A 57,129-nucleotide genomic window follows, 5' to 3' on the forward strand; every position below is an offset into this window, starting at 1 on the left:
CAAAAAGCTAAAGAACATAGCGAAGAAGGCTTCTGGATGGCTTACGATCGTCTAAGGAGTGAAGGCAAGCCCTGGAACCATAAACGGGTGTACCGGGTCTATAAAAAGCTTGGTTTAAGTTTGAGACGAAAAGTGAAAAAGCGTTTACCTGCCAGGGTCAAAGAACCCCTGGAGGCTCCTATGGCACCTAATCGAAGCTGGAGTATTGATTTTGTGACCGATGTTCTAGAAAATAAAAGGCGCTTCCGTGGCTTAACCGTAATCGATGATTACAACCAAGAAGCATTGCATATAGAAATTGATTTTTCACTACCCAGTAAACGTGTCGTCTGGGTAGTGAACCATTTGATTAATCGCAGAGGAAAACCTCAAAAAATAAGAATGGATAATGGTCCTGAATTTGTTGCCAAAATAGCTTCCGAATGGAGCCAGATGCAAGAGATCGACTTTCAGTATATTCAACCCGGAAAACCAACTCAGAATGCTTTTATAGAACGGTTTAATGGAACATATCGAAGGGGCGTTCTCAATAAGTACCTCTTTGAAAATCTCAATCAGGTAAGGGAACAAACCGAGACCTGGATGGAAGATTACAACAACGTAAGACCACATAATGCATTGGGAAAAATGGCGCCCGTAGCATACGCGAAAAGTCATTCTCCTGGCGGTACCGCCAGGAGAATGAAAAATGATATTTTTGGACAATCAAGCAGTTCTAATTAGGGGAAGCTTACAGAATGGGCAGAATTGAATTACATAGCTGATATTGAACCGTTAGACCAAAATCTTGAAAATTAACCCTTATGAAAACAAAAATTAACAGGTTAATTATTCTAGTAACCTTATTTATCTCATTTAGTTGTAGTACTGACGACTAAATAAAAGAAGTTGATTTACTTAACGGTTCCTGGAACTTGAGTGCGTTATACGGACAAATACCAGGAAGTGAGGAATTCTCTCCCGGAGAAGTAGTATGGACCTTCAGTGAAGAAAGAAACGAGTTAGTTGTTGATAATAATATAGAACAACGGCTATCAAGAAGCTTGGATAGTGGAACGTACAGTTATGAAGTTTTAGACAACGGAGAATCTCAGATCCTGTATGTTCAAGAGGAAAAAATTGGAAGTATCAAACTACAAAGTAACCTACTACAGATTGATACTGGACAAACATCAGATGGAGTGCTTATCGAATTTCAAAGGTAAAAAGCCTCTCCTGTAAGATTCTTACTCGCTGTGAAGAACCCTGGCTCACACAATAAAATTTTTCAAAATTTTAAGTCCGCATTTCACAATAAAGATATTCTATCCTATTTTTATTCTATCTTTTATCCTGTTGACATTTACTTTTCTCACAAATTATTCAATAAATACCAAGAGTATCAAGAGTTATATATATGAGACTCTATTTTATATGCTATTTGCTGTTTTCTTTTTAGTATTTTACGAGTTTGGACATTCAACAGACTGCTAACTTTGGAGTTGAAAGTGGAAGTATTGGCTTCGGTTTTTATCTTTTACGCCAGTTTGTTTATGGACGTCTCAAAAATCTGCAAACTGAGTATTTATAATAGAATAAATATAAACTTGGAGGGATTTATTTCCATATAATAATAGCAGCTTCTCTGATTTTATTATATTTCATATTTTCTATCGAGCAATTTTTGTTATTGGGATGTTTCTTAACTTTAAGTTCTTTTATAAACTTGAATCCCATTTTAAGGTATGATGGTTATTGGATTTTATCAGATGCAATAGGAATTCCAAACTTAAAAAAAAATCAGATAATGTTTTACTGGATACGTACAAGAATGTCATATCTAAAAAATTGAGACCTTTTATCGCTGAAGGATTATTTTCTATTAACATACGGGTTAGTTAGTAATTTGGCAATTTTGGCCGTTTTATTTTATTTCTTAATTGAAGAATCTTATAGTATAATAGAATTTCCTTCAAATTTTATTATTTATTCCCAAAATATTTTCCATGGAAATATTGCTTTTACAGTTCAGAGTCTGAATCAATTTTTCATACCAATTATTTTTTACATAATTGTCTTAAAAATTATATTTCATAAAATCAAAGGCTTTATTTAAAAATGCAGACAATTATTGATTTTATCTAAGCTGGCTAATTTTTCTATTTTAAAAAGTTTAAAAGGAATATAATGGTGGCGTATTGGTTAACTCCTAAAAGTATAAATTTTACTATATTTAATATATAAATTATTCTATGAAACCCTTACTTATATTTGCACTGGCTTTTTTAGGTATAGTACATCAGTCATTCTCCCAATCAGATTCGATTGTGAGTGGCAAAAATGATTCAAATATTCTTCCCAGTTTAAGATATATAGTCTATTTAGAAAATCCTAACGATCAAAATTTCAACAAACCGATAGATCTGGAATTATTCAATCTGTTTAACTACTCACTAAAAAGTATCAAGGATGGTAATTTTACCATTTCAAATTTTAATTTAAAAAAGAAAAATCTCTTTGATTATCAAGATTTTAAAAATAAACCAGCCGACAGATTAAAGGAATTAATGCCTAATTATGACTTAATGAGCGCTCCTCTTCCTTCACAACCATTATTTTAATTAATTGTTAGATTATTTACCCCCATCTTTTTCGTCAAGAAAATTATCAATTTCAATCGTTGCACGATAATATAAGAAACTCGCAATTGTCAAGTATTTTATTTTTAATGACTTTTGTTTTAAATCATCATCAACAAACATCATAGGGTAATACAAATAGTATTTTGGATTATACTTAATAAATATTGGATCTAATATTCTTTCGATCATACTCCTATTAAGGCCCTGAATATTCAAATATTCATTAATTAGTTATATGCTTTGAAATTCAAGGGAATTACCAAGAATTTTCATTGAATTTTCGTAAGTGACCATCCCTATTTATCATTTTTAATTAATGGAAGAATACTAATTAATTACTGGTAAATTTCGTTGAGAATTTGCAATTCATCATTCGTCATAGGTAAAATATCAATATTAGTCCACTCTCGCTTTTTCTCAAATTTTCCCGTTATTTTATTAAATGCATCCTTCTCATTATAATTATTTTTGATCTTGGTAGTATTCTGACCTAATTTTGAATGAGTAAGAGCTAATTTGTTTTCTAAAACATAATTGTAGATAGACTTATCTTCAAAATATCCATCAATATCATTAATTACTCTGGCAAACGATAAAACATAATTACCATTATCTAATGGCATATATTTAATTAAAGAGCCTGTCGAATTAATTCTAACTGGTTGATTTTTATTTAATTCGATATCATTTTTCGGCTTGGATTCTTGATATATTTCTAATATTGCTAAATCCTTTGAGTTCAAATACAAATAACCTTTTCTAGTAAAATTATCTTGCTCGCCCGAAAAATTGATTTTATAAAAACTTTCTCCTTCTCTAATAATAGTTCCGGAAAATCTAAAGTCAAAGTCCTCTAAATCTTCAAATATTCCGCCCTGTCTCCGAACAATATCTACTTTATTCAAAACGTCTATCAGACCTCCATAAAAGTCAACATGTTCAAATGGTTCAGTTCTTTTGATTTTGTTTATCCGGCAAGTATAAGGTTTAGATAAATTAGGCCTATAAGAAGTAAATATTGATTCTATCATCTCTACGCCCTTATTATTTTCTTTCAAAGAATATCTGAATATTCCTTCTTGATTAATTGGTTCATTGACATAATTCAATTTTATATTGCTTATAGCCTTTTCTATGGAATCCTTAGTACTAAAAGTTTCAAGTACAACCTCATCTAGCTCATTGACCAAAGGATTTAAGTAGATAGTATCCTTAATGTCGGTACTATGGATTTTTTTTATTTTGTAATTTAAGTGGGATAGCTGAACATAAATTTCATCTTTATTTAAAATGAAATTTCCGTCATCATTAGTAATAGCCCCTCTATTATTATGATAGCTAATATTTACAAACGGTATTGGCGCCATACTGATTGAATCTACAACCATGATTTCTTGTGCATGCACCATCAAGGAGTTAATTATAAGAGTAATTAATAAAATCTTTTTCATCTATAAATGAATAAACCACTAGATTTAAATCTAGTGGTTATAATTAAACAAAAAATCTAAAGTGTCACTTTTAGGCCAACTGTACCTCTACAATCTCCACTAGTGCAGGCAGCTTCAGAAGTTGGTTTCCATTCGGCCATCTCTAACCTTTGTTCAAGCATTTCAACTTGAAAGTCTTTAGTAGAATTTTCCATACTAAAATTAATTTAATTTCTCTACTCTTTAAAGTATCTGGTTGGCTAAATGCATCTGGTGTAAACTTAAGATAAATTCTAGCTTGCCTCCAAAAAAGAAATGGATAAGCAAGCCTATATGTATGAGTTAATTCAGGAATGGGAAGTTAGTGGTTTAAGTAAAAAAGATTTTTGTCACAACCATGGGATCATTCGGAGTAATTTTTATTACTGGTTCAAAAAATGGAAGAACAGCAAATCGGAAGCTCCGGATTAATTTATGGAAATTACCCTAGGTAAAATGGATTCCTTCCACGCTCAATATCGACTGAAATATCCTAATGGAGTACAGCTGGAAATCTCCGGAATTGTCTTGAACCAATTAGCGGCTCTGGTAAACCTATAACCCATGTTTAGTTTAAGTTCCTCCAATCGGTACTATCTCTTTAATCAGCCCTGCGATATGAGAAAGGGTTTTCTGGGTCTATCGGGACTGGTCACCGCTAAAATGGCCAAGGATCCCATCAGTGGCGATGTTTTTATATTCATCAATCACAGGGCGACTCATATCAAACTCCTGCACTGGGAATCCAGGGGTTTTGTTATTTATTATAAACGTCTTGAAAAAGGAACGTTCTCACTTCCTAAAGTGCTCCAGTCAGGCAGTGTTAGTTGGAGTCGGAGGAAACGTGTGCAAAATAGATATCAATACAGATGAAGGTAAAAGTCGAATTATTAAAAGCCTCAGAAACATATTAGCCTGGACATATGAAGAAGGTGATAAACAGAAAGTAGAGCACTAAAGCTTTTGAAGGGCTTATTGCTCGTTTTCTAAATCAGTTTTGCTTTTATATTCTCTTTTGAAATAAGAGAAATTTTGAAAGCTTATATATTTGAAAAATGGGGGTAAACTTATTAATGATTTCGGCTGCACTTGTATAGCCGGAAATTAATTGATTTTTGCGTTAAGCACCAGGCTGGCACACTCATTTTATTAAATCAAGAAGAGAAGATAGGTGTCGCTAAAGAAGAAGAATTTTTACTTAGGAACTGGAGCTATTATGAACTAATAACAAAAATAAAATACAAGGCCGAAAAAGCCGGTATTGAACTTATAACGGATTGATAGTATTTTTGAGGGGGCTTGTACACCCACAAGGTGAGGTTGAAAACTACACTCACTAAATGCGCTTTGCATATACAACGGCGTGGGCTTTCTTATTATAATTTAATAAAAAGACTTCAACCCTCTTTAGTCCATAAGGTTTAGATTGGAAACAAAAGAATTAGAGTTAAAAATTATCTATTCAATTTTTTTCTTAAATTAGACCACATCTATGTTGTGGATTGAACCACCCTACCTCTTCAATTCCATTATTCAATTTATTTTATTAAATAATTAATTTAATGGAAAATTCTACTGAATCTAAATTTCTGGTAATTGACGTCGAAACCGCTAATCCAGATTTTTCTAGTATTTGCCAAATTGGGATAGCCGAATTCAACAACGGCGAATTAATTAATACCTGGGAATCACTAATTAACCCTGAAGACTATTTTGATTCCCATAATATCTCCATACATGGTATAAACCCAAATATGGTTAAGGATGCTCCAACCTTACCTGAAATATCTCACATAATTAAGGGCCTTGTCGAAAATCAAATACTTTTTCACCATATGCCCTTTGATAAAATTGCTTTAAATCGTGCGTTTATAAAATATGAATTAGACTTTCTCGATACTTGTTGGGTCGATTCTGCGAAATTAGTAAGAAGAACTTGGAAGGAATTTTCCTCATCTGGATATGGCCTAAAAAATATATCTAATTACCTGGGAATTAAATTTAACCATCATAATGCCTTAGAAGACTCAATAGCAACAGGAAATGTTATACTAAAGGCTTTAGAGATCAATAATTTTAAAATCGGAGATTGTATTGAGCGACTTAGAAAACCTGTAACTACCTATAAGAATAATTCAGTTTCAATTAAATTAGAGGGAAGTCCTGAGGGACCTTTATCTGGGGAAAATATGGTTTTTACTGGGTCATTGTTTCTAACAAGAGCGGAAGCCGCAAAAATGGCGGCTGAGATGGGATGTAATGTCTCCAATTCAGTAACCAAAAAAACAACAATTTTAATAGTTGGCTCACAAGACAATTTCAAATTAAATGGTTATAAAAAAAGCTCAAAGCACAGGAAAGCCGAAGAACTTCTTTTGAAAGGGGTGGATTTAAAGATAATGTCTGAAGATGACTTTCGTAATTTAATAAATAATTAATCAGATTCGTATCTCTCATTCCAATCTGGCAACTTTTATCATAAACCCCAATGATTCCTAAATTTTTATATAGCCTTTTAATAATCCCACTTCTTTTATTTCAATCAGAATCTCAACATTATAAAGCAAATTCTGATGTCAATTTAAGGAATGGTCCTTCCACTTCATATCAAGTTCTTGATGTTTTAAAAATAGGAGACACAATTGAATTAATTGAAGAATCAAATACCTCATGGGCAAAAATCAAATTTAATGGAAATGAAGGATACTCCTCCTTGAGATTTTTCGAAAAAGTAACTATACCCACAGAGGAAGTGAATAATTCTTCATCCATAGACGCTGTTGATCGTGAAGAGGAAGATTATATTTCTAAATTTTGGATCCAATGGTTAGCGATTGGAGGCCTATTATCCCTCCTGATTTTTTATTTAGGAAAGCGGAAGAGAAATAGGACTGCTGCAGTACTTTTATCCCTGTTCACAGGGTTTATGGGACTACAAAAATTCTACCTCGGTAAATTTTGGCAAGGTTTATTTTGCTTAGTTTTCTTCTGGACTTTAATTCCTTTCCTAATTGGTCTTTATGATATGGCCAAATTATCTTTTATGGATGAGGAAAAATTCCAGCTCATGTACAATAATATTATTTCTGATTTTAGGAAAGAAGGTTTAAAAGAGGAAACAATAAATAAGAAGAGAAATTTTGCATCAGAAAATTTTGAAAACACCTCCATGTCTTCAAATGAGGATATAGGTGCCGAGCCTTCGGCACAAAATAAAAGATCATCTAAAAAGGTTATAAATTCTGACACTAATTACCCATCTTTTAGGTATCCTCCCAACTCCATAAATTCTAATCCTATATATAGTGAAAATGAATCCCAGGAAATTCTAAATAAAGATGATTCCAGCTTTTTTGATGACTCTATTATTGATATTAGCGAGGAAGCAATAGATACCCAAATTCCAGAACAGCAAACTGAAGGGGAAACACCTGCTACTAAAAATAATATAAGTCAAGATTTTAATGATGTTCCATACTGGAGGCAATTTTATGTCTATTCTTATAAGGATATCTTATTGGCTAGCGAGGCACAAAAGAAATACTATAAATATTTTCGAAATAAAATTTTGGAAGGTATTAAAATAGATATTGACGGAAATACCAACTATGCTTTCATTCTATATTTCGATTTACTTCAAGACTATGAGAATCATCGTGATGTTGTTACATTAGAAAAACAGTTCAAGTTGCTAGGCGAATGCTGTTCCAAAACCAGAAGTTATTCTCTTTATTCACTCATTGATGTATTAAAAGAAAGAAATGATGAGTATTCCAAGAAGAAACTTGAAAAGCTTCAAGATCCTTATTCGCGATACGAATTAGGTTTCTCAGACTACGATCCTTATTCTTATAGGCTTGGTAGAAGATATAAAGAAAAGCTTCAGTTAACCGAAAAACAGGAAACCTGGTTAAATAAATTTCATAATCCTTCAAATGTCTTCAATTCAATTGAAGGTTGTTGTATTGCAATTATTCAGCTTTATTTAAAAGTTTTAGGTAATCTGGATGAAAAGTTAAAGATAGAAGGCAGAGACCTAAATACAGAAGTTACAGCTTTGAAAGAGCAAGTAAAGACGCAGTCCTCTCCCTATAAAAATGTTTACGATTTTAACTTTATGGAAGAAAGAGTACAAGAAGAAATCTTCCTTACTTTTTTTAAGAGGACCGAAAATGTAGTTAGGAAAAAATTCCATCACAAAAGAAAAATTTCAGAAGAATTCTCAATTACTGAAAAGAAGCTAAATATTCAATTTGAAGAAAATTTAGGAGAATCCTTTAATCAAATTTTAAATGAAAAAGATAATTCCATAGCAACACCAGATTTACCCACGCAAATTGAATTAAATGAACAAAATGTAAATAGATGGAAGATTGAATTTAAGGAAATATCCTCCTATTTGATTGCAAAAGAGAAAAATAACTTTATCCAAAAAATCGGGGATTTGGAAACTGCAAACCAAAAAAATCCCAACATAGAAAATATATTTTTTGAATCATCTAAGGCAATAGCTAAGTTCGATAGAACCAAAGCATTAGAGTATTATGTAAAATATATAAATTATGACCTTAACTCAGATAAAATTCATAATAAAAAATTAACTAAGACTGTTCAAAAATCCTTATTTCGGAACCAGGAAGAATTGATCAATTTTGAAAAAATAATTCAAAATTTAATTGATAATAGAAACCTGACCAATGCATTAAATGAAATAAAGGATTTTTACAAACCAAAAAGAAGGAGGATTGTTCTCAATCAAAAAGAGATTGAGGATGTCAAAAATAAGCATAATAAAACAGTAAGTATTCTATCTGGTTATTTAGAAGACGAAGAAAAAGAGATTCAAAAAATAAATGATTCTGAAGAAGTTGAATTGTCCTTCACAAAAGTTACTGCTTCACATACATCCCTATTTTTAGAAGACTTAAATCTAAATCCCTTCCACGAAGAGATGTTAACTAGGATAGCGAGTAATTCTTTTTCAATTGAACAAAAAACAGTTGAGGAGATGGCACTTGAGAAAGGACAATTAAAAAATCAGCTTATTGACGATATTAATGAAATATGCTCTGAAATTTTAGAGGGTGAATTTCTTATTGAAGAGGATGAAGATTACTACATAATGGAAGAATCTTTTTATAAAGATTTAATTAAAAAACAATAAATAATGGCAGCAAAAATTCGAGCAAAAGAATCAAAGGCGATAATTAATTCCTTATCAGGTGGTGTCGTACCGAGGATAGGAGTCCAACACATAACCGTCGGCCGAAAATTAGAAATTGAAGCTTTCACCTCTGCATTAGATGATGTTAAAAATGGTCACAGTATGTGTAAGTTTTGGATTGGGGATTTTGGTTCCGGTAAATCTTTTATGTTACATCTTTTAAATACCGTTGCCATTAAACAAAAATTCGTAGTAGCAAATGCTGATTTTACCCCTGACAATAGATTATATTCAAACGATGGTAAAGCCTTAGCCCTATACAGAGCAATAATGGACAACGTTGCTATCCAATCTAAACCAGAAGGTGGTGCTTTATCTACCCTTTTGGATAAATGGATAGAACAGGAAATATCTTCAACTGCTCAAAAAAATGGAGTTTCAATCCTGGAAATTCGTGATGAAAAATATCATCAACATATTGAACAAAGCCTCATGCTAACTGTAAACGAAGTTACTGATACTGGAGGTTTTGATTTCGGAGTGGTAGTTTTGAAATATTATGAAGGTTATATCAAAGATGATGATTATATAAAAAGAAGTGCCTTAAAGTGGCTAAAAGGAGAATACACTACGAAAACCGAAGCTAGAAAAGATTTAGGAGTTCGAGAGATAATCAATGACTTGAATTACTATGATATGTTGAAAAACTTCTGCCGATTGTTTGTAAGTATAGGATATAGTGGTTTTATGATAAATCTTGATGAAGCCATCAACCTATACAAAATATCCACAGCCCCTACACGAGCGAAAAATTATGAAAAAATATTATCAATTTTCAATGATTGTTTTCAGGGTAAGGTTTCCAACTTATTTATCAATTTCGCTGGAACAAAAGAATTTTTAGAAAATGAAAGAAGAGGCTTATTTAGCTATGATGCATTAAAAACAAGGTTGGAAACAAATAAATTTGAAACAAATGAATTCCGTGATTATTCCCAGCCAGTAATTAAACTAAAACCATTAAATCATAGCGAAATATTTGTTCTACTTAAAAATTTAAAAGAGATTTTTGATTCAAATTATGATGTCCAAATCAATATCAATGATGATGATATAAAACTCTATATGGAAGAAGTTTTTAATAAGCCCGGTGCTGATGAATTTCTTACCCCTCGTGAAGTTATAAGAGACTTTTTAAATATTTTAAATATTTTAAGGCAAAATCCTTCAGCTGATAAAAAAGACTTGATATCCCGAATTGAGGTTTCTGATGAGCGTCCGGAAGAGTATATAGATTCAATAGAAGAGTTATAATGGCGTATAAGTTATTGTCAGAACCTATAAGGAAATATATTAGAGCACAGGGATGGGAAGCTCTTAGACCTATTCAGGCAGCAGCAATACAAAAAATTACATCTACTGACCTTAATTATATTTTAGCATCTAAGACAGCCTCAGGAAAAACCGAAGCCGCTTTTCTTCCAATACTTTCTAGCACTAATTTTAATGAGAAGGGAGTTCAGGTATTATATATTTCTCCCCTCATAGCCCTTATTAATGACCAAGTCAATAGAGTTGAAGACTTATGTAAAAACCTAGAAATAAATGTCACCAAATGGCATGGAGAGGCTAACAGGTCTCTAAAGAAAAAATTGATAAAAAATCCTAATGGAATTGTATTAATTACTCCTGAGTCAATTGAGGCAATGTTTGTAAATGCACCGTATAACATCACTAATCTATTCGGCAACTTAAAATTTATAATTATTGATGAAATCCATTCTTTTTTAGGAGTAGACCGTGGCCTCCAACTGATGTCATTACTTTATAGAATTCAAAAAGAAGCCAGTCAAAACATACGTGTTATTGGACTCTCTGCTACGATTGGGGATGATAACTATATCCACGCAAAAAAATTGACGGGTAATGCACCAAATACTAAGGTTTTATTGGACAGGACGAAAAAACCTACTATAGCAAAATTTAAATTCTATGAATCCACTTCAAAAGAGTTACCTCTAGACTTATTGAAGGATCTATACCTGGAAACTAAAGAAAATAAAGCCTTGATCTTTCCAAATAGTCGTGGTAGAACCGAAGAGGTTGCAGTAAAACTGCATAGAATATCAGATAGACTCAATGGACATAAAAACTACTTCTCTCACCATTCTTCAGTCGATAAAGAAATTCGAGAAAGTGTAGAATTTTTTGCTAAGAACAATATAAGAAACAACTTTTGTATTTCTGCGACTTCAACATTGGAATTAGGAATTGATATTGGAACAGTAGAGAAAATAATTCAAATTGACTCTACACATTCTGTAGCATCATTAGTGCAAAGAATTGGTCGGAGTGGCCGTAAAGACGGGCAGAAAAGTATGGTATGCCTATATGCCACTGACAAATGGAGCCTTTTACAATCCCTTGCTTGCTGGAGCTTATACCAAAAGGACTTTTTGGAACCTATCCATACTGCATTAAAGGCTTATGATATTTTATTACACCAATTATTATCTATCGTAAAGCAATATTCAGGAATCGAGATTAAAAATCTGGCCAATCTGCTCTCTACAAATCCAGTTTTTGAAAGTATTTCTACGGATGAAATTGAAAAACTCATTAATTATTCAATTGATGAAGATTATCTTGAGAAGATACGAAGTGAACTTATTTTAGGACTGGCGGGTGAAAAAATTGTCAATTCCCGAGATTTTTACAGTGTTTTTAATACTGAACCAGATTTCAAGGTAATCCATTCAGGAAGAAAAGTTGGACAAATTCCTTTCTCTCCTCAAATCAAGGTCAATGAAAATCTGCTTTTAGCAGCGAAAATCTGGAAAATTAAGGACATTGATTTTAAAGGTGGTATAATAGAAGTTATACCGGCGAAAGATGGCAAAGCGCCATCCTTTTCTGGAGGAGCTGGGGGAATACACCAAGAAGTTAGAAAAGAGATGTTGAAAATATTAAAATCACAAGCCGATTATGAAGAGTTAAATCAAGAATGCATAGATATTTTGAGCGAACTTAGATTTGAATTTAAAAAATTTCTAATTCAAAATTTTGATACGGACCGCCCCCTGATTAAAAAAGAAAACCAATTTGTATTCTATACATTTTCAGGTACCAAAATAAATAGGAGCCTATCTTTCCTTCTGGGAGTTTCAGGGACCGATGTAATATTAAATGATAACAACAGCTCCTTAGAAATACATGCAGACTCCTTTTCCAAAGTCATCTCGGAAATTAAAAAGAATTACAATAATGTAGACTTACATTTAAAGGAAAAGCTTTTGGAAAATGATAATTTATTAGCCTTTTCTAAATGGGGAATTTATTTGCCTTTGGATTACAAGACCGAAATCGTAAAAGAAAGATATTTCGATTTTGAAGGAGCAATTAATTTAATTGAAAATTTAAATATAGTAGAGCATAAACGGGCAACATAATATATTCCTGCTAAGAGTTAGTAGTTTTATAGTTCTAAAATATTCCTAAAGAGCATAATATTGATAGTTTCGATAAGCCATTAATTTTATTTAATTTTTCTGAAAAATTGGTGTCAGGTAAAGGTCAGTGATATATTTCCATACCCGTTCAGCCCATTTCCACGGCATTTCGCAAAAGCTTCATTCCGGGAAAAGCGCTTCTCTACAAAGGTCTTGGACACCATCGAAGAAATTGCGACTTCCATTACGCTAATCCGATGAAAAATCGGATCGCTTCATTCCACTCGAAGTTTTTCGATGAAGTCCGCTTGATTGAGGTCCAGATCATAGTTCTTCCTTCCCAACAAAGTGGTGGTGTTTCCTGAGCTATATTCAACATCATCCTTACGCCCCTCCCCTTTTTAGGATGCAAATAACAACATCCTTTCCTGTACAGCGGCATAAAGCCGATTCGGCTTTGCCTACTCTTTTTATACGCTTTACCAGGCCAGGATGTTGTAATGCAAATGCATCGAAAAAAGGTAATGTGACGGCGCTATAGGAAGTAAATCTATAAGGAAACGGTAGCCTCTGTTCAACACCTGAAAAAGCTTTGATCGAGTCTATGGTTAAAATTCAAAAAAAAGGAAAATGCTCTAGATATAATAAGTAAATCTATTTAAAAATGAATTCAATGAAGGTTAGGTTATCTATTCTAAAACTGGATATGTTTTTTAAAGATAACAGTGGAAATTTTTGAATGGTTTTTAGTCTCCTTATTCAAAAATCTGCGTTTTCAAAATTCTTGATTTGATTCAAATTTTAAATTTTACCTCAAATTAAATCAAAATACACCAAATCAAACGAAAATTTCATTTTCAAAAACACCCCAGAAATAGTATTTTAAAGTACTGATTTTCTGTTTCATACCATTACAGAGATTCTTCGGTTTTGACTTTCGCTAAATAATAAAATGCTTCGAAAAGGAATAGGGTTTTCCTTGATTCCTTTTTTCAAAAAAGCAGTTGGTGCAAACCAACATGTATGAAAAATTTTGTCCCGCCTGCGGGACGAAATCGAATGTCGAGTAGGTAAAGGGGAATTTCACCCCTAAACCTCTCACAGAACCGTACGTGAATCTCTCAATTCATACGGCTCCTCTCAGCCAAGACTTTAAGGTTTAAGCCCTGAATATTGCCAATGTTCAAACAGGTAAGGTTCGAGCCTGCATATTTTCTGTAGATGTCGTAGCGCAAGGACCCACTGCTTTCGCTTAAACCTACGGTACTTATTACGTATCCATTTTGTCAAGCGAATGTGCAATGTTCTAAATAGCTTCTTAAGGCCTCCCAGTCGAAATTTACCGTAGTAGTTTATCCATCCTCTGATTTTAGGCCTCAACAGAGATGCAATTTTGTTCAACGTGAACTGTACCATTTTATGAATGTTCATCCTGAAGAGCTCTTCATTTATCCTGTTGATGCTTTTCTGACTGATGGCAGGGGTGAAACCTAGTTTCATTATGCCCCTTATTTTGACTACTCTGGGTTTAAAGGTGTGGCCCAGAAAATCGAACTTCTGGAACTTGACTTTAAACCTTGGTCTTTTCTTCTGATTTCTGCGACAGTAAACTATTCTTGTCTTCTCCTGATTCACTTCCAGTTTACACTCTTTGAATCGTCTTTCGATTTCTTCAAGAAGTCGATTAGCTTGAGGCAAGTGGTAACAATGAACCACAATGTCATCAGCGTAACGTTCAAACTGGATATCAGGATAACGCTTTTGGATCCACTTGTCGAATACAATATCCATAAAGATATTAGCTAATACAGGACTGATTACTCCGCCCTGTGGTGTGCCTTTACCATTTGGATTATGCAGCGTTCCATCCGATAATTGCACTGGTGCCTCCAGCCACCTTTTCACGTAAAGCAAAATATGCTTCTCCTGTGTATGGTGCTGAACAGCTTTCAGTAGCAGTTCATGATCAATATTGTCATAAAATCCTTTTATGTCCAAATCAATGGCCCAGCTATATCGTAAACAATTTATACGACATTGGCTCAAGGCATCATGTGCAGATTTCCTGGGACGATACCCAAAACTGCTTGGACTAAAGGTGTGATCAACTATTGTGTTTAACTGCGATGCAATTACTTGTTGGGCAACCCGATCAACTACAGTGGGAATACCCAAGGGTCTCATTTTACCTTTCCCTTTTGGGATTAGTACCTGTCGAACAGGTTTAGGGAAGTAACTCCCACTGGCCATCCTGTTCCATAATGGGTACAGATATTTCCGTGGTTGACTACTTACTGTTTCAATGGATAATCCATCTACTCCAGCACTCCCTTTGTTGGCTTTTATTCTCTTAAAAGCTTCATTTACCTGCAACCTGCTAATAGGTTGCGTCTTGTGTTCTTCATTAAAAATCATCCTTAAATTTCTTTAAGTTGTAATACAATAAATGAACATGCTTGAGTGAAGTCCTTTGCTCACAAGATGATTAATCTTGTTCTCTAGAGTATTTTCGCTACTACGACTTCATCCGTCCCAATACCTAACGTCGCTACTTTCTGGTTCTTCCGCTTCGGGATTTTTACCATTTTTGCTTCTCATTTAGATATTGGTTCTCCTGTTCCTTGATAATGCCTGAGTATGATTCTTGCCTCCTATATGCCGGGTGTCGTATGGTCAGTAATCAGGTATCCACCATACTTAATCTCTCGGAGCTGCTCTCTCCTCGATTTTGACACCGTAAAGGTCACTTTCGACACGTCCATAGAGGTTCACTTACGTTCAACTCCCATACTCTCACCAGATCTTGTCGCTCAGTACCTGTTCTCTTAAAACAAGCACCACAAGGCGGTTTGAACAATACGCCTGAACATCTTGTTCGATAGGCCAACATTTTACGAAACGGTACCGTGAGACTTCTAACTTACCATCTGAAAATGGGGTTAGCTCGTTTCTGTTTCTTCATAAAATTCTATCATCATTATCAAAGTTATGTTATCATTTCAATGAACTTTTAGGTTCTATTATACTCCCGTGATAACTCAGGACACACAGCAAGAGGGTAACACGTTGCACGGTGTTATTCGATTTCTTTTTTGGCAAAACCCTGTGTTTATAGGGCTTTCTAAAATTTAAATTTTAAAAAGTATCCACCCGACTGGATATACCCCACTGGAAAGGCTCGTAAAACAAAGGTGGCCATAGCCAGTAAATAGTAAAATAGTATCCATTATGGCGAAATCAAGACTACAATTAAAAGCAAATACGGCAAAGCGGTTCCGGGAGTTTTCTAAGAAAAACAGTAGCAACCAGTCTGAAACTTTAGACCTAGTCCTGGACTTTTTTGAGCAAAATAACCTCTCTCCTTTTGAAACTTTAGTGCCCTCAAAAGTGAGCCTGGAACAACTGATTAAAAAAAGGATCGATGCCGTGATCGCCATCCTTAAAAATATTGAGAAGACCCAGACCAAACCGAGCTTGTTAATGCTGGAGTTACTAATGGAAGGGCGATCGGTTCCAAAACTTCAAGTGGCCAAAAAAGAAAACATTGTTGCTACTGATAAAAAAAGCCTGGCACAATTGGAATTGGAAATTTCCAGGCTTGAGGAGTTATTAAAAACTACCAAAAGAGATCTGGAGTACCTCATTCAAAATGTAGAAATAAAGAGTAATGCTTTTGGATCAGATTATCTAAAACTCAATATCCCTCGGTCAGAATTTGAACATTATAAAATAGCCATCAAACAAAAAATCTAATGTATATCAGCATCTCTCCTCAGAAAACCGGTGCCGCTTTTTCCAAAAGTGCAGGGGATTTTGTGAACTATCTGGAAAAAGAAAACGAAGGAAAAAGCCCGATGGAAAAGGAATATTTCTTTAATCAGTATGATGATAATATAAAACCCTACGAAGTGATTAAAGGAATTGATGGGAATACTGCGAAATTAAAAACCAAAGAGCCCAAATATTACTCGATTACTATGAGTCCCAGCCAGTACGAATTAAAACACATTCGTAACAATCCTGAAAAGCTAAAGGCCTTTGTCCGTGACGCGATGAAGGAGTATGCCGCGTCTTTCAATCGGGAAATAGGTGGCAGGCCTGTGGGTGTTGATGACCTGAAATATTACGCTAAAATTGAATACGAGCGAACTTATAAAAGTAACGATATAGCAGTAAAAGAAAATAAACCCTATAGCAAGCAAATAGCGCACCTTAAAAATGAACTTCGGAAGGTAGAACGTGGGGAGATTTCAGGGCGCACCAGGAAACTTGAAAATAAAATTCAAAAGCTAGTCCGGGATGCGCCTTATAAAATCCAAGGCAAGGTGATAGAACCGGGAATGAAAAAGGAAGGACTGCAAAGTCATGTCCATATTATCGTAAGCCGAAAAGATGCCTCAAACAAATACAGTCTTTCTCCCGGTAGTAAATACAAAGCTTCTGAAGTGGAGATGCATGGTAAAATGGTCAAGCGGGGTTTTGAGCGGGATCGCTTTTTTCAGAATTCTGAAAAAGCTTTTGACAAGATGTTCCAGTACAACCGGAATTATGTGGAAAGTTATGCTGCTAAAAAGATGCTGAGTAAAGATCTAAAACAATATTTTTTAGGCTTAAAAAACCTGGGGATCAATGAGAAAAAGATCGCTTTTAAAATGATCCGACAAGCGGGCTTGCAGTTGCCCGTATTAAACCTGCCGACTAATAAAGTTGGTTTCATCTATAAACAATTAAAAAAAGTCATCGAAACCGGTATTAAATCAAGTTCTATCGGTTATTAAAATTAACTGTTATGCTGTCAATTATTCTTTTTTTTAATGCAACACCTGGAATTGAATTTTCCCAAAGATATGAAGAAGCAAAAGCGATATACAAAACTGAAAACTTACGGACATGAGCCAAGTCAATTACATTAGCCACTTAAATGGGGTATTGCGTAAATTCGCTGATGATGACAATATCTCGTCTTCTCACCGCAGTTTATACCTAGCATTTTTTGAATTGTGGAACCAAAAACGTTTTCCAAAGACGATTATGCTTAACAGTAAACAGGTGATGGCACTGGCCAAAATACGTTCCAGAACGACCTACCACAAATTACTTCGGGACCTAACAAACTGGGGATATCTTAAATACCATCCCTCCACTAGTCCACATATGGGATCGCTCGTGGAGATGTCCAGATTTGATACACAACCTGATCAAAAAATGGACAGGACTTATCCAGTTTCTGAACAGGTACCTGTCCAAAAATTGGTATCTTTTAATAAACATAAGAGTAAACATATAATAAACTCTTTTATAAATACTTGTCCAAAAAATGAACAAGAGGTTATTGAGTTTTTCAGAGAAGAAAAAAGAAGCGTCCTGGAGGCTAAAAATTTCTATAATTTTTATGAATCCATAGGCTGGAAATTAAATGGTAAAAATCCGATCACAAACTGGCAGGCCTGTGCCCGAAATTGGATGCTAAAGGCTAATGAGATAAAAAAAGAGCTAAAGTCTAATTCACTGTCCCGATGGAGGGACAACTTGCATACTAGTAAGGATAAAAATTATGGAGAGCCGTTATAGGGAGATAGGCTAATTACTGCTTTATGTATAATAAATTCAAACCAATTATGAATTTTTCAATAATAATAGTAATATCCTTCAATATCAAAATACTGAAGGATATTATTTCTAAGGTACGCTCATTATTTAAGATTACAGATAAATACCCGAATTTTAATAAAGTGTATAATTGAGATGAATCCCTAATCGTTGAATGGCTTCCACATTCCCCGAATTCAAATTTTGGACAATGGGCAGCATAAGGTTTACGCCCATAGAAAACCTATTATAACTCGTTTCCAGGCCTAACCTCCCAAAAACAATATCACCTTTAGTATCTCTTACCCCTTGCCCGTAATTTTTGTTTTCCCCAAAAACTTCCCCAGAAATTCCAACAGCAGGGGTTAACCCCCAAATCGAATTTGTGGTAATATTTTTGTAAATATTAATCCCGTAATTTAACTGATTTCCAAATTCATAAGCATCAGCATTTTCGGTTTTAATGGTATAATTAAGCAGCGCCCCGGCACCCCAGGTTTTATAAGTTACCAAATAATCTGTAGCAAAAATATAATCCCAGCTACCGGTACCTACCTGGAAACCGGGATTTACACTGCCTTCGTTATTAGCCCTGTTGTATTCCCCTGTAGGAGCCTTTAAACCACCTCCAAGTGACAAACTATGTTTGAACAAAACTTCCTGCTCGGGCAACCATCCATCCATCTTTGGGCTAATAAGTTTATAAAAAGCCAGGATATTGATATCGCCCAGCCCTGAAATATTTTGGGTTTCCCCATCTTCAAATTGCCTATTATGAAAATGGTAGGGAAGGATGGCATTTAGCGTTATTTTTTCTGAAACCTTTATTTGGGACCAAGCTTGCAGGGTATTAAAATGTTCATCGATCCAGGGGGAATTGTTATAAATCCCATCTAAGGACCGGTAATGTTGATTGATGTAGCGCAGTCCCACAAAATTATTGTTCAACAGGGTACCATACCCCATACTCCCGCCATTCCCACTACAGCCGCAAATATCACATTCTTCCCAATAGTTCAAAGTTTCAAAAACAGAAAGACTGTCTTTTACTTTAGCACTGCCCTTTAGCGGAAATATCCACAAAAGACTTATTATAAATACGGTTTTAATATTCAGCAAATCGTTCATCATTTAAATAAGTTTCATCGGTAAGGGTGTTCATAAAAGCCAGCAAAGCTTCTTTTTCTTCTTCGCTGAGATTAATCCCCAACCTGTTATTTTGTTTTAAAATTGGATCCAGGGTTTCTGAATCATGCACGCCACTGTCATAAAAATCAAGTACCGATTCCAGGCTTCCAAAGCGGCCATCGTGCATATAAGGAGCGGTAACCGCAACATTCCTAAGGCTTGGCACTTTAAATTTATAGCGGTCGCTTTTACTGCCACTTACTTCTTCCCTCCCCACATCATTAATCCCTGGGTAAGGCGGCAATCCGTTATTCCTAAAGGCATCATCGGTAAATAAATCAGAAGTATGGCAACTGGCGCATTTTTGCTGAAAAACTTCTAATCCATACTTTTCCTTATCGGTAAAATCACCACCGTTTTCGCCACGCACATGCTTATCGTATTTGCTATCGGCTGAAATCATCATCACCATAAATTGAGATAAGGCTTTAAGCATATTTTCATTATTTACCGCTTCATTCGTAAAAGCCGCGGCAAACAGCTGCCGGTACTCCGAATCGTTTCTAAGTTTAGCAATTACATTTGTCATCGTTTCCCCCATTTCCACTTCATTAGTTATGGGAATAATGGGAAATAAATCTAAATGCGAAGTAGCGCCGTCCCATGCAAATTCCTTCTGAAAAGCCATATTTTGGATGGCCGGTGCATTTCTTATTCCTTCCAGATCGTCTATACCGTGGCTAAACTGATGCCCGTGATGGGTAAAGGCAAAACGTTGCTCGTGGCAAAAGCCACAGGAAATAAATCCATTTCCAGATAAACCCCCTTCATAGAATAGTTTCTTCCCCAACTGAAACCCGTTTTTTGTAGGCGGATTGGCTTCCAAATCGTAGGTCATAGCCGGAAAATTAGAAGGAATATTCACTTCTAAATTTTCATCTATCGGGATATATTCCGCCTCTTCTTTTGAGCAGCTGAACAGCAATAGGCCACAAATTACCGGTAATAAGCGCTTTTTTAGAAAGTAAAATTTCCCCGAAGATGAGTTCGGGGAAATTCTTGGCTTAATGGTGACCACCTTCTCCATTGTGGATATGGTGAACGCTAAACATTTCCAGCGCATTTTCTGCTATTTGTGGAGATTTTACCTCATCGATCATCACTACCGGGGCCTCAGATAAATGGATTTTATGGCTACCGTCCAGTATGGTACCGGCATCCACTTCAAAATGAACCAGCGGACTTAAAGTGGCGCTAACCACCGCATCTGATGGGAAATTCACCTCAACTTCCTTATAATTATCCAGGCTGCTCCCGTGGCTGCCCATATGGATTTTAAATTCGGTTGCTTCGGTATGGCTTTCTGATGTAAAAGTTCCTTCGAAATTCAGGAATTTATAACCGGCCTGCCAGGACCACATCATTTCGTTTTGCTCGGCTATTTCCAGGAAATCACCCTGGCCTTCGGCTCCTTGTTGGTATTTTTCCTGGTCAACCCCTACCCCAAAGCGTATGGCTGTATAATTTCCTGCCGGAATATTTTCCAGGACCACTTCAGTTAGGTTATTTTCTTCACTTATCACAAAATAACTTTCGTCTTTGGGATAGGTAAATTCTTCCCCATTTTCATCGATAAGTACAAAATTGCTCACAATGTAGTTGAAACGGTATATGCTCAAGGTTTCATTATTCCCGTTCGAATAAGTTGTGCTGCCGAGCAAAAGATCATCCCCCGAAATGCTATTATCAAATTCCAGGGTAATATTGTTTTCCCCGGAAAGCGTTACTTCCTCATCATCGCTTTCACAAGAGGAAACTATAAAAAGGCTTAAAAGAAACAGTAATCTAAAATTATTTTTCATCGTTAATTTATTTAAATATATTCATAGTGCATCCTATACTGTGGCATTTTCCACAGCATTACGGATTTAAAAACCAATCATTTTTAGCTTAGCAAATGGGCGGTCTTAGCAACTGAATTTTAAATAAATAAGAATAGGTATTTGGTAACTCTCGAATTTCCTGCTTTCTCGAAGCGATTATGGACTGACCTATTTGATAGGTTCCCGGATCGCTAAAAAATACCAGTTGTATTTCGAAACCGGGTTTGGCCCTCTGTTCGCCGGGAAGTTGTTTTTCGGCCTCATCGGCAAGACTTTTCATTAGGTAGCACTGCCCGTTACAATTAAGTTCAGGCTTGTTTTTGTTTTCGCAAAGTACCCGGGCGATATAATCATAATTCACCATGTACTCCAAAACCGGAAAGACCGGTTTAAAGCACATAATAAACATAATTATATAAAGGGCGGGCGTTTTCAGGCTAAGTGTATTATTCGCTAAGCAAATCGCGGGCATGCTCCATACTCGAATTTACCGCATTCTTCATTTTTCTTACTTCTTCTAACTCTTTTTCTAGCCCCTGGTTTTTGGTAAGAATTTCTTCTTCAGAAAGCTCTTCCAATGCGGGCTGGTTTCTAACGTATTCATCGGTAAAACCGTGCATCCATTCCATCATAAAATCGTACGCATTTTCAAGGTCTTGATTCGCTTTAGCATACTTTTTAGTACTGGTAGAATCAGCATCAATTTTCTTTTTCAAATCCATAGAAAGGGCATTCAGTTCGCCCATTTTTGGCATCACCTCATCGTGAACTCGAAGTACCTCGTTAAAGTTTTGTTCATACGCTTTCTGGGCATCAGAAGTATTGTCACACGACCATAAAACTGCACCAAAAAATAGCAGTATGAACCAGTGTTTTTTCACCAGTTTCATAATTATCCTTTAATGTTTATAATAAAATAGGTAATCCGCCATTACCCAAGCGGATTAAAGTAAAATGTAAGATGCACTAGCTAATGGGTGGACGGAAGACTTGTCCTGCAATCAGGAATTTGTAGGATTCAATAGAATTAGTATTGATATGAAGTCGACTTTTGAACTCAAAGTCGAGTACCTTTGATGAAGCACGATTTTCAGTAAAATATAATAGTTGAAAATCTAATTTTTTAGAAGGGATTTCGGTAGGATCACCGGTTTCATCGGAAGCTTCTGCCAGAGATTGCATCAAGTAGCATTTACCGTTACACTCCAACTTTGGCTTATCTTTATTGATACACAACACTTCTGAAATATACTCATAGTTTAAAACATACTCCGCATAAGGCGAAAAAGGCCGAAGCACTATAAAAAGGGCGAGTATGGGAAACAGGTATTTCACTTTGCAAAGGTAATTTATAAATAATTTATGGTGAAATTTTATTTTTTTATTATAAAAAAATTTAAATAGGATGCTAGGATTTATTTGAGCATTTCAATTCCAGAAACGAATTATGGTTATATCAGAACCTTGTGCCATTCGTTGAAAATTACCTGAAAGCTTCTCAAGAATTTCCAAACGCTGATATTTATGTTTGTAGGTAATCTTGCTTCAATTAGAAGGTAAAAAACAACAAGTTTCTTTCTTAAAAACTTCAATTTCATATCTTAAATGTTATAGTACTATATTAATCAATAATGCAATAGGGCTTCATTAATTGAACCCCCATCTAGCTTATAGTAATACCAGAAATTATTTTGGTTCCAATACTTTAGTAATTCCATAGCATTATTGCAAACCACCCTTGAAAAGTACAATAAGCAATAATTATGGCAGATCCCATTATATACCATCCATTTAAAAATTTTCCTGTCGTGCTAAAGCTATTCCATTGCTTTTGTACAAAATATACTGCTGCAAAAAACAAAAAGGGCGCCAGTAAGGAAGTGATAAAAATAAATATTGAAAGGAAGCTTATACTGCCCAGCTTCTTCAGGCTGTCGAGCGAAGAATTCAGTAGGAAAATAATCAAAGAAGAAAAGATCAACCAATATGGCAATGCCAGGATAATTGATCTGTAAAGCCTGTCCTTCCGATTTCTCGTAAATGCAAAGCTAATCAGTCGAATTAGAAATAATATAGTTATCGTTAAACCTGCAAGTAAACCTAAAATCAATAAAGTCCTCAAAGTTAAAATCCATGTACTACTGACTGGAACCAGCACATCCTCATAGTAATAAAGAGACTTTTCGCCATCATTATCAGTAAGAAAAAGGGACGGCACAACTTCTCCATTCTCAATAAAAGCATTTCCGGAACACCAGGAATAACTTTCTTCACTTCCCAATCTTTCAATAGCAATTGAATCTCCTTCTTTTTTTAGTTTTAAAATATGAAAAGGATAATTGAACAAGCTAAAAATTTCATTCCGGGAATTTAAGATGCGGTACTCCCCTTCCCAAGCTTCAAATTTACTAGGAATCTCCTGTGCATTAGAGGTGCACACATTTCCAAGGGAATCTTTCCCGGCGAAATGATCCACTAAAATATCCAAAAGTGGACCGTTTCCAGCACCCCTGTTATTACTAATTGCTATCCCCAGGTTCAAATCCCTGCTATAGATAAAATCGGTTGCAAAACCATTTATGAAGCCATTATGTCCCAGGAATTTAAGTTCGTTTTCCCCAAAATTTCGTGTATACAGCCCCAAGCTATACCCTTTTTCAATATTATTGGCGTTTTCAAACCAGCCGTGGAGTTCTTCCATTTCTTCCACTCCCCTTTTTCCAATCAGCGGAATACTATTTTGCAATTCTTCGTTCAACAGGTACTGTAAAAACCGGGACATATCTTCTGCATTACTCAACAATCCTCCAACAGCTTCGCCGGTTAAATTATTACTTTTTGCTAATTTTTGCTTCCCTTCGTATCCCTTTGAAAATTGTGAGGATGGAAGATTCCTCATATTTTCACTAATAAATTGAGTCCAGGTCATATTCAAAGGAAACAGCACATGATTCCGAATATATTTTTGATACGGCTGACCTGTGATTTTTTCAATAAGATACCCCAGAATAATATATCCCGGGTTAGAATAGGAATGGACAAGGCCCGGCTTCCACCTACTTTTTAATGATTTTTCGTAAACACTTACTTCCTCTCTTGCGGTCATTCCGGGTGTAAGTCCTGTTGCAAAAGTAGAAAAATGCATATCGTCAAATCCTGCTTTGTGCTCCAGCAGATGTTTTACTTTAACGGGGTAATCTTCCTCCCATTTATTCTCAAAAGGAATTTCAGGCGCAATTTCTTTTAGTTCGCTATCTAAGTGTAATTTCCCCTCCCTTACTAATTTCATGATGGCAATTGCAGTAAAGGTTTTTGAAACCGAACCAATCCTGAACAAGGTTTCAGGATCGACAGGAACTTCGTGCAAAAGGTCTGAATGCCCCATTCCTTTTTGCCAAAGAATAGAATCTGCAGAAACCACAGTTATAAACAAACCAGGAATATTTTTCTTCTCCATAAATTCCTGAATGAAATCTTGAAAGGCTTCAGGAGGAACTGATTGTGCGTTTAGAGGTTTGGATAAAGCAAGTAGACATGCAAGGGTAAAAAATAGTACTCTTTTCATCGTATTGATCTAATTGATTTTTGTTGCTACAAGTTCCTGACCGGCTTGTTTGAAAATTAATTGGCCCTCATTAGCAGCATCTTTAGTGAATTCTATGCCTGAAGTACCATCAAAAAGGATCCCGGTGGTATAACTCACCAGGGGAGCTTTAAAACCTTCGGCAGTTAGGTAAAGAATATCATTCTCTCGCTTAATCGAAAATTTCAGGTTTGGACCTTCTAAATTATATTCCCCTACAAAACCAGAAAACTCTTTTGCTATATCCTTTCTGAAATCTGTAATTGCCCTGCCATTTAGCAAGTCCATTAAATCTGCCAACAATACATTTTTTAGTATCGTCCTGAACCTATTGTTATAGTAAAGCACCATATCGCCATTTTCAGGATTGTAATAGTTCCTATAGGCATACCCCTGATTGTTGCCCCCGTGACCTATAAATGTTTTTCCATTCACTACCAATTTCTCTATTCCAAGACCGTAACTACCATTTTTGAAATCGATCATCAAAGCAAAGTTCTCCTTTGAGAGAAGCGTTTCTTTCTCATACAGATGCTCATAAAACCTGACCATATCTTCTAAACTGGAAGCAATTGAACCTGCAGCGAAAGCGTAGTTTGCAAAAAACTTATAATTGATCCCACTGTAGACGTCTTTATACTCTTTTTCATTGGTAGGATGCACCAAATTCGGGATAGTTCTGGAAACGTAAGGATAGCTGTTGTACATTGAACAAGGTTCAAATATTCGCTTTTTCAGAAATTCGAAGTAGCTCTCATCATTGACTTTTTCCAATATTTCTCCCAGCAAAATGAAGTTAGTATTGGTATATTGGAATTTGTCAATTTTAGAGGTATCCCTTTCTGGAACATTTCGAAAAAGGTCCTGCCTAAACAATTGATCATCGGGATCATCGTATGCATCCCACTCTTGATCGCCCACAATTTCACCAAACCCTGTTTGGTGCCGCAGCAATTGTTTGATCGTTACGGTACCATCAATATTGGGAATAGAGGACAAAAAACTCCCAATGGAATCTGATAATTTCAGGTTTCCTTTCTCCATCTCTTAAAGGATCAGAACAGCTGTAAAGGTTTTGGTGGCACTACCAATATTGAAAACCTTGTTTTGGTTTCCTTGTAAAAAGTTGATACGTTCTTCTGTATAAACAACATCCTTTTTCAATAAGATGCCCATGCGTAGGTTCATTTCTTCATAATAATGTTCATATTTATCCTTAACCTGCTCTAATTTTTCTTCTTGGGCAAAAGTGGTTTGGAAGATTATATAAGCTATAACAAACCATAAGTACTTCATTGTTCTCATAACTATTATTCTAATTAGGTTATATATATTACATAGCTATACTATGTTTATAGGTAAAAAAAATTATTTTGAAACTTTTCTTTTTAGCCTCAGCAATAGGGTGATTATAGTATACAACGCAACAATAACAATCATCATCGCGGGGACAAACCAGTTCCCAAGCACTTCCCTAACCCCGGCTCGTTCCCGGCTTTCAGCATCCATCATTCCCAACAATTGAAAAGAGCCTTCTTTAAAAAACAATCCGACTTCATTTGGATTGATGACTTTTGCAATTATAACAAACACAAAACCGAAAAGGATGAGATACAGGAATGCAAAGAATATATACACAAATCCGTTCGAGATATTTAAGGCTAATGCTTTAACTATATGTACGGGATTAAAAGTTTTGGTGGCCTGCTGAAGTTTTTTTTCAGCAATTAGCGGTTTTAAAACTTCCTCTGGAGAACCCAGATTTTCGGTTAATTTCAATAACCTATCCACTTCACTACCATCAGATTCCCTTTTCATACCCTCATATATATGGCTATTGAATTCCAAGAGCACATCATGCCGATCCTCTTTAGTTAAAGTAGCTGTCGTTCGCTTTATCCTATTAATGTAGTCGTTGTAAATCTTTTGCGATGCAGATTGTTCAAAATTCAATGCTTTCATTTTGATATCTTTTTAATGGATACTTCGAGTGCGTCCCAAAATATCTTCATCTGTTTCAATGTTTCTTCCCCTGTCGGGGTAAGGGTATAGTACTTTCTAGGGATGCCCGATTCCTGCTCTACCCATTTGGAGGTTACAAGGTTTTCTTTCTTGAGCCTATTCAACAAGGGATAAAGAGTACCTTCTGCAATTTCAATAGTAGTATTTTTCCTCACCTGTTCAATGAGTTCATAGCCATAAAATTCATTGCTCCGAAGAACATTTAAAACAATAAATGCCAAGGTCCCCTTTTTGACTTGTGATTTCCATTTATGTACAAACTCTTCGTTCATTTCACAAACATAAAACAAAATACATTGTTAAACAATGTATTCGCCTTATAGAACTTCTATTTTCTAGGAATCATTGGTCAACCTAAAAAATACAAAAATCATAACGTTAAATACTATTTACTTTTTTACCTATATTTGTAAAATATATTTAATGTTATGTCTAGAAACAGTATTATTTTACTACCTAAAAATAAGAAGCTTTTACAAGCAGTAGGAGAAAATATTAAGTTAGCCCGCTTACGGAGGAAACTGACGATGGATCAGGTTTCAGAACGAGCAGGGATTTCCCGTCCAACACTTTCTTCTCTAGAAAAAGGAAGTCCTTCAATTTCTTTAGGTATTATTCTCCAAGTTTTATTAGTATTAGGATTGGAGAAGGATATATTGTTTTTGGCCGGAGATGATGTATTGGGTAGAAAAATACAGGATGCCAATCTAACTGTAAAGGAACGTGGCCCAAAAAACACCAAGAAATAATGGCACTGGAACGAAAAGAAATAATGGTATACGCGCATTGGGATGGAATTGAAGCTCCATTCTTAATGGGAAGTTTATATGCAACGCCATCCAGAGGCAAAGAAATATTTTCCTTTGAATATGATAAAGGATGGTTACAATCTAATTATGCCCAGATCATAGATCCAGACTTGCAATTGTTCGAAGGCGCTCAGTACCTGAATGATGAAAAATCCAATTTCGGAATTTTTTTAGATTCTTCACCTGATCGTTGGGGACGGGTACTGATGATGCGTAAAGAGGCTGCTAAAGCCAGGAAAGAAGAACGCCGACCTAAAACTTTAATGGAATCTGATTATCTTCTCGGAGTTTACGACAATAACCGAATGGGAGGACTTCGTTTTAAAATAGCACAGGCTGGTGCCTTTTTAGATGATGATGAAGCTATGGCCGCCCCACCTTTTGCTGTACTTCGAGATCTTGAATTTGCCAGCTTACAACTAGAGAAAGAAGATGCTCCAGATAACCCAGAATATCTAAAATGGCTCAATATGCTAATGGCTCCGGGGTCTTCCTTAGGAGGTGCAAGACCAAAGGCCAATATTAAAGATATTGATGGCGGTTTATGGATTGCTAAATTTCCAAGTCAAAATGATCGCCAGGATATGGGCGCCTGGGAAATGCTAGCGTATCGACTTGCCATTCAATCCGATATTGAAATGGCACCGTCAAGAGTACAAAAATTTTCACACCACCAACATACATTTCTAACACAACGATTTGATCGTAAAAATGACGGTAACCGCATTCACTTTGCTTCTGCAATGACTTTATTAGGATATACTGATGGAACGGATTATCAAGATGGGGTTAGTTATTTAGAGCTGCTGGAATTTTTAATGCAGAATGGGGCTGATGTTGATAATGACCTCCGGAGGTTATGGAGACGTATTGCGTTTAATGTTTGTATTTCGAATACGGATGATCACCTTCGCAATCACGGATTCCTATTAACGGATTCCGGTTGGATACTTTCGCCGGCTTATGATATCAATCCAACTCTGAACGGCACCGGTTTAAAACTTAATATTTCAGAAAATGACAATGCTTTGGATTTAGACTTGGTAAGGGAAGTCGCTCCTTATTTCCGGTTAAAAGAAAAAGAAGCCAATGCTATTATCAATAAAATTCAGCAGAATGTAGGTCAGTGGCACCAAATAGCAGCGGATCTGGGTATTCCAAGAAATGAAATGGAATTAATGAAACATGCGTTTAAACATTAAAATAGTTCATCAATACAATTTCTTATTTTAAAATGATATTCTTTGAAATCCAGAGAAATGTCAAATTGAAAATGCTGGAAGGCGAATTACCCTATCTGTTTACAAAATCGGAAGCCGAAATTTGTTTTTTAAAATTAGAAGTGTAGTTTAGGAGGTAAACAATATTTCAAAATCATGACTCATTCGAGGATCATTTCCTCCCCGACCTTCAAAAGCTGCAAACTTAGTTACTAAAAAATAAGGAAAGGTAAGAATCCTGATTGGCACCTTTTCGACTTCTATGGTTATTGAGTTTTCAAATCCCGGTTCAAACCAGGGATTTGCCGGAGCCGACCCCACCTCGGTAGTAGACATTACGTCCACTTTAATTTCTTTTAACCTGAATCTACAAATAACGTCGTCTCTGCAGATTGTACAAAACCTTTATTTTCAAGTGCCACACGTAGTTTTTCGAGCTCTCCAACATTTGCAATCTCCAAAGTAATATCAATATCTTTTGTTGGCCTTACATCCTCGGCTGCCGGATCATCGATATAAAGACTTACCATGGCACCACCGACATAAACTACATTTTTATTCAGTTCTCCTAACGCGACCGCAACCTTACTGGTGGCTTTGCGATTTATTATAGTATTTTTTAGCATAGACGATTTTTCAATTCTACAATAGCGAGGTTTTTTTCACGAGCTCTTCCGACTCTTAGTACATCGCAAAGAGACATTAGCTCATAAAACTTCTTATCCTTTAAACAAGCTTCGGGAACGTTAGGATGTAATGGCTCAATTGATTGCCCTCTTAAGTCACCTTTACCATATGGCCATACATAAGCCTCCTGACTTTCAATAACTTCATTTAATGGTGGTGCCGAATGTGCCGTTGCTACTCCTCGTACCAATGCCCCAGGTTTTTGAGGATAAACATATGATAATCCATATTGAAGAAAATCCAGAATAGCTGTTTTCATTAATCGTTTTTTGTCCGGAAAAATTAAGCCCGCAATTACCGATCTATTAATACTTTCACTAATCTCACTTCCACTTATACCAAGCTCATATGAGAGATCTTTCATATACCAGCTCCTATCCTGCTTTGCTGCAATTTTAAGAAGTATCACTATGTCGTGCGGTCTCATTCCGCTATGTTTCTTCATGGTGTTGCTATTTAAGTATTACCAAAAATAGAATATTTCTCAATTCGCGATTCGCGAATCGCGAATTACGATATGTTAATCATTTAATCCACAGTAAGAGTGATTCCATTTACCATTCCCAATGTACGGATATCATCGAGAAATAGTTTTTTCATATATTCTGATTTATAGCATTTTAAGGGATTTAAAAAAACGGAGAACAAAAAACTACCAAAAACAAAAAAAGCCTTGAAAATAAAAAATTTAATAAACCAATTAATAAGGCTTTAAGCTTTTGACCTTGAACTAGTCATTTAATATTATATCTATTCTGAGGGTTTTAAGAACACCACCACTTTCATTATCCCAATTTTCGATGTATAAAAAGCCTTGAGAACAAAATTGGTCAAATGCCTACTATCAGATTTTATTTAATCTCTAATTAAATATTAGGCTTCCAATTTCTAAGCTTCCGACTAAGTTCAGACATATCCTGACTTAATTTATCTTCAAGGACTCGCGCATATATTTGGGTTGTTGCTATTTTCGTATGTCCCAAAAGCTTAGAGACAGTTTCTATGGGAACCCCATTGGAAAGCGTAACGGTAGTAGCAAAAGTATGCCTGGCCATATGGAAGGTTAAATTCTTCTTGATATCACAAAGATCCGCAACTTCCTTTAAATAAAGATTAACCTTAACATTGGTTATAACCGGCAAAAGACTTTGGCTTATTTCTGTCATTGGATGATCCTCATACTTTTCGAGTATCTCTAAAGCTTTATCCAGTAAAGGTATCTTAACTTTGGCTTTAGTCTTATTTCTTGAAGTGAAAAGCCATTTATGGCCGTCCAGACCATTCCTGACATTATCCTTAGTTAGATCATTCATATCTGTAAAACTGATCCCAGTATAACAGCTGAAAACAAATAAATCCCTCACCCTATCCAAACGGTCATTATAAAAATTAAAATCCTCGATTTGTTTTAACTCACTAAGATTTAGAAAGTCTCGTTCCTTTTTTTGAAAAGTAGGTTTCCATCGTATAAACGGGTCCTTTTCAACCCATTCCAAATGAAAAGCAAGAGTTACTATTTTACGAAGTCTCTGTAAATGCTTCATTACCGTGTTATGACTCATGGCATTCACATGGCCTTTTGGCCAGTAGTTAAAAAGGAAATTCGCAAAGTCATTGATAAACTTATAATTAAGTTCGTTCAGATAAATAGTGGTCGTCTTAAGTTCTTCGTTTAAGAATTTAAGAACATATTTCTCTGTAACACCGAAATTACGGATGGTTCCTCTGGTAAGCGTTTTCTCAATCTTTTGCTTGTGATACTCTAAAATATCTAACAAGGTTTTATCTCTAGGCCCTTCGCCTAAAAAATTTGATTTAAGAAGGTCTGCGGTTACTTTTTTATTCTGGAACCTTAAGTCTTGGTAATTCTGAAAAATCTTAGTTCTGGTCTCCGAAATGAGATTATTAGCTTCCCTAGCTTGTTTAGAATTACCATCGACACGTTGTGTTGAAGGATCCCAAAGATCGAATGGAACTTTAGATTTTAAACTAATGTTTACTCTACGGCTATCTAGAGAAATTCGAACATAGAGATTTGTTTGATTGTTTTTCACTCTGGAAGCATACACCCAGAATAAGATAGAAAATGTTTTAGAAGTACGCATAGGTATCGTCTTTAAATTAATATTCAGTTAAGACGAAAGTCAAACCCACAAAAAAATTTAAGCTACTGGTAATCAAACTGTCAACATGTTGACAGGATAAATTTTATGTTGACGATTTGTTAGATATTAAATATAATAAAAGTCTCTCTAACAAAAGCTCTAAAAAACATAAAACCCTGTAAATCATAGCATTTACAGGGTTTTGATATCATTTGAATTCTCTAAAAGTGACCTTGCCAGGATTCAAACCTGGAACCTCCTGAGCCGTAATCAGGTGCGCTATTCAGTTGCGCCACAAGGCCATTAATTATTGCTTTCCCTAAGTGGTTAAGCGGCTGCAAATATATTATTATTTTTAAAAACTGAAAACTAAATCCTATATTTTTTGAATAAAAAAGGACCTCTTAATAGAGGTCCCGTGTTCAGTTCAGTTTATTAGTGTTTAGTATAAATATTCTAAGGCTACAACATCATTAGGACCGAAATTACCATCTTCGTTCGCACTGAAACAAGAAAGCATTATGGATTCCGGATCTAACCTAAATGGTGTACCGGGAATATGTACAGCACCGCTTGGGTTTGCCAACTCTCCGAAACTTGGTCTTCCACAACTTTGTCTGGTAAACCAGTCGGTATGGCGCAGACCTAAAGTATGGCCAATCTCATGAGCCATAACGTGGGTGTTGGTTCCAAGGCTAAATTGTTCCATTCCTGAAAAGATCTGAACCTGTCCAAAAGGATTACCTGCACTTGGGAAACCTGCTACACCACCAGCAGCACCGTTAGGATTCTGAAAAACCAAGATATCTGCAGCTTGTTGATTAGTGCTAAATTCCAAGGTGAAATCAAGCCCTATATTTAAATCGTTGTAATTATCAACTGCAGCTTGTAAGGCATCGCGTTGTTTTTGAGTAAGATTTTGGTTAGCACCGGTACCAGTCCAACCCACAATATTGATAGTTCTAGGAGCGCTTACCAGATTATAGGTTCTATACTGCTTACTTGTAATATTACCAGGTTGCATCGCTTCAAGTTGCTCTGCGTCAATGGCGATATCGCCTTCAACTATAAAAGTTTGTTTTTTCGTACCGTCAGGTAATAAAAATTCTGAAATCTCTACATTTTCAGTATTGAAGTTAAGAGCTTCCAGTTTGGAAAGAACTGCTTTTGAAATTTTGTCCTGAGAAATGGCTTCTGCCTCAGCTTCAGGTGTGGTATTTTCTATATCTTCCTGTTGGCAGGAAATGCTAACAAGACTTACAGTAAAAACAGCTAATAATAAGTTTTTTAATTTCATAATTTTTAGTTTAAGTTTGATCTGAACTGATTTATTACTTAAACTTAACTATAATACCATTAGCACTAACAATGTCTTAATAAAAAATTTAAATATTTAATATTATTGTAAGTTTTTTCTTAATTACATTAAACTATTTCTGCACTTAATCCTTCTTCCAGTAATTTTGAACATCTGGGCTTCAAATCGTCAAAAGAACCAGTTTTTACGGTGCATTTTCCTTTGTAATGAACAAGGATAGCACATTGTTCAGCCTGAACAGGAGTATGCTCGCAAGCGTAAATTAGCGTTTCTATTACGTGATCAAATGTATTGTAATCGTCATTATAAAGCACGATCTCATTTTCCTTCTGCGTCGTGGTTTTTACTTCTTCTAATACCTCTTCTTTAGTACTCATCTTCATTTACAATTTTAAAGCTTCAAAGATACAAATTATCTATAAATTGCTTAGGCTGAAAACTTTAAAGCAACCCAGTTATTTCTTTCAAAATGTTCTATATAAGTTAAACCAAGTTCTAAACAGGTCTTCTTTATCACCGGAATATCCTCTTCATAAAAGCCGCTTAAGAAAATATCTCCATTCTTTTTAAGACATTCTGCATAAATTGGTAAATCCCTTAGCAAAATGTTACGGTTTATGTTAGCCAGGATCAAATCATATTTTCGATCCTGTAATAGCTCAGCACCACCTTCTTCCACATTAATATTGTCACAATCATTCCGGCCTACATTCTCTAGCGTATTTAGGTAACACCAATTATCAATATCTATAGCATCTACAAACTTCGCCCCTTTCATACTTGCAAGAATTGCTAAAACGCCCGTTCCACAGCCCATATCCAGAACCGCTTTGTCATTCCAGTCATTCTTTAGAATATGCTGAATCATCATATGTGTAGTTTCATGATGCCCCGTGCCGAAAGACATTTTTGGCTCGATCACAATATCAAATTCCGAATCGGGCTCAGGATGAAATGGCGCTCGCACACTGCAAATATCATCAACAAGAATAGGACTGAAATTCTTTTCCCATTCTTCATTCCAGTTCACTTGTTCTATTTCCCCCCTGGAATAAGTGATTTGAAAATCTTCCGATTGTAAAATATGAACCCCCACCAGAAGATCATCTTCATACTCTTCGGCAGGGATATAGGCTATAATACCATCTTCTTCTTCTACAAAACTCTCAAACCCCAAATAGCCAAGCTCGGCTACCAGAATTTCTGAAGCAGGCTGTAACGGTTCTATTTTAAACTTGAATTCGAGATAATTAGAAGACATACTTAAAAGGCATTTACAATTTCAACAAAATCTACAGCTTTAAGACTGGCACCACCAATAAGTCCACCGTCTACATCTTCTTTTGCAAAGATCTCTTTAGCGTTCGCAGGTTTTACACTTCCTCCATAAAGGATAGAAACATTTTGTGCGATTTCATCATTAAATTTTTCTGAAATATTTTTTCTTACAAAAGCGTGCATTTCCTGTGCTTGTTCTGGCGAAGCAGTTTCCCCGGTTCCAATAGCCCAAACCGGCTCGTAAGCCAATACCACATTTTTCCAATCGGCTTCTGAAATTTGGTATAAACTTTCCTGAAGTTGTTTCGCTACAATATCAAAATGCTTATCGCTTTTTCTATCGGCCAATTCTTCTCCGAAACAGAAAATAATTCGCATTTCGTTTTTAAGTGCTGCGTTTACTTTTTCAGCTAAAATCTCGTGGTCTTCTCCAAAATGTGCGCGGCGTTCACTATGACCTAAAATTACAGTATCAACTCCAATACTTTTAAGCATTTTTGCCGAAACTTCTCCTGTATATGCTCCATTTTCGGCCTGGTGCATGTTTTGTGCAACAACTTGTACGGGAGTATCTTTTAAACCTTGAAAAGCTGAGTACAAATTCGTAAATGCCGGCGCCACCATAACTTCGGCCTTTGGCTCCTTTACCAATTGCATTTTTAAATGTGAAAGTAATTCCTGCGTTTCAGCAAGATCGTTGTTCATTTTCCAGTTTCCGGCTACTATCTTTTTTCTCATAATTTCTTAGTTGATTTTATTCATTTCTGCGGAAGAAAAAATCCGCACTCCTACAAATATATCGATAAGTATAAACATAGCTACGCCTAAGCCCGATGAAGATTGGCTTTTTACCAATATTTTAAAAAAAGTTGGGAATGATTTATAATTTTATATCCCCAGCATCAAACCAATGCTTTTTCTGGGTAATTGTGCCATTTTCTAAAACCAGAAGTCCGGGATTAGATCTCACAATAGTTTGTAGCACTTTTTTATCTACCTGATAAAATTCAAAATCGAGCTTAAATTTATTCACTATTTTTTGCTGATCTACATCATTTGAAGCCGTTAAACCAACTATTTTATAGCCCTTTTTATCAGCTTCTGCTGCTAGTTTCTGAATGGCTTTAAAACCTTCCTGCTCGGTATGACCCAGATCGTAAGCAACAATCATAAAAAGCTTTTCGGCTTCCAGAATCTGATTGGTTACAACCTCACCATCTTTTTCAATTTCAAAATCCTGAATCGGTGGTACGTAACCTTCTTCTACCATTGTGGTTTCTACTCCCACAAATTCTCCTTCCTGGTCAGGGTAACTTCCATCTGTAGTTACAGTAACTTCCTCCCCATTATTATTAAAAGTCCATTCATATTCATAAATTCCTTTTTGAGCATCTTCAGGAACTTCCATCAATTCTTTAATATTATTTCCAATTTTATAAGCTCTAAAATCTAAAGCCGGCAAATGCATTAGTACGTGGTAAGCAAACCAGAAACAAAGCATAAAGGATAAAAAGATGATCCAGCGATGTGAAATTGGGTTTAAAATTGGGGTGATCAATTTTCTATTAAAAAAGAGAATTAATATGAAAATTAAAAGAATTATATCTTTTATAAACGACTGCCAGGGCGTTAAAGGAATAGCGTCGCCAAAGCAACCACAATCGGTTACCTTGTTAAAATAAGCCGAATAAAACGTAAGAAACGTAAAAAAAACAATCATTAAAAGTAGTGCCCAAACTGTAAATTTAGGCAGGTAACCAATTAAAAGCATGATCCCAACTACCAGTTCAAAAACCACTAAAACTATCGCGATTACGAGTGAAAATGGCACTAAAAATTCCAGACCTAAAACCTCAGGACTAAAATATTCCTGGAGTTTGTAAGAAAATCCCAGCGGATCGTTGAGTTTTATAAATCCTGAAAAAATAAATAACACTCCAACCAGTATCCTGGAAATTCCTACTAATAATTTCATACTGTTTTATTTAAATAATGCTTTTTTTTCGTCTAAAAAATTATAAAAACTATTCTTCGTTTTCATTCATAAGAATCATTGCGAAAATGGAATAATTTATCATATCCTGGTAATTCGCATCAATACCCTCACTTACCAGAGTTTGCCCTTTATTATCTTCAATTTGCTTAACCCGCAATAGTTTCTGAATAATAAGATCTGTCAAAGAACTCACTCGCATATCGCGCCAGGCTTCGCCATAATCATGATTTTTATTCATCATTAAAGCCTTAGTTTCAGCTATTTTTTCGTCGTAAAGTTCTGTTGCCGCCTCTAATCCAAGGTCTGGTTGGGCAACAACGCCTTTCTCCAACTGGATTAAAGCCATTACCGAATAATTGATGATCCCAATAAATTCAGATTTTTCGTCTTCATCTACTTTTCTAACGTCATTTTCCTGAAGTTTGCGTATTCGCTGGGCTTTGATAAAGATTTGGTCGGTAAGTGACGGTAGCCTTAGAATTCTCCAGGCGCTTCCGTAATCTTTCATCTTGTTAATAAACAGGCCGCGGCAGTTTGCTACCACTGCGTCATACTGTTTCGAGGTATTCTGCATAAAAGAGATCTAATTTGCGTAAATTTCGTGCAAATATTTTAGATACTAAAACCGCATTTTATAATTTCTGAAGTAAGCTTTAATAATTGAAGCTTTTTTCTTCGGAATATTAAATCAAACTCTCGCAAAAATGACCATAAATTGTAAAGGCGAACTTATAAATCTTAGCAGCCCCAAAGTGATGGGAATCATCAATACCACTCCTAATTCTTTTTATGCTGAAAGCCGAAAAACTTCGGAAAAAGATATTCTGAAGCAAGTAGAAAAAATGCTGAAAGACGGCGCCCATTTTATTGATGTTGGCGGTTACAGCACCCCTCCCGGCGCACCAAAAGTTGAAGAAACCGAAGAACTGAAGCGTGTACTTCCTGTAATAGAACTTATTTTAAAACATTTTCCGGAAACAATAATTTCCGTAGATACTTTTAGAGCAAATGTCGCCGAAGAAAGTATTGCCGCCGGTGCAGCGATAATCAACGATATTTCTGCCGGAAACCTGGACCCCGAAATGATGAAAACCGTTGCCAAACACCAGGTTCCATATATTATGATGCACATGCGCGGCACGCCACAAACTATGAAAGACCTCAATCAATATGTCGATCTTTTCCAGGATATTTTATTCTATTTTTCAGAAAAAATAAGTGCAGCGAGAGCTTTGGGAATCAACGATCTTATAGTAGATCCCGGTTTCGGATTTGCTAAAAATATTGCTCAAAATTTTGAATTACTTTCTAAAATGGAACTATTGAAAAATTTGGAACTACCAATTCTGGCCGGACTTTCACGAAAATCATTGATCTATAAAACCCTTAATACAACTCCGCAGGAAGCTTTAAACGGCACTACTTTTTTAAATAGCATCGCTTTAAGTAAAGGCGCTTCGATTCTAAGGGTACACGATGTAAAAGAAGCGGTAGAATGCACTAAATTATACGCAGAACTTAGTAAGTAGCCGCATATTTTCTATTTTTACACAAAACCTCGCTAATTTGGATATAATAAATCTTCGTTTTCTCGATGTCCTGGATATTGTATTTGTAGCCCTACTGCTGTATTATTTATACAAGCTGGTAAAAGGAACGGTTGCGGTAAATATCTTTATCGGGATTGTGATCATTTATCTTATGGGAAGCCTTACGCAATTGCTTCAAATGGAGCTTTTGAGCAGTGTTTTAGGTGAATTTATAGGCGTGGGAATGTTTGCCCTAATCGTTGTTTTTCAGCAGGAAATAAGAAAATTCCTTTTAATGATTGGTTCTACTAATTTCACACAAAAGGGAAAATTTTTCACCCAACTTAGGTTTTTAAAAGGCGATTTAGAGACCAGCACGAATGTAGAAGATATTATTTCGGCTTGTGAAATTATGGGTCAGACTTATACGGGCGCCTTAATTATTATTCAGAAAAACACGAACCTGGATTTTGTGAAAAATTCGGGTGACGATATGAATATTGAACTTAATCAACCTATTATAGAATCTATTTTCTATAAAAATTCACCACTTCACGATGGTGCGATGGTAATTGAGGATAACAAAATTACCGCTACAAGGGTTATTTTACCGGTTTCTAACGATAGATCTATTCCGCTAAGGTTTGGATTACGTCATCGGGCTGCCGTTGGAATTACCGAAAAAACCGATGCGCTCGCACTGGTTGTAAGTGAAGAAACCGGGCAAATTTCTTATGTAAAAGATGGGGAATTCGTGATGTTTGAAAGTACCGAAGAACTTATTGATAGAATTAAAGAAGATCTTTTATAATTTCTACAAACTTTCCTCTGCCATAAACTGCACCTCATATAGGTTTTTATAATACCCATCTTTCTTCTGAAGCAACTCAGTATGGGTACCTATCTCTACGATCTCACCGGCATCCATTACCATAATCTTATCGGCTTTTTTAATTGTAGCGAGTCTATGGGCGATCACAATTGAAGTTCGGCCTTTAGTGATCTTATCGGTTGCCTCCTGGATAAGTAATTCGCTATAAGTATCTACCGAAGATGTAGCTTCATCCAGGATCAAAATACTTGGATTACTCATATACGCCCTTAAAAAGGAAATAAGCTGGCGTTGGCCTGAAGATAGCATTGCTCCACGCTCTTTTACATTATAATGATAGCCGTTTGGCAGCGTATTAATAAACTCGTGTATACCAATTTGTTTTGCAGCATTTATCACCTCTTCTTCAGTAATATCGGGATTGTTAAGATTAATATTACTTAAAATTGTATCGGCAAAAAGGAAGACATTCTGCAAGACTACTGCAATTTCAGAACGTAGGGATTCCAAAGTAATTTCCTTTATATCAATACCATCAACCAGGATTTGCCCGCTTTTTATTTCATAAAAACGATTCAACAGGTTGATTACGGTGGATTTTCCGGCACCGGTAGCCCCAACAATAGCGATAGTTTCACCAGGATTTGCTTTAAAGGAAACACCTTTTAGTACTTCTTCATCATCGGTATAACTAAATCGAACATCTTTAAATTCAATTTCACCTTTCAAATCGCTAACTTCAATTTTCCCGGTATTGCTGATTGAAGATTCGGTATCGAGAATTCCGAATACACGATTAGCCGCTACCATTCCCATTTGCAGGGTATTAAATTTATCGGCAATCTGGCGAAGAGGTCTAAAAAGTAGCTGAGATAATTCAATAAAAGCGATAATCACACCAAGAGTAATTCCGTCATCGGCCACAGCTCTCAGGCCGCCGTACCATACAATTAAACCAATAGTTATAGAGGTTGCCATTTCTGCAATAGGAAAGAAAATAGAGTTATACCAAACCGTTTTTACCCAGGCATCCCGGTGTTTGCCGTTTATTTCTTTGAAATTATTGTATTCAGCTTTTTCCCGGGTAAAAAGCTGAACGATCTTCATTCCCGTAATTCGCTCCTGAACAAAGGTGTTTAGGTTGGCAACCTGAGTTCTTACTTCTTCAAAAGCGACTTTCATTTTCTTTTGAAAAACACGCGTAGCGTACATAATTAACGGAAGTACCGTCAATACTAATAATGTTAACTGCCAGCTCTGATAAAACATAAACCCGATTACTACCAGCATTTTTAAAATATCACTGATAATCATAAAAAGTCCCTGGCTAAAAATACTGGCTATAGTTTCAATATCACTAACTGCACGAGTAACCAAACGCCCAACTGCCGACTTATCAAAATAAGTCATTTTAAAGTTGAGCATATGTTTAAAAAGGTTCACACGAAGGTCTCTAACTACTTCCTGACCTAACCAGTTTGCGAAATACACAAAAAGAAACTGAAAAATAACTTCCAGCAATAAAACGCCGGCCATTAGGCCCACATAAAAAACAAGGTTATCGTAATTTTGAGGGGTGATGGCATCGTCTACGGTCACTTTTAATAAATACGGTCTTAAAACCGCGAAAAATGAAAGTAAAATAGCAGCAATCGCCACAAAGTAAAAAGTCACTTTGTAAGGGTTTGTGTATTTAAGCAAGCGCTTAAATAAATTAAAATCGAATGCGCTACCGGTATTTGATGCCATTTATGTTATTGCTATTTCAGGATATGTAACCCGGGTTAAGTAAAGTGCTTTTGCCGGCACCGAGGTTCCAGCCCTGCTCCTGTCTTTACTTTTTATTATTTCGTGCATATGATCTACTGGTTTTTTACCCAATCCTATTTCAAGCAAAGTACCTACAATAGCACGCACCATATTTCTTAAAAATCTATCGGCAGTAATGTGAAAAACCAACACTTCATTTTCTTTTTTCCAAACTGCCTCAGTAATCTTGCAATTATAGGTTTTTACATCGGTTTTAGACTTTGAAAAACACTTAAAATTTGTATAATCCTTTAGTATTTCTGCAGCCTGATTCATCTTTTCAATATCAAGGCTATTCTTCACAAAATAGCTTCTATCCTCTAAAAACGGATCTTTCTGCTGAACTACATGATATTCATAACTTCGGCTTAACGCATCAAAACGAGCATGTGCATCAGGTTTCACTTTAAAGAAATCCTGTAAAGCTATGTCCTCCGGAAGCAGTGAATTCAATTTAAACTGAAAAGCTTCTTGCTTAAGTTCTTCTTCCACATCAAAATGTGCAAAGATCTGCTTTGCGTGTACACCGGCATCTGTCCTCCCTGCCCCTACTATAGCTATTTCACTCTGAAAAATTACTGAAAGTGCTTTTTCTATTTCTTCCTGAACCGAAATCGCGTTTGGCTGATTTTGCCAACCGTGATAAGCTTTTCCAAAATATGACAGTTCTAAAAAATACCTCAACCGAGTTCTTTATTTTTATATTTGCGAACTGCAAAGATAAGGCATTTATTAGAAGCTCAAATCCTTTAAAGGCATCGGTTTCAAAATGATTCTATAAACAAAAACAATCCAAGGTTTGAAAAAAATATTGTTGCTAAGTGACACCCATAGCCATATAGACGAAAGAATTTTGCACTACGCTGGAGAAGCCGACGAGGTATGGCACGCCGGCGATATTGGCATTACTGATATTTCTGATGAATTAAAAAAAATAAAACCCTTAAGGGCCGTTTATGGTAATATTGACGATGCTGAGATAAGAAAGGAATTTCCACTTCATCAACGCTTTAAATGTGAAGAAGTAGATGTTTGGATTACGCATATTGGCGGTTACCCGGGGAAGTATTCACCAGCAATTAGGGAAGAAATCAAAAGAAATCCGCCAAAACTTTTTATTAGTGGGCACTCCCATATTTTAAAAGTGATGAACGATAAAAGCCTGGGATTACTTCATATGAATCCGGGAGCAGCAGGAAAACATGGATTCCATAAAAAACGAACGATGCTTAGATTTAAAATTGATGCTGGAGAAATCAAGGATTTAGAAGTGATAGAATTAAGTGAAAAGTAAGCAGTGAGCAGTTTAAAGTTGGCAGTCTCAGTTTGCAGTAGGTTTATATTAAGAACAAAGAGGCTATCTGAAAAGTTTTTTAAAGGCGTCATCCTGAATTTATTTCAGGATCTAAAATATTGATAATCAAAACATGTTTAAAGCTGAAACAAGTTCAGCTTGACGAGACTAGACTTTTCAGATAGCCTCTTTCAGTACAGAACTTTCGCTGATACCTGACTATGAAAAGCAACGACATCTGTAAAAACTAAAAAACCCGAAGCTTTCACTTCGGGTTTTCACGCACTAATACTACTAAGATTATAGGCTTATCGTAATCGGTCTACAGATTTTACGAGATCTTCGTCCTTTTTAATGGCCTTATTGGCCAAAACAAGAAAAACGATAGAAATGATTGGAAGAAACATCCCAATACCCTTCTCTGAAATATCAATTTCTCCAGGTAAACTTAGCGACCAATAAACAAACACTCCTAGTAAAAAAAAATTTAATAAGATATTTAGACGCCCCAATACAAATTGAAGCTTTCTATTTTTGAACATAAAAATACTCACCAAAGATAATAAAGCAGAGGAAAGAAATGCAATAAAAATCATAAGATAATCTTGCGCAAACATAGCCTCTCCTTCAGAATTATCCCAAAGCGAGAATGTAAATATTAAACCGCCACTAACAATAAGAGCGATAAGTAAATATATAGTTTGTATTCTCTGTAACATAACTTCTGGTGGAATTCGCGAGCAAAAATAAAGATTCTTTTTAGAAATGCTATTCAAAATATTAAAATAAAGTTGTATACTTGCAGGAACATTTCGTAACCAATTCAAAACAGGTTACTTAAGTCTCCAAATTTTTTTCGATTCTTCCTCGAGAAGTTTAACAATCAACCCGAACACAAATTTATTCTCAATTATTCATGTTTGAAATTTCAGAATTAAAAGCTAAAAAGCTTCCTGAGTTGCAGGATATCGCTAAGTCTTTAAACGTCCCAAAATTCAGGACTTTAAAAAAATTAGACCTTGTATATCAAATCCTGGACTATCAGGCTGCCAACCCTAAAAAGGCAAAAGAAGCGCTTACAGACGATACTAAGAAAGAGGAATCTCCTAAGAAAGAGGAGCGTACTAGTGCTTCAGAAAAGCCACAGCCAAAGAAAAGTGGTAAAGTAGGAAGTAATAAAAAACCTCCAAGAGCTGCTGCTCCCTCTGACACTAAGGAGTCTCGCCCGGTAAGAAAAGAAAACAATGCTCCCAAAAAAGAAGACACTTCTTCTAAACCAAGAGAGCCTAGAAAGCAGGAACAAAAACCGAGAGAAGATAATACTTCCCACTCGAATAAAAACAATCCTCGAGATAACAAAAAGGATACTCGCAATAAAAACAACGGAAGTCGGGATGCCGGCAACCGCGATGGGCGAAATCGCTACCGCGAACCAGATTATGAATTTGACGCGATCATAGAAAGTGAAGGTGTACTGGATATTATGCAGGATAACTACGGTTTTCTAAGATCTTCAGATTATAATTACCTTACTTCTCCAGATGATATTTATGTATCTCAATCTCAAATTCGTTTGTTTGGATTGAAAACAGGGGATACTGTTTTAGGACAAATTCGTCCGCCGAAAGAAGGTGAGAAATATTTCCCTTTAATCAAGATCAATAAAATTAACGGACTAGATCCTCAGGTAGTGAGAGACCGTGTTTCTTTTGAACACTTAACTCCGCTTTTCCCTAAGGAAAAATTCAACATTGCTGATAAGCAAAGTAGTATGTCTACCCGTATTATGGACCTCTTTTCCCCAATTGGAAAAGGCCAGCGTGGTATGATTGTTTCCCAGCCTAAAACTGGTAAAACAATGTTGCTTAAGGATATTGCCAATGCAATAGCGGCCAACCACCCTGAAGTTTATCAAATAGTTTTGCTAATTGATGAACGTCCTGAAGAGGTTACCGATATGCAACGTAATGTACGTGGGGAAGTGGTAGCTTCAACTTTTGATAAGGAAGCACACGAACATGTTAGAGTTGCCAATATCGTATTGGAAAAAGCGAAACGTTTGGTAGAATGTGGTCACGATGTAGTGATCCTTTTGGATTCTATTACACGTTTGGCCCGTGCATACAACACCGTACAACCTGCCAGTGGTAAGGTATTAAGTGGTGGTGTAGACGCCAACGCATTACACAAACCAAAAAGATTCTTTGGTGCTGCCCGTAATATTGAAAACGGAGGTTCCCTTTCAATTATCGCTACCGCCCTTACCGATACCGGTTCTAAAATGGACGAAGTTATCTTTGAAGAATTTAAAGGAACTGGAAATATGGAACTGCAATTAGATAGAAAAATTGCCAACCGTAGAATTTTCCCTGCAATAGATCTTACTTCTTCAAGTACGCGTCGCGACGACCTTTTATTGGACGAAGCTAGCCTACAAAGAATGTGGGTACTACGTAAATATCTTGCCGATATGAATCCTATTGAAGCGATGGAGTTTATTAACGACAGGATTAAGCAAACTAAAAACAACGAAGAGTTTTTGATCTCTATGAACGGATAAAATCTTCTTAGTTATAAATTTAAAAATCCGGAAGCTTTTAGTTTCCGGATTTTTTTATGCTGAAATATTATTCTTTTAAACTATCCACATCTGTATCCTTAGCTACCAATCTAAAATTTTCAATTTTCTTAGCTTTTAAATGCTTGTTCCATTTTTCCATAAGTGGAGCTTCCAGTTTAAATTCCCGGTATTCATCGGGGTTCATAATTGGAATCCCTTTTATAATAGGGTAAATACGTTTACATTTCTTGCAACTTAAAAAACCCTCTATAATCTTCCCCTCCAAATCTTTTGAAATTGTTGTGAGTTCCAGGTCCTCTTTATCATAAGGACAGCATAATTTATTTATTGTTGAAGTTCTCATTTTTTATATTTTTTAATTCTGAATTATAATTTTCTGCCGAAATCGAAGAATTTTCGGCACTCATTATTCCTGAAATCACCGCGACGCCCTCAAAATCCAACTCTTTAAGCAAATGCATATTTGCAGGCTTAATTCCCCCAGCCAGGAATATTGGCATTTGTGTAAGTTTCCTGGACTCCTTAATAATCTCAAAATCTACTAAATCGCAACTATTCGCTGTTGAGGAAGGAAAAATTGAACAAAAAGAAATATAATCCAGGTTATTAGTCTCAGCCCACTCTACAGTTTTCAGGTTGTTATTACAGGTTAACCCAAGTAATACATCAGACGAAATGTTTTTTTTAATCTCCTGGAAATTCTTAGGGATTTCATCAAAATGCACTCCATTGGCAGCCGTTTGTTTTAAAAGTTTCCAGTTGTTGTTTAGTATAACAGGGGTATCTGTTGCCTGACAAAGTTTACAAATGCTATTAATAAGTGAAGATTGGTTATCTATACTTTTAAAATTATCCCATAGTTGAACCGCAGCGATTTCACTTTTCTCCAAAATTTCCTGTAGCTTATTTAATAAAATAACCTCTCCCATCTGTGGGTCTATCACCAGATAAATTCCTCCTTTTATTCCTTTACTTTCCATTATTTCCAACTAGATTTAATCGCCGTAAAGAAAGCTTTCCAATAAGGGTCTTCGGTTTTATAGGCCAGGTCTTTCAACTCTTCTCCCTTTTTAATTTTAACACCCTTTTCTTCCCCCTTAATTTCACCAACTGCTGAGCAGTCAATATTCTCAGCTTTTAAACGCGATATTACTTGTTGTTCTTTTCCTTTTTCACAGGATATAATCATTGAACCTGCCCCTATAATTTCCCTGTAATCCAGGTTAAAAAGTTCGCAAACTTCTTTTTGCCATGAATATACTGGCAAAGCATCATTATTAATAAAAGCTCCTTTCCCAGAAGCTTTAACCATTTCATATATTGCTCCCAGCACGCCGCCTTCAGTTACATCGTGCATAGCGTGAATTTCGGGAAATTTACTTCCTGTTCCTGCTGCTGTAAGCCCGTCTTTTAAAGACGAGGTTTGCCCAAACATTTCACAGCCTGCCTCATAGGTTTGTTTTCCTAATTTATTCTTTATAGTTTGAGGAAAACTCATGGTTAATAAGGCAGATGATGATAAGGCACAGGTTTTAGTCACCAGGATTACATCACCAACCTCTGCACGGTTGGATAAAATAATTTCTTTTTTGGGAGCTACACTAAAAAAAGTACCTCCTCCTGAAATTGTTGAATTTTGGCCTTCTACAAATCCGGTATGCCCGCCGGTTATAGACACCCCAATTTCTTTGCAAAATTGATGGATATAATTCCAGTATGTTTTAAAATCCTCCCTGCTAAGTGATGCGGGAAGGTTTAGTACCATCTGGGCATATTGTGGAGTAAACCCTGTAGTTGCCATGTCGTTAGCCATAAGATGCACAGAAAGCCAGGCCGATTCTTCCAATCCAAGCGAAGGAATAAGTGAAAGCGGATCGCTAGTAGATATCAACGCCAGCTTATTGGGTAAATCTACTAATGACACGTCTACCCCAAACCCGGGTTTTACACTAACTTCCTTGCGAGTATGCCCGCAATTTTCAAGGATAAATCCCTCTAGTTCTACTTCTGCAATTTTTCCTAATTTCTCACTCATTATTTTACGTCTTTAAATTTTACGTACAAACCGAAAAAATCACCGTATGGCAAACCCCATTGTTGAACCGGGAACCATTTTGGTAAACCTGTACATGACCATTCTATACTATACTCCCTGCCCTGGAGAGCCTCCTCTATTATTTTGGCTAGTTTCTTAGGGGTGTAAAAAGTTGCGGTAAGATAAAATGGGTTTGCCCCAAAAATTTCCTGAACACGACGACGGACTACTTTGGTAGAATTTCTGTTCATCATTCCCAGGGCTATTCCATATTGTGCAACTCTCGCAGCTTCCCGAATAACTTTTACGGGATCTTTATAATATTCAAAAGTGGTTATAAATGCGAGAGAATCAAAAGTATGATCTTTAAAAGGCATATGGTGAGAATCTGCCATTACAAGATCTCCCTCAAACAAATGTACGGCTTGTGAGAGCATAAGAGGGGAGATATCGCCGCCGGTAGCCTCAATTCCTATTTCTTTCCACCATCTTGTAAAGCGTGTAGTACCACAACCAAACTCCAGTAGGGTTTTTACTCGTTTATCTTTAGAGACAAGCTGCTCCATCACTTTTTTCTGCCATACCTCGGCACGCTTGTACCGCCCTTCGTACCATTGCTCGTACGTATCGGTATGTTTACGGTTAAAAAACCATTCTTCCCGGTTTTGCCAATTTTGATGATTTTCGGGAAGTAATTCAAATCGGCTGCTTTTTTCAATTTCCATCTTTACTTTTTAAAAAAGAAAAACTCCACGCTACCGGAAAATGCCAGAAAACATGGAGTCTTAAAATGGAAGTTTTAATACTGCATCCCTACGTTGGCATTATCCAAATCAGGTTTTCGGGTGTTATCTCAGCCTTGCGGCACCCCGTGCGTGAATTTATCTATTTATTAAATCTCTATTAATTAATTTTATCAGTTAATCGGGAGAAAAATACAAAATAAAGAAGGAAGTGGAAAGTTATTTCTCAGTTTTACAAAATAGAACAGGCTATGGTTTTACGTTCTTATTATAACGCTGCCCCCTTTTTTTCAGCAAAAAAATAAATTCATTGCGATTGTATGAAAAGATTTTAAAATCGTTATCCCGATCTTGTTTCTGAGACTGCTCAAAAATTTATTCGGAGGTATAACATGTTAGATTCTGAAATAAATTCAGAATGACGATTAAAAAACATTATCAAAAGCGGGAAACCGGGTTTCCCGATATTACGCCCTATCGGGCTTCAATCGGGACAGGCTTCTCACCCGGTGGTTTCTCTTCCAAATTTTTCAACACAAAAAAACCTCAACTTTTTTGTTGAGTTTTTCTTAGAGCGGGAGACCGGGTTTCCCGATATTGCGCCCTATCGGGCTTCAATCGGGACAGGCTTCCCACCCGGTGGTTTCTCTTCCAAATTTTTCAACACAAAAAAACCCCAACATTTCTGTTGAGGTTTTCTTAGAGCGGGAGACCGGGTTCGAACCGGCGACATTCAGCTTGGAAGGCTGACGCTCTACCAACTGAGCTACTCCCGCCTGTCCTGCAAATATAAAGTTTATAGCCTTCAAAATCCAAAGGAAAAATGAACTTTTTATAAGGTATTCTTCTATTTCCCTTATCTTCAGCTATAAACCCGGAAAAAGCGATAAAATCTTGTTAAATGGGTAATTAAAAAACAAGTGTTCCGACAAATAAATCTTATTTTTAATCTCTAATACAATTCATTTTAAATCATTTTTTTATGAGCAATAAACCCGGTAAAACCCAGGACCTAATAGACGCAAAATTCCTTGAAGAACGCAAAATTTTCCTTTGGGGAGAAGTGAACGACGAATCAGCGAAACACGTAATAGATCGACTTTTATACCTTGATATGGAAGGCGACGACGAAATTCAATTTTTTATTAATAGTCCGGGTGGTTATGTGACTGACGGTTTTGCAATTTACGATACGATGCAGAGCCTAAAAAGTCCGGTTTCTACAATCTGCAGTGGCTTAGCGGCATCTATGGGTTCAATCCTACTTTCAGGAGGAACTAAAGGTAGAAGATTCATTCAAACACATGGGAAGGTAATGATCCATCAACCTATGGGAGGAGCACGCGGACAGGCTTCAAACATTGAAATTCAGGCTAACGAGATTCTAAAAACCAGAGAATTAAGCGCTAAAATTCTTGCTGACAATTGTGGACAAGAAATAGAAAAAGTACTTAAAGATTTTAACCGCGATTACTGGATGGATGCGCAGGAATCTTTAGACTACGGAATTGTTGACGGTATTTTTAAGAAATAATTTATGGATATTAAACATCGCGAAAACGATAGCCGTGGAATGTTTTTCGTGGAAGACGAAAAAGGCATTTACGCAGAATTAACCTACACTAAAAAACAAGATGTTCTTACAATAGATCATACCGAGGTAAGACCTGAACTGGAAGGAAAAGGAATTGCCACAAAATTGCTTTCGCATAGCGTTGACTTTGCTCGGGAGAACAATTATAAAATTGAGCCGCTTTGTCCTTTTGCTGAAGTTCAATTTGACCGGAATGAATCTTTTAAAGATGTAAGAGCTTAACCCTCTCTGCCTACATAGATCAATCAACCTGCTTTTTCCTATGAAATTTTTTAGAATCCTAATGCTCTCATTTTTCCTGTCTTTTATTTCCTGTGGAGATGATAACAGAGAGCCAGGAATTGAAACTATAAAAGAGGAAGAAGCAGAAGTGGTTGAAGCACTGGCATCAGCCGATTTGATTTCGACGAAATTTCCCGAAATCTCTAATTCTGTTGAAAATATTAGTATTAAACATAAAAATTTACTCGATTCCACTTATGCCGGGAGGGATTATAAACCAATTTGGACGAATCGTAATTTACGGGAAGACCTATACCGAAGCATAGAAAGAGCAAGTGAAGATGGACTTACCCCAGAAGATTATCATTTAGAATTTTTAGAAAATTCCCTTTCTAACTTATCGAACTTAAATGATGAAGAACTTATTTCTACTGAAATTATTCTCACCGATGCCTTCTTCGCCTTAGCTTCAGATTATAATTCAGGGAAATTAAACCCTAAAGAAATTTATAGCATCTGGGGAGTTGAAAGTAATAAAATTGATCTACCCGGGCTTTTAGAGTATGGAGTTAAGCAAAATGATATCATTGCCGCTATAGATTCAGTAGTTCCGAAGCATGAAGTTTACCGGGGTCTAAAACGAAGCTTAAAAAAGTATCGAGAACTAGCAAAGAACGAAAGCGAACCCACTTACATTTCTGAAGAAGGAAAAGGTATTGCTGCTGATGAAAAAGACGTTAGAATTTCTAATATTAAAAAACGTCTAAAAGAGTTAGGTTATTGGGATGAAGAAGTTGTGGATAGTAATGATACTTTTGATCAAGCCTTACAAGAAGTTATAAAAGAATTTCAGAAAAAAAATGGGATTGAAACAGATGGTGTTATTGGAAGTGGAACAATAAAAACTTTAAACAAAACTTATCTGGACAGGGTTGAACAAATTCTGGTGAACCTAGAGCGTTGGCGGTGGTATCCTAAAGATTTAGGACAACAATATATCATTGTAAATATTGCGAATTTCCGGCTGCACCTGGTAAAGGATGGGGATACAGTAGCTACGCATCGCACTATGGTGGGTACCGAAGCCAGAAAAACACCAATATTTTCTGATGAAGTTGAACATATCGTTTATAATCCTACCTGGACTATCCCTCCTACTATTAAAAACAAAGATGTAATTCCTTCAGCATCAAAAAATCCTGATTACATTTCAAAGAAAAATTACAGCATTTTTGATAATACAGGTAAAAGACTAAACGCAAGTGAGATAGATTGGTCTTCATCTAAAGTTAAGGCTTACACCTTTAGACAGGAGGCTGGGCCCTCAAATCCGTTAGGTTTGGTGAAGATTATTTATCCTAATGAGCATTTAATTTATTTACACGATACACCGTCCAAGAATCTTTTCAGCAAAAATTTAAGAGCTCAAAGCTCGGGATGCGTAAGAGTACAGGATGTTTTGGATTTGGCAAAAATGCTATTAAGCGATCAACCTAAATACGACGACGAAAAAATTGAAGAAATCCTTGATTCAGGAAAAACTACAACGATTAAAATAACCCAAAAAGTGAAAGTGCACCATCTTTACTGGACGGCCTGGAACGAAAAAGGCAACACCCGTTTTGCAGAAGATATCTACAAAAGAGATGCTGCCATCTATAAATTACTCACTGATAATAATTAATTAAGCAGTGGAGAATTATTTAAATAATCTTTATTGTTTTTGTGAATATATACTACAGATTCTTCTTTAATAGTGTCTATCACGTCTTTGGCAATTGTATTTGGGACTGCTGGACAACCGTAGCTTCTTCCTAAACGACCAATTCTATTTATAAAATTAGGTTCAGCATAATCGGCACCGTGAATTACAACATAACGCTTACGAGCATTACTGTTGAAGCCTTTTTCCATACCATCTATAAAAAGCGATAATCCATTTTTTCCATAATAGGTTTCAGCAGTTACATAGAAACCAAGGGAGCTTTGCAAGGAATTCACAGTATTAGAAAATTTAGTAGCGAATTCACCACCGGTATTTTTTCCGTGAGAAACATAAGTATGAAACAAAACTTCTTTAGTATCCATATTCATAATCCACATACGCTTTTTGGTAGAGGAAAGTCCGAAATCTACTACAGTAAGAATTTTCTTTCCTACTTTACCCTTTTCTTCCAATTGCTCATATCCTTTCATAGCCTTTTCAAAAACTGGCATTGCCGGGATACTGGCATTATTCGTAGAAAATTCGCTATATAAAGTAGCGACTTTTGTTTTAAAACTGGTGTTGGTATTTTCTTTGGAAATTGTAGAAGCGATTGCTTCTAATTCTGAATTATCAATTCTGGAATCTAAATTATCTGTCGTTGTAAATGCAAAAGAGAAGGTTAATACGGCAAATACAGTCAGAAGTCTATAAATCATACACGTTGTTTTAAATTAATGTTCTCTTAAATTATTCCAAATGTGATGCCAACATACAAAATTTTATGTTCAATCAAATTTTTAAGCCTTTAGAATCCAAATTTTAACATTTTTAAGCCTATAAATCTAAATTTCAACATATTAAGCAGGAATATAGATATTTTATAGAAACGCATCTTAGACTAAAAAAGTATTCCAAAGTATATTGATAATTGTTAAAATTTTAAATTTTATGGTTAAGCACCATCTAAAGCTTTTAAAAAGCCTGGATTGAATAAAAATAAAGCCGATACAACCATATTTAATAAAACATTAGCGGGTGTGCATTTAGCATACCGGCAATTTGTTTTTATCTTTACCCCCAAACCAATTAATATTATGAATAAGAAAGTTCTACTAATGATTTTAGATGGTTGGGGAATCACTCAAAACCCCGACGTTTCAGCTATTTCCAAAGCAAAAACTCCTTTCATGGATAGCATATTGGAGAAATATCCTCACGCCGAATTGCGCACCGATGGCATGCAAGTTGGGCTTCCAGAAGGACAAATGGGAAATAGTGAAGTAGGACATATGAATTTAGGCGCCGGCCGTATTGTTTACCAGGATTTAGTGAAAATAAACATGGCGGTTGAAAAAAATACGCTAAAAGATGAACCAGTGCTGGAAGAGGCATTTAATTATGCGATAAAAAATAACAAACCCATACATTTCATGGGACTTTTGAGTGATGGTGGAGTTCATTCTCATATTAATCATTTAAAAGGTTTACTTTCTGCAGCTGAAGAATTTGGTGTAAAAGAAAAATACGTACATGCTTTCACCGATGGTCGTGATGTAGATCCCCACTCAGGAAAAGCTTTTATTAAAGAAATTGAAGAACATTTAAAGAAAACCAACGGAAAGCTTGCTTCAGTGATAGGCCGTTATTTCGCGATGGACCGTGATAAACGTTGGGAAAGAGTGAAAAAAGCCTATGACCTTATCGTTAAAGGGGAAGGTACCAAAAGCACCAATGCTTCTGAAACTATCGCCAAAAGTTATCATAATGAAGTTAGCGACGAGTTTATAGAACCTATTGTGATGACTAACGAAGCTGGAGAACCGGTTGCCACACTAAAAGAAAAGGAAGTAGTTATTTTCTTCAATTTTAGAACGGATCGCGGAAGACAACTTACCCAGGCACTTACCCAGGATGATTTTCCGGAATATAATATGAAGAAATTACCGTTATATTATGTTACAGTAACAAAATATGACGACAGTTTTGAAGGAATAAATGTGGTTTTCAAGAAAGATAATATTAAGTCAACCTTAGGCGAAGTATTAGAATATATGGGGAAAAAGCAAATAAGAATTGCTGAAACCGAAAAGTATCCTCATGTAACTTTCTTCTTTAGCGGCGGCCGGGAAAAACCATTTAAAGGCGAAAAGCGTTTAATGTGCAGTTCGCCAAAGGTAGCCACCTACGATCTTCAGCCAGAAATGAGCGCCTTTGAGATTAGGGATAAGATTATTCCAGAACTTAAAAACGAATCAGCTGATTTTATTTGCCTGAATTTCGCAAATCCTGATATGGTGGGCCATACAGGAATTTTTGATGCAGCTGTAAAAGCTGTTGAAACCGTAGATTCTTGCGCAAAAGATGTGGCAGAAACTGCCCTGGAAAATGATTATTCCGTCATAATAATCGCCGATCATGGGAATAGTGAAATTATGATCAACGAAGACGGAAGCCCAAACACCGCACATACCACGAGTCCGGTTCCATTAATCTTATTGGATAAAGACATAAAATCAATTAAAAGCGGTAAGCTAGGGAACATTGCTCCGACTATCCTAAAGTTAATGGGCATAGATCAGCCGGAAGTAATGACTGAAGATCCCCTAATTTAATTTAAATGATAAATAAAATTGCATTAATATTCTTGAGTGTTTTCTTAATCTCGGGAGAAGTAGTTGAAGAAAAAGAAAGTTTAAACCGTAGTAATTCAGTAGAAATTCTTTTAGGAGAATTTAAACAGGCCGACCTGGAGAAACCACCATATTCAAGTTGGTTTAAGCCCGGTTATGAACACTTCGAGCCTAAGAAAAAAGCTTTAAAAACCATAGCCAATAATATTCACGATTATGAAATCCTGATGTTTATGGGAACCTGGTGTGGAGACAGCCGATATGAAGTTCCAAAGTTTTTTAAGCTTTTAGATGAAGTGGATTTTAATAAAGATAATCTTACAAATATTGCGGTAAACCGGGCCAAAAAAGCACCGGGTGAGCTTGATGAGGAATATGGAATTCATCGTGTGCCGACTATTATTTTCCTAAAAGATGGAAAAGAAGTGAATAGATTTGTAGAATATTCTGTAGAAAGCCTGGAAGAAGATATAGCCAACATAGTTTCAGGAAAAGAATATATAGACCCATATTCAGAATAAACAGGCGCTTACGAAGAAATACTCGGTAAATCTTGCTAATTTTGCCTTATGCCCTATTCATTAACCATAGCAGTAGATTTTGACGGAACTATTGTGGAAAATAAGTTTCCTGAAATTGGGAAACCAAAACTTTTCGCCTTTGAAACCTTAAAAAAACTGCAGGAAGATGGGCACCGCCTTATTCTATGGACCTATAGGGCTGAAGATAAATTGGAGGAAGCTGTTCAGTTTTGCAGGAAAAGAGGAATTGAATTTTATGCTATTAACAAAAGTTATCCTGAAGAGGTTTTTGAAGAAAATATAAGTCGCAAGATTCTTGCCGACATTTTTATAGATGACCGAAATATAGGTGGTATGTGGGGTTGGGGTGAGATCTATCAAAGATTAAAAGACCGATCCATAATCAAGGAGGAAAAAAAAGGAAAGAAGAAATTCGGATTTTTAGGCCGATTTTAAATTCAATATATGATAATTACCAAGAATTCAGAAGAAATTGAATTGATGCGCGAAAGCGCTTTAATCGTATCTAAAACACTGGGGATGCTTGCACCGCATATTAAACCCGGAGTTACTACATTGGAATTAGATAAAATGGCCGAAGAATTTATTCGTGACCATGGAGCAGAACCTGGCTTTTTGGGAATGTACGATTTTCCTAACTCACTTTGTATGAGTCCTAATGCACAAGTGGTGCATGGAGTTCCTAACGATAAACCCATGAATGAGGGCGATATAATATCTATAGATTGTGGTGCACTTAAAAATGGATTTTATGGTGATCATGCTTATACTTTTGAAGTTGGTGAAGTAAAACCCGAAGTAAAAGCATTGCTAAAGGCCACAAAAGAGTCTTTATATGTTGGTATTCGTGAATTTAAAGTGGGAAATCGCGTAGGTGATGTAGGTTATGCCATCCAAAAATATACTGAAGATAAAGGCTATGGCGTGGTAAGAGAGTTGGTAGGACACGGCCTTGGTGCCCAAATGCACGAAGATCCTGAAATGCCAAATTATGGTAAAAGGGGTCGGGGTAAAAAGTTTATTGAGGGTATGGTTGTAGCCATTGAACCTATGATAAATTTAGGAACAAGAAGAATTAAACAAATGCCCGATGGCTGGACCATTTTAACGGCAGATAATAAAGCCAGTGCTCATTTTGAACACGATGTTGCAATTGTAGATGGTAAACCACAACTTCTATCTACTTTCGACTATATTTATGAAGCTTTAGGAATTGAAAGTGATGAAGAAGATGAGTTTAAAGCCGGGGTATATGGTAAAGAATTATAGAGGTGAAGTTTGGAAAAAACTTCATAAAGAAGAGTGGCAGGATCGCTTTGTATACGATATTTCCAGTTATGGTAGGGTTATTAGCTATGTGCAAAACCCTGAAGGAGAATTAATTAATGGCGGCAGAACCAATGGATACCTTAGCTTCTCGCCCAGAATATTAAACGGAAAGCATAAAACTTACTATATTCACAGGATTGTAGCAGAGCTTTTTCTGGATAAGAATGATGACGATAAATTTGTAATCCATAAGAATTTTAAAAAGGATGATAATCGTGTTGAAAACCTTGCCTGGACTAATCAGGAAGAATGGGTAAAGCACCAGCACAATAGTCCCGGGGTAAAAGAAAATAAACGAAAGCGAAAATTAAGAAGAGTAGTCACCTATTCTAAACTAACCTACGCACAGGCTGTAATTCTTAAAAAGAAACTTTTAGACCCTAACCGAAAAACAAGGATAAAAGTACTTGCCAAGCAATTTGGAGTATCAGAAATGCAATTATATCGAATTAAATCTGGTGAAAACTGGGGAGATATCAAAGTCTAAATTGGGATTAGAGATTTTTAATGAAGAAGCTTTTTAAAGTAGTTTTAAATACCGTTCCCAGACCTTTACTGATAAGGTTGAGCTATTGGATAAAACCTTTCTTTAAATACGCGCTCCGCGGAAATACCTACACCGATCCTATAGATGGTAAAAGCTTCTCCAGGTTTCTACCTTACGGATATATCAACCAGCGCGAGAATGTACTTTCTCCCTCTACCCTTTCCCTGGAAAGGCACCGTTTACTTTGGTTATATCTAAAAAATGAGACTGATTTTTTTACGAAGAGACTAAAAGTACTTCACTTTGCACCAGAACAGGCATTCTACAAACGTTTTAGAAAGCTCAAAAACCTCGATTACACTACTACCGACCTAAATTCTCCTTTAGCCGATGTAGAAGCTGATATTTGCGATCTTCCGTTTAAAGAAAATGAATTCGATTTTATTCTCTGCAATCATGTTTTAGAACATATTCCTGATGACACCAAAGCAATGCAGGAACTCTATCGTATTTTAAAGCCAGGAGGTACGGCTATTTTACAAATTCCGCAAGATCTAAATCGAGCTGTAACTTTTGAAGATGACTCCATCACCGATAGAAAAGAACGCGAACGTATTTTTGGCCAATATGACCACGTAAGAATCTACGGGAGCGATTATTTTGAAAAACTTAGAAAGATTGGTTTTAAAGTAGAAGAAGTAGCTTACACCACTCAACTATCTGCCGAGGAAATTGATAAATATCGATTAGCAAAAGGAGAAGTTATTCCTGTTTGTTATAAGCGCTAATCTCTTAAGGCTTCGTCAAAACCTTCTGAAGAAAAGATTCTGATGCTTTCTGCTTCATCTGCATATATAAAATAAACATCTACATTTTCAATTCGCCTCAACATTTCTAAAGATTTTTCATACCCCAATGCCATAAAAGCGGTGGCATAACCATCTGCCAGAGTGCAGTTTTCAGCAAGAACAGACGCACTTAGTAAATCACTTTTTTCTGCTTCGCCGGTTAAGGGATTTATAGTATGCACAAAGCGTTTTCCTGTAGTAGAGTCTACCCTAAATTTTCTATAGTTCCCAGAAGTAGCCATAGCGCGATCGTTTAAAGCCAAAACGCTTTGGAAAGTACGTTCTTCATTAGTTTGCTGCGGGTTATCTATAGCAACCATCCAATCGGCCTCCTTTTCAATATTACGGCCTCTAGCCACTAATTCCCCACCCAATTCAATTAGATAGTTTTCAACATTTTTAGAGTCTAAATATTCAGCAATAACATCTATGGTGTAGCCTTTTGCAATGGCATTAAAATCGAGATAGATATCAGGATTTTCTTTTCTAATAAAATTATCTTCGGTTAATTCAACTTTATCAAAGCCTACCAATTCTTTAATAGAATCTAATTGTGAGGCTTCCAATTCGTTTAAAGGCTTATCGGGGCCAAATCCATAAGCATTGACTAAACTACCCACCGTTG

61 protein-coding genes, 2 tRNA genes, 1 pseudogene and 1 riboswitch (2 of these 65 only partly in view) are annotated in these 57,129 nt (G+C 36.0%); of the genes and pseudogenes, 28 read left to right on the top strand and 36 right to left on the bottom strand.

What is annotated here, in order from left to right; genetic code table 11:
• Nucleotides 1-723, top strand: a protein-coding gene (locus FG27_RS03670) for an IS3 family transposase (RefSeq protein ID WP_156101196.1) (it extends 410 nt beyond the left edge of the window). Within the gene, nt 1-723 belong to an annotated coding region that runs on past the window's edge; the region does not span the whole gene.
• A gap of 1,508 nt (nt 724-2,231) precedes the next feature.
• Entirely contained in the window at nt 2,232-2,600 is a 369-nt protein-coding gene (locus FG27_RS03685) for a hypothetical protein (RefSeq protein WP_037315670.1), read from the top strand.
• A gap of 12 nt (nt 2,601-2,612) precedes the next feature.
• Here the strand turns inward: FG27_RS03685 and FG27_RS03690 are convergent, their stop codons facing one another.
• The 3 genes from FG27_RS03690 to FG27_RS19105 form a co-directional block, all read right to left on the bottom strand.
• Nucleotides 2,613-2,810 carry a hypothetical protein gene (locus FG27_RS03690; protein WP_037315673.1) on the bottom strand — a complete coding sequence of 66 codons (198 nt, stop codon included), beginning with the start codon at nt 2,808-2,810 and terminating at the stop codon, nt 2,613-2,615.
• A gap of 146 nt (nt 2,811-2,956) precedes the next feature.
• The gene (locus FG27_RS03695; RefSeq protein WP_037315676.1) at nt 2,957-4,072 is read right to left on the bottom strand and encodes a hypothetical protein; all 1,116 of its coding nucleotides are present in this window, start codon (nt 4,070-4,072) and stop codon (nt 2,957-2,959) included.
• Nucleotides 4,073-4,128: 56 nt separating this feature from the next.
• The gene (locus FG27_RS19105) at nt 4,129-4,266 is read right to left on the bottom strand and encodes a hypothetical protein (protein ID WP_156101197.1); all 138 of its coding nucleotides are present in this window, start codon (nt 4,264-4,266) and stop codon (nt 4,129-4,131) included.
• Between the two features lie 100 nt (nt 4,267-4,366).
• Between FG27_RS19105 and FG27_RS19110 the strand changes: the two genes are divergently transcribed.
• The 8 genes and pseudogenes from FG27_RS19110 to FG27_RS03725 all read left to right on the top strand — a co-directional run bounded on the left by FG27_RS19110 (nt 4,367) and on the right by FG27_RS03725 (nt 12,703).
• Nucleotides 4,367-4,522, top strand: a complete 156-nt coding sequence (locus tag FG27_RS19110; protein ID WP_156101198.1) for a hypothetical protein — start codon at nt 4,367-4,369, stop codon at nt 4,520-4,522.
• Nucleotides 4,523-4,525: 3 nt separating this feature from the next.
• A complete protein-coding gene (locus FG27_RS19510; RefSeq protein WP_255351512.1) occupies nt 4,526-4,651 on the top strand; it encodes a hypothetical protein in 126 nt (41 codons plus the stop codon).
• Nucleotides 4,652-4,708: 57 nt separating this feature from the next.
• Nucleotides 4,709-4,963 carry an IS66 family insertion sequence element accessory protein TnpB gene (gene tnpB / locus FG27_RS19580; RefSeq protein WP_369794135.1) on the top strand — a complete coding sequence of 85 codons (255 nt, stop codon included), beginning with the start codon at nt 4,709-4,711 and terminating at the stop codon, nt 4,961-4,963.
• Nucleotides 4,964-5,170: 207 nt separating this feature from the next.
• A pseudogene (locus FG27_RS19330) lies at nt 5,171-5,371 on the top strand (hypothetical protein); the annotation flags it as partial.
• 281 nt (nt 5,372-5,652) lie between these two features.
• Entirely contained in the window at nt 5,653-6,528 is an 876-nt protein-coding gene (locus tag FG27_RS03710; RefSeq protein ID WP_037315682.1) for an exonuclease domain-containing protein, read from the top strand.
• 50 nt (nt 6,529-6,578) lie between these two features.
• The gene (locus tag FG27_RS18600) at nt 6,579-9,254 is read left to right on the top strand and encodes a tellurite resistance TerB C-terminal domain-containing protein (RefSeq protein WP_051935744.1); all 2,676 of its coding nucleotides are present in this window, start codon (nt 6,579-6,581) and stop codon (nt 9,252-9,254) included.
• Nucleotides 9,255-9,257: 3 nt separating this feature from the next.
• Nucleotides 9,258-10,568: an ATP-binding protein gene (locus FG27_RS03720; protein ID WP_037315684.1), complete on the top strand. Its 1,311-nt coding sequence runs from the start codon at nt 9,258-9,260 to the stop codon at nt 10,566-10,568.
• Nucleotides 10,568-12,703 (top strand): DEAD/DEAH box helicase, encoded by a 2,136-nt coding sequence (locus FG27_RS03725; RefSeq protein WP_037315687.1) that lies wholly within the window; start codon nt 10,568-10,570, stop codon nt 12,701-12,703. Before FG27_RS03720 ends, FG27_RS03725 begins: the two co-directional genes overlap by 1 nt.
• A 1,152-nt stretch (nt 12,704-13,855) precedes the next feature.
• On the opposite strand, the gene ltrA is transcribed toward FG27_RS03725, so the two are convergent.
• Nucleotides 13,856-15,118, bottom strand: a complete 1,263-nt coding sequence (gene ltrA, locus FG27_RS03730; protein ID WP_037315690.1) for a group II intron reverse transcriptase/maturase — start codon at nt 15,116-15,118, stop codon at nt 13,856-13,858.
• An 813-nt stretch (nt 15,119-15,931) separates the two neighbouring features.
• Here ltrA and FG27_RS19205 point away from each other — a divergent pair.
• From FG27_RS19205 to FG27_RS03745, 3 genes are all read left to right on the top strand, one after another.
• On the top strand, nt 15,932-16,456 hold the full coding sequence (locus tag FG27_RS19205) for a BfmA/BtgA family mobilization protein (RefSeq protein WP_051935745.1): 525 nt from the start codon (nt 15,932-15,934) through the stop codon (nt 16,454-16,456).
• A complete protein-coding gene (mobB, locus tag FG27_RS03740; protein WP_037315694.1) occupies nt 16,456-17,481 on the top strand; it encodes a MobB family relaxase in 1,026 nt (341 codons plus the stop codon). Before FG27_RS19205 ends, mobB begins: the two co-directional genes overlap by 1 nt.
• A gap of 112 nt (nt 17,482-17,593) precedes the next feature.
• The gene (locus FG27_RS03745; RefSeq protein WP_037315698.1) at nt 17,594-18,274 is read left to right on the top strand and encodes a hypothetical protein; all 681 of its coding nucleotides are present in this window, start codon (nt 17,594-17,596) and stop codon (nt 18,272-18,274) included.
• Nucleotides 18,275-18,427: 153 nt separating this feature from the next.
• Here FG27_RS03745 and FG27_RS03750 read toward each other — a convergent pair whose 3' ends face one another.
• The 11 genes from FG27_RS03750 to FG27_RS03800 all read right to left on the bottom strand — a co-directional run bounded on the left by FG27_RS03750 (nt 18,428) and on the right by FG27_RS03800 (nt 27,180).
• Entirely contained in the window at nt 18,428-19,423 is a 996-nt protein-coding gene (locus FG27_RS03750; RefSeq protein WP_231563250.1) for a transporter, read from the bottom strand.
• A complete protein-coding gene (locus tag FG27_RS03755) occupies nt 19,398-20,543 on the bottom strand; it encodes a cytochrome-c peroxidase (protein WP_231563252.1) in 1,146 nt (381 codons plus the stop codon). The genes FG27_RS03750 and FG27_RS03755 overlap by 26 nt, the downstream gene beginning before the upstream one ends.
• Nucleotides 20,485-21,282 carry an MbnP family protein gene (locus FG27_RS03760; protein WP_037315704.1) on the bottom strand — a complete coding sequence of 266 codons (798 nt, stop codon included), beginning with the start codon at nt 21,280-21,282 and terminating at the stop codon, nt 20,485-20,487. Before FG27_RS03760 ends, FG27_RS03755 begins: the two co-directional genes overlap by 59 nt.
• Before the next feature lie 88 nt (nt 21,283-21,370).
• Complete coding sequence (locus FG27_RS18605; RefSeq protein ID WP_156101199.1) at nt 21,371-21,703, bottom strand: hypothetical protein; 333 nt, start codon at nt 21,701-21,703, stop codon at nt 21,371-21,373.
• 46 nt (nt 21,704-21,749) lie between these two features.
• A complete protein-coding gene (locus FG27_RS03770; protein ID WP_051935748.1) occupies nt 21,750-22,193 on the bottom strand; it encodes a hypothetical protein in 444 nt (147 codons plus the stop codon).
• 76 nt (nt 22,194-22,269) lie between these two features.
• The gene (locus FG27_RS03775; RefSeq protein WP_037315707.1) at nt 22,270-22,638 is read right to left on the bottom strand and encodes a hypothetical protein; all 369 of its coding nucleotides are present in this window, start codon (nt 22,636-22,638) and stop codon (nt 22,270-22,272) included.
• Between the two features lie 370 nt (nt 22,639-23,008).
• A complete protein-coding gene (locus tag FG27_RS03780; protein WP_037315710.1) occupies nt 23,009-24,868 on the bottom strand; it encodes a serine hydrolase in 1,860 nt (619 codons plus the stop codon).
• A gap of 9 nt (nt 24,869-24,877) precedes the next feature.
• Nucleotides 24,878-25,930 (bottom strand): serine hydrolase, encoded by a 1,053-nt coding sequence (locus FG27_RS03785; protein ID WP_037315712.1) that lies wholly within the window; start codon nt 25,928-25,930, stop codon nt 24,878-24,880.
• A gap of 3 nt (nt 25,931-25,933) precedes the next feature.
• Complete coding sequence (locus FG27_RS03790) at nt 25,934-26,191, bottom strand: hypothetical protein (RefSeq protein ID WP_156101200.1); 258 nt, start codon at nt 26,189-26,191, stop codon at nt 25,934-25,936.
• 63 nt (nt 26,192-26,254) lie between these two features.
• Nucleotides 26,255-26,848, bottom strand: a complete 594-nt coding sequence (locus FG27_RS03795; RefSeq protein ID WP_051935749.1) for an HAAS domain-containing protein — start codon at nt 26,846-26,848, stop codon at nt 26,255-26,257.
• The gene (locus tag FG27_RS03800) at nt 26,845-27,180 is read right to left on the bottom strand and encodes a PadR family transcriptional regulator (RefSeq protein ID WP_037315721.1); all 336 of its coding nucleotides are present in this window, start codon (nt 27,178-27,180) and stop codon (nt 26,845-26,847) included. The genes FG27_RS03795 and FG27_RS03800 overlap by 4 nt, the downstream gene beginning before the upstream one ends.
• Before the next feature lie 156 nt (nt 27,181-27,336).
• Between FG27_RS03800 and FG27_RS03805 the strand changes: the two genes are divergently transcribed.
• Nucleotides 27,337-27,657 (top strand): helix-turn-helix domain-containing protein, encoded by a 321-nt coding sequence (locus tag FG27_RS03805; protein WP_037315724.1) that lies wholly within the window; start codon nt 27,337-27,339, stop codon nt 27,655-27,657.
• Nucleotides 27,657-28,919 carry a type II toxin-antitoxin system HipA family toxin gene (locus tag FG27_RS03810; RefSeq protein ID WP_037315727.1) on the top strand — a complete coding sequence of 421 codons (1,263 nt, stop codon included), beginning with the start codon at nt 27,657-27,659 and terminating at the stop codon, nt 28,917-28,919. The genes FG27_RS03805 and FG27_RS03810 overlap by 1 nt, the downstream gene beginning before the upstream one ends.
• Before the next feature lie 147 nt (nt 28,920-29,066).
• On the opposite strand, the gene FG27_RS18610 is transcribed toward FG27_RS03810, so the two are convergent.
• The 11 genes from FG27_RS18610 to FG27_RS03860 all read right to left on the bottom strand — a co-directional run bounded on the left by FG27_RS18610 (nt 29,067) and on the right by FG27_RS03860 (nt 36,895).
• Nucleotides 29,067-29,273: a hypothetical protein gene (locus FG27_RS18610; RefSeq protein ID WP_051935750.1), complete on the bottom strand. Its 207-nt coding sequence runs from the start codon at nt 29,271-29,273 to the stop codon at nt 29,067-29,069.
• Between the two features lie 20 nt (nt 29,274-29,293).
• Nucleotides 29,294-29,563, bottom strand: a complete 270-nt coding sequence (locus FG27_RS18615) for a hypothetical protein (protein WP_051935751.1) — start codon at nt 29,561-29,563, stop codon at nt 29,294-29,296.
• Nucleotides 29,557-30,069: a hypothetical protein gene (locus tag FG27_RS03820; RefSeq protein WP_037315730.1), complete on the bottom strand. Its 513-nt coding sequence runs from the start codon at nt 30,067-30,069 to the stop codon at nt 29,557-29,559. The genes FG27_RS18615 and FG27_RS03820 overlap by 7 nt, the downstream gene beginning before the upstream one ends.
• Nucleotides 30,070-30,490: 421 nt before the next feature.
• A complete protein-coding gene (locus tag FG27_RS03825; protein WP_037315732.1) occupies nt 30,491-31,729 on the bottom strand; it encodes a site-specific integrase in 1,239 nt (412 codons plus the stop codon).
• 228 nt (nt 31,730-31,957) lie between these two features.
• Nucleotides 31,958-32,031 (bottom strand) — tRNA-Arg (locus FG27_RS03830).
• A 140-nt stretch (nt 32,032-32,171) separates the two neighbouring features.
• Nucleotides 32,172-33,026: a M57 family metalloprotease gene (locus FG27_RS03835; RefSeq protein ID WP_051935752.1), complete on the bottom strand. Its 855-nt coding sequence runs from the start codon at nt 33,024-33,026 to the stop codon at nt 32,172-32,174.
• Between the two features lie 128 nt (nt 33,027-33,154).
• A complete protein-coding gene (locus FG27_RS03840; RefSeq protein ID WP_037315738.1) occupies nt 33,155-33,424 on the bottom strand; it encodes an ATP-dependent Clp protease adaptor ClpS in 270 nt (89 codons plus the stop codon).
• A gap of 50 nt (nt 33,425-33,474) precedes the next feature.
• Complete coding sequence (prmA, locus tag FG27_RS03845; RefSeq protein ID WP_037315741.1) at nt 33,475-34,308, bottom strand: 50S ribosomal protein L11 methyltransferase; 834 nt, start codon at nt 34,306-34,308, stop codon at nt 33,475-33,477.
• Nucleotides 34,309-34,310: 2 nt separating this feature from the next.
• Nucleotides 34,311-35,063 (bottom strand): triose-phosphate isomerase, encoded by a 753-nt coding sequence (gene tpiA, locus FG27_RS03850; RefSeq protein WP_037315743.1) that lies wholly within the window; start codon nt 35,061-35,063, stop codon nt 34,311-34,313.
• Between the two features lie 142 nt (nt 35,064-35,205).
• Nucleotides 35,206-36,300 (bottom strand): BT_3928 family protein, encoded by a 1,095-nt coding sequence (locus FG27_RS03855; protein WP_037315746.1) that lies wholly within the window; start codon nt 36,298-36,300, stop codon nt 35,206-35,208.
• 49 nt (nt 36,301-36,349) lie between these two features.
• The gene (locus tag FG27_RS03860; protein WP_037315749.1) at nt 36,350-36,895 is read right to left on the bottom strand and encodes a DUF1599 domain-containing protein; all 546 of its coding nucleotides are present in this window, start codon (nt 36,893-36,895) and stop codon (nt 36,350-36,352) included.
• A 130-nt stretch (nt 36,896-37,025) separates the two neighbouring features.
• Here FG27_RS03860 and folP point away from each other — a divergent pair, with 130 nt between their 5' ends.
• Entirely contained in the window at nt 37,026-37,850 is an 825-nt protein-coding gene (gene folP, locus FG27_RS03865; RefSeq protein ID WP_037315752.1) for a dihydropteroate synthase, read from the top strand.
• A gap of 37 nt (nt 37,851-37,887) precedes the next feature.
• Nucleotides 37,888-38,661 (top strand): diadenylate cyclase CdaA, encoded by a 774-nt coding sequence (cdaA, locus tag FG27_RS03870; RefSeq protein ID WP_037315754.1) that lies wholly within the window; start codon nt 37,888-37,890, stop codon nt 38,659-38,661.
• A 3-nt stretch (nt 38,662-38,664) separates the two neighbouring features.
• Here the strand turns inward: cdaA and FG27_RS03875 are convergent, their stop codons facing one another.
• Complete coding sequence (locus FG27_RS03875) at nt 38,665-40,431, bottom strand: ABC transporter ATP-binding protein (protein WP_037315757.1); 1,767 nt, start codon at nt 40,429-40,431, stop codon at nt 38,665-38,667.
• Nucleotides 40,432-41,175 (bottom strand): tRNA pseudouridine(38-40) synthase TruA, encoded by a 744-nt coding sequence (gene truA, locus FG27_RS03880; protein WP_037315760.1) that lies wholly within the window; start codon nt 41,173-41,175, stop codon nt 40,432-40,434.
• Between the two features lie 115 nt (nt 41,176-41,290).
• Between truA and FG27_RS03885 the strand changes: the two genes are divergently transcribed.
• Nucleotides 41,291-41,785, top strand: coding sequence for a metallophosphoesterase (locus FG27_RS03885; protein ID WP_037315762.1), 495 nt, complete (start codon nt 41,291-41,293; stop codon nt 41,783-41,785).
• Nucleotides 41,786-42,093: 308 nt separating this feature from the next.
• Here FG27_RS03885 and FG27_RS03890 read toward each other — a convergent pair whose 3' ends face one another.
• Nucleotides 42,094-42,504 carry a DUF4293 domain-containing protein gene (locus FG27_RS03890; protein ID WP_037315765.1) on the bottom strand — a complete coding sequence of 137 codons (411 nt, stop codon included), beginning with the start codon at nt 42,502-42,504 and terminating at the stop codon, nt 42,094-42,096.
• Between the two features lie 197 nt (nt 42,505-42,701).
• On the opposite strand from FG27_RS03890, the gene rho reads away from it, so the two are divergent.
• Complete coding sequence (rho, locus tag FG27_RS03895; RefSeq protein ID WP_037315767.1) at nt 42,702-44,345, top strand: transcription termination factor Rho; 1,644 nt, start codon at nt 42,702-42,704, stop codon at nt 44,343-44,345.
• 67 nt (nt 44,346-44,412) lie between these two features.
• Here the strand turns inward: rho and FG27_RS03900 are convergent, their stop codons facing one another.
• The 5 genes from FG27_RS03900 to FG27_RS03920 form a co-directional block, all read right to left on the bottom strand.
• Nucleotides 44,413-44,709 carry a Trm112 family protein gene (locus FG27_RS03900; protein ID WP_037315770.1) on the bottom strand — a complete coding sequence of 99 codons (297 nt, stop codon included), beginning with the start codon at nt 44,707-44,709 and terminating at the stop codon, nt 44,413-44,415.
• Nucleotides 44,687-45,346, bottom strand: coding sequence for a thiamine phosphate synthase (locus FG27_RS03905; protein WP_037315772.1), 660 nt, complete (start codon nt 45,344-45,346; stop codon nt 44,687-44,689). The genes FG27_RS03900 and FG27_RS03905 overlap by 23 nt, the downstream gene beginning before the upstream one ends.
• A complete protein-coding gene (locus FG27_RS03910; protein ID WP_037315775.1) occupies nt 45,346-46,401 on the bottom strand; it encodes an AIR synthase family protein in 1,056 nt (351 codons plus the stop codon). Before FG27_RS03910 ends, FG27_RS03905 begins: the two co-directional genes overlap by 1 nt.
• Entirely contained in the window at nt 46,401-47,126 is a 726-nt protein-coding gene (locus FG27_RS03915; RefSeq protein ID WP_037315777.1) for a class I SAM-dependent methyltransferase, read from the bottom strand. The genes FG27_RS03910 and FG27_RS03915 overlap by 1 nt, the downstream gene beginning before the upstream one ends.
• A gap of 68 nt (nt 47,127-47,194) precedes the next feature.
• Nucleotides 47,195-47,283, bottom strand: a riboswitch (TPP riboswitch).
• 564 nt (nt 47,284-47,847) lie between these two features.
• Nucleotides 47,848-47,920, bottom strand: a tRNA-Gly gene (locus FG27_RS03920).
• A 206-nt stretch (nt 47,921-48,126) separates the two neighbouring features.
• Here FG27_RS03920 and FG27_RS03925 point away from each other — a divergent pair.
• The 3 genes from FG27_RS03925 to FG27_RS03935 are packed head-to-tail and all read left to right on the top strand — an operon-like array spanning nt 48,127 to nt 50,644.
• Entirely contained in the window at nt 48,127-48,678 is a 552-nt protein-coding gene (locus FG27_RS03925; protein WP_037315780.1) for a ClpP family protease, read from the top strand.
• Between the two features lie 3 nt (nt 48,679-48,681).
• On the top strand, nt 48,682-48,960 hold the full coding sequence (locus FG27_RS03930; protein WP_037315783.1) for a GNAT family N-acetyltransferase: 279 nt from the start codon (nt 48,682-48,684) through the stop codon (nt 48,958-48,960).
• A 40-nt stretch (nt 48,961-49,000) separates the two neighbouring features.
• Complete coding sequence (locus FG27_RS03935; protein ID WP_051935753.1) at nt 49,001-50,644, top strand: murein L,D-transpeptidase; 1,644 nt, start codon at nt 49,001-49,003, stop codon at nt 50,642-50,644.
• On the opposite strand, the gene FG27_RS03940 is transcribed toward FG27_RS03935, so the two are convergent.
• A complete protein-coding gene (locus FG27_RS03940; RefSeq protein ID WP_037315786.1) occupies nt 50,641-51,384 on the bottom strand; it encodes a murein L,D-transpeptidase catalytic domain family protein in 744 nt (247 codons plus the stop codon). The two genes, FG27_RS03935 and FG27_RS03940, sit on opposite strands and share 4 nt — an antisense overlap.
• Nucleotides 51,385-51,762: 378 nt before the next feature.
• Here FG27_RS03940 and gpmI point away from each other — a divergent pair, with 378 nt between their 5' ends.
• The 6 genes from gpmI to FG27_RS03970 are packed head-to-tail and all read left to right on the top strand — an operon-like array spanning nt 51,763 to nt 56,444.
• Nucleotides 51,763-53,280, top strand: coding sequence for a 2,3-bisphosphoglycerate-independent phosphoglycerate mutase (gene gpmI / locus FG27_RS03945; protein WP_037321936.1), 1,518 nt, complete (start codon nt 51,763-51,765; stop codon nt 53,278-53,280).
• Nucleotides 53,281-53,285: 5 nt separating this feature from the next.
• Nucleotides 53,286-53,819 (top strand): thioredoxin family protein, encoded by a 534-nt coding sequence (locus tag FG27_RS03950; protein ID WP_051935754.1) that lies wholly within the window; start codon nt 53,286-53,288, stop codon nt 53,817-53,819.
• A 48-nt stretch (nt 53,820-53,867) separates the two neighbouring features.
• Complete coding sequence (locus FG27_RS03955) at nt 53,868-54,275, top strand: BT0820 family HAD-type phosphatase (protein ID WP_037315789.1); 408 nt, start codon at nt 53,868-53,870, stop codon at nt 54,273-54,275.
• Between the two features lie 9 nt (nt 54,276-54,284).
• Complete coding sequence (map, locus tag FG27_RS03960) at nt 54,285-55,109, top strand: type I methionyl aminopeptidase (RefSeq protein ID WP_037315792.1); 825 nt, start codon at nt 54,285-54,287, stop codon at nt 55,107-55,109.
• Nucleotides 55,093-55,656 (top strand): HNH endonuclease, encoded by a 564-nt coding sequence (locus FG27_RS03965; protein ID WP_037315795.1) that lies wholly within the window; start codon nt 55,093-55,095, stop codon nt 55,654-55,656. The genes map and FG27_RS03965 overlap by 17 nt, the downstream gene beginning before the upstream one ends.
• A 20-nt stretch (nt 55,657-55,676) precedes the next feature.
• Nucleotides 55,677-56,444 (top strand): class I SAM-dependent methyltransferase, encoded by a 768-nt coding sequence (locus FG27_RS03970; RefSeq protein WP_037315798.1) that lies wholly within the window; start codon nt 55,677-55,679, stop codon nt 56,442-56,444.
• Here the strand turns inward: FG27_RS03970 and FG27_RS03975 are convergent.
• Nucleotides 56,441-57,129, bottom strand: partial view of an FAD:protein FMN transferase gene (locus FG27_RS03975; protein WP_037315801.1) — the 3' portion only. 322 nt of this gene lie beyond the right edge of the window; the window shows 689 of its 1,011 coding nt (coding positions 323-1,011); its start codon lies beyond the right edge, outside the window — the gene reads right to left on this strand; its stop codon occupies nt 56,441-56,443. The two genes, FG27_RS03970 and FG27_RS03975, sit on opposite strands and share 4 nt — an antisense overlap.

This window comes from Salegentibacter sp. Hel_I_6 (genome assembly GCF_000745315.1).
GTDB lineage: Bacteria > Bacteroidota > Bacteroidia > Flavobacteriales > Flavobacteriaceae > Salegentibacter.

Bases quoted from the DNA above. Each gene is read 5' to 3' on its own strand.
- FG27_RS03685 (WP_037315670.1), top strand. From the start codon at position 2,232: ATGAAACCCTTACTTATATTTGCACTGGCTTTTTTAGGTATAGTACAT.
- FG27_RS03690 (WP_037315673.1), bottom strand. From the start codon at position 2,810: ATGATCGAAAGAATATTAGATCCAATATTTATTAAGTATAATCCAAAA.
- FG27_RS03695 (WP_037315676.1), bottom strand. From the start codon at position 4,072: ATGAAAAAGATTTTATTAATTACTCTTATAATTAACTCCTTGATGGTG.
- FG27_RS19105 (WP_156101197.1), bottom strand. From the start codon at position 4,266: ATGGAAAATTCTACTAAAGACTTTCAAGTTGAAATGCTTGAACAAAGG.
- FG27_RS19110 (WP_156101198.1), top strand. From the start codon at position 4,367: ATGGATAAGCAAGCCTATATGTATGAGTTAATTCAGGAATGGGAAGTT.
- FG27_RS19510 (WP_255351512.1), top strand. From the start codon at position 4,526: ATGGAAATTACCCTAGGTAAAATGGATTCCTTCCACGCTCAATATCGA.
- tnpB (WP_369794135.1), top strand. From the start codon at position 4,709: ATGAGAAAGGGTTTTCTGGGTCTATCGGGACTGGTCACCGCTAAAATG.
- FG27_RS03710 (WP_037315682.1), top strand. From the start codon at position 5,653: ATGGAAAATTCTACTGAATCTAAATTTCTGGTAATTGACGTCGAAACC.
- FG27_RS18600 (WP_051935744.1), top strand. From the start codon at position 6,579: ATGATTCCTAAATTTTTATATAGCCTTTTAATAATCCCACTTCTTTTA.
- FG27_RS03720 (WP_037315684.1), top strand. From the start codon at position 9,258: ATGGCAGCAAAAATTCGAGCAAAAGAATCAAAGGCGATAATTAATTCC.
- FG27_RS03725 (WP_037315687.1), top strand. From the start codon at position 10,568: ATGGCGTATAAGTTATTGTCAGAACCTATAAGGAAATATATTAGAGCA.
- ltrA (WP_037315690.1), bottom strand. From the start codon at position 15,118: ATGATTTTTAATGAAGAACACAAGACGCAACCTATTAGCAGGTTGCAG.
- FG27_RS19205 (WP_051935745.1), top strand. From the start codon at position 15,932: ATGGCGAAATCAAGACTACAATTAAAAGCAAATACGGCAAAGCGGTTC.
- mobB (WP_037315694.1), top strand. From the start codon at position 16,456: ATGTATATCAGCATCTCTCCTCAGAAAACCGGTGCCGCTTTTTCCAAA.
- FG27_RS03745 (WP_037315698.1), top strand. From the start codon at position 17,594: ATGAGCCAAGTCAATTACATTAGCCACTTAAATGGGGTATTGCGTAAA.
- FG27_RS03750 (WP_231563250.1), bottom strand. From the start codon at position 19,423: ATGATGAACGATTTGCTGAATATTAAAACCGTATTTATAATAAGTCTT.
- FG27_RS03755 (WP_231563252.1), bottom strand. From the start codon at position 20,543: ATGCGCTGGAAATGTTTAGCGTTCACCATATCCACAATGGAGAAGGTG.
- FG27_RS03760 (WP_037315704.1), bottom strand. From the start codon at position 21,282: ATGAAAAATAATTTTAGATTACTGTTTCTTTTAAGCCTTTTTATAGTT.
- FG27_RS18605 (WP_156101199.1), bottom strand. From the start codon at position 21,703: ATGTGCTTTAAACCGGTCTTTCCGGTTTTGGAGTACATGGTGAATTAT.
- FG27_RS03770 (WP_051935748.1), bottom strand. From the start codon at position 22,193: ATGAAACTGGTGAAAAAACACTGGTTCATACTGCTATTTTTTGGTGCA.
- FG27_RS03780 (WP_037315710.1), bottom strand. From the start codon at position 24,868: ATGAAAAGAGTACTATTTTTTACCCTTGCATGTCTACTTGCTTTATCC.
- FG27_RS03785 (WP_037315712.1), bottom strand. From the start codon at position 25,930: ATGGAGAAAGGAAACCTGAAATTATCAGATTCCATTGGGAGTTTTTTG.
- FG27_RS03790 (WP_156101200.1), bottom strand. From the start codon at position 26,191: ATGAGAACAATGAAGTACTTATGGTTTGTTATAGCTTATATAATCTTC.
- FG27_RS03795 (WP_051935749.1), bottom strand. From the start codon at position 26,848: ATGAAAGCATTGAATTTTGAACAATCTGCATCGCAAAAGATTTACAAC.
- FG27_RS03800 (WP_037315721.1), bottom strand. From the start codon at position 27,180: ATGAACGAAGAGTTTGTACATAAATGGAAATCACAAGTCAAAAAGGGG.
- FG27_RS03805 (WP_037315724.1), top strand. From the start codon at position 27,337: ATGTCTAGAAACAGTATTATTTTACTACCTAAAAATAAGAAGCTTTTA.
- FG27_RS03810 (WP_037315727.1), top strand. From the start codon at position 27,657: ATGGCACTGGAACGAAAAGAAATAATGGTATACGCGCATTGGGATGGA.
- FG27_RS18610 (WP_051935750.1), bottom strand. From the start codon at position 29,273: ATGTCTACTACCGAGGTGGGGTCGGCTCCGGCAAATCCCTGGTTTGAA.
- FG27_RS18615 (WP_051935751.1), bottom strand. From the start codon at position 29,563: ATGCTAAAAAATACTATAATAAATCGCAAAGCCACCAGTAAGGTTGCG.
- FG27_RS03820 (WP_037315730.1), bottom strand. From the start codon at position 30,069: ATGAAGAAACATAGCGGAATGAGACCGCACGACATAGTGATACTTCTT.
- FG27_RS03825 (WP_037315732.1), bottom strand. From the start codon at position 31,729: ATGCGTACTTCTAAAACATTTTCTATCTTATTCTGGGTGTATGCTTCC.
- FG27_RS03835 (WP_051935752.1), bottom strand. From the start codon at position 33,026: ATGAAATTAAAAAACTTATTATTAGCTGTTTTTACTGTAAGTCTTGTT.
- FG27_RS03840 (WP_037315738.1), bottom strand. From the start codon at position 33,424: ATGAGTACTAAAGAAGAGGTATTAGAAGAAGTAAAAACCACGACGCAG.
- prmA (WP_037315741.1), bottom strand. From the start codon at position 34,308: ATGTCTTCTAATTATCTCGAATTCAAGTTTAAAATAGAACCGTTACAG.
- tpiA (WP_037315743.1), bottom strand. From the start codon at position 35,063: ATGAGAAAAAAGATAGTAGCCGGAAACTGGAAAATGAACAACGATCTT.
- FG27_RS03855 (WP_037315746.1), bottom strand. From the start codon at position 36,300: ATGAAATTATTAGTAGGAATTTCCAGGATACTGGTTGGAGTGTTATTT.
- FG27_RS03860 (WP_037315749.1), bottom strand. From the start codon at position 36,895: ATGCAGAATACCTCGAAACAGTATGACGCAGTGGTAGCAAACTGCCGC.
- folP (WP_037315752.1), top strand. From the start codon at position 37,026: ATGACCATAAATTGTAAAGGCGAACTTATAAATCTTAGCAGCCCCAAA.
- FG27_RS03875 (WP_037315757.1), bottom strand. From the start codon at position 40,431: ATGGCATCAAATACCGGTAGCGCATTCGATTTTAATTTATTTAAGCGC.
- FG27_RS03890 (WP_037315765.1), bottom strand. From the start codon at position 42,504: ATGTTACAGAGAATACAAACTATATATTTACTTATCGCTCTTATTGTT.
- rho (WP_037315767.1), top strand. From the start codon at position 42,702: ATGTTTGAAATTTCAGAATTAAAAGCTAAAAAGCTTCCTGAGTTGCAG.
- FG27_RS03900 (WP_037315770.1), bottom strand. From the start codon at position 44,709: ATGAGAACTTCAACAATAAATAAATTATGCTGTCCTTATGATAAAGAG.
- FG27_RS03905 (WP_037315772.1), bottom strand. From the start codon at position 45,346: ATGGAAAGTAAAGGAATAAAAGGAGGAATTTATCTGGTGATAGACCCA.
- FG27_RS03910 (WP_037315775.1), bottom strand. From the start codon at position 46,401: ATGAGTGAGAAATTAGGAAAAATTGCAGAAGTAGAACTAGAGGGATTT.
- FG27_RS03915 (WP_037315777.1), bottom strand. From the start codon at position 47,126: ATGGAAATTGAAAAAAGCAGCCGATTTGAATTACTTCCCGAAAATCAT.
- FG27_RS03925 (WP_037315780.1), top strand. From the start codon at position 48,127: ATGAGCAATAAACCCGGTAAAACCCAGGACCTAATAGACGCAAAATTC.
- FG27_RS03930 (WP_037315783.1), top strand. From the start codon at position 48,682: ATGGATATTAAACATCGCGAAAACGATAGCCGTGGAATGTTTTTCGTG.
- FG27_RS03935 (WP_051935753.1), top strand. From the start codon at position 49,001: ATGAAATTTTTTAGAATCCTAATGCTCTCATTTTTCCTGTCTTTTATT.
- FG27_RS03940 (WP_037315786.1), bottom strand. From the start codon at position 51,384: ATGATTTATAGACTTCTGACTGTATTTGCCGTATTAACCTTCTCTTTT.
- gpmI (WP_037321936.1), top strand. From the start codon at position 51,763: ATGAATAAGAAAGTTCTACTAATGATTTTAGATGGTTGGGGAATCACT.
- FG27_RS03950 (WP_051935754.1), top strand. From the start codon at position 53,286: ATGATAAATAAAATTGCATTAATATTCTTGAGTGTTTTCTTAATCTCG.
- FG27_RS03955 (WP_037315789.1), top strand. From the start codon at position 53,868: ATGCCCTATTCATTAACCATAGCAGTAGATTTTGACGGAACTATTGTG.
- map (WP_037315792.1), top strand. From the start codon at position 54,285: ATGATAATTACCAAGAATTCAGAAGAAATTGAATTGATGCGCGAAAGC.
- FG27_RS03965 (WP_037315795.1), top strand. From the start codon at position 55,093: ATGGTAAAGAATTATAGAGGTGAAGTTTGGAAAAAACTTCATAAAGAA.
- FG27_RS03970 (WP_037315798.1), top strand. From the start codon at position 55,677: ATGAAGAAGCTTTTTAAAGTAGTTTTAAATACCGTTCCCAGACCTTTA.